The 57,671-nt window shown below is 60.1% G+C and carries 47 protein-coding genes and 17 pseudogenes (1 of these 64 running past the window's edge); 41 read left to right on the top strand and 23 right to left on the bottom strand.

Translation table 11 applies throughout. The features are described from left to right. On the bottom strand, nt 1–1,051 hold the 5' end (the start) of the coding sequence (locus NLM33_RS47020; RefSeq protein ID WP_254106344.1) for an ATP-dependent RecD-like DNA helicase. Its footprint begins 1,163 nt before the window's first position; 1,051 of the gene's 2,214 nt are visible here — the first part of the coding sequence; the start codon lies at nt 1,049–1,051; the stop codon falls past the left edge of the window. Then, the gene (locus tag NLM33_RS47015) at nt 1,048–1,260 is read right to left on the bottom strand and encodes a hypothetical protein (RefSeq protein WP_254106341.1); all 213 of its coding nucleotides are present in this window, start codon (nt 1,258–1,260) and stop codon (nt 1,048–1,050) included. Before NLM33_RS47015 ends, NLM33_RS47020 begins: the two co-directional genes overlap by 4 nt. A gap of 854 nt (nt 1,261–2,114) precedes the next feature. Here NLM33_RS47015 and NLM33_RS47010 point away from each other — a divergent pair. Continuing rightward, nucleotides 2,115–2,384 (top strand): annotated as a pseudogene (locus tag NLM33_RS47010) (transposase); the annotation flags it as partial. Nucleotides 2,385–2,829: 445 nt separating this feature from the next. Here NLM33_RS47010 and NLM33_RS47005 read toward each other — a convergent pair. Continuing rightward, entirely contained in the window at nt 2,830–3,378 is a 549-nt protein-coding gene (locus NLM33_RS47005) for a type VI secretion system domain-containing protein (protein ID WP_254106339.1), read from the bottom strand. A gap of 30 nt (nt 3,379–3,408) precedes the next feature. Beyond that, nucleotides 3,409–3,594 (bottom strand): annotated as a pseudogene (locus tag NLM33_RS50100) (type VI secretion system ImpA family N-terminal domain-containing protein); the annotation flags it as partial. Between the two features lie 89 nt (nt 3,595–3,683). Between NLM33_RS50100 and NLM33_RS47000 the strand changes: the two are divergent. The 4 genes from NLM33_RS47000 (at nt 3,684) to NLM33_RS46985 (ending at nt 9,237) form a co-directional block, all read left to right on the top strand. Further along, complete coding sequence (locus tag NLM33_RS47000) at nt 3,684–6,593, top strand: Tn3 family transposase (protein ID WP_254106337.1); 2,910 nt, start codon at nt 3,684–3,686, stop codon at nt 6,591–6,593. Between the two features lie 15 nt (nt 6,594–6,608). Then, on the top strand, nt 6,609–8,177 hold the full coding sequence (locus NLM33_RS46995; protein ID WP_254106335.1) for a hypothetical protein: 1,569 nt from the start codon (nt 6,609–6,611) through the stop codon (nt 8,175–8,177). Between the two features lie 86 nt (nt 8,178–8,263). Next, on the top strand, nt 8,264–8,815 hold the full coding sequence (locus NLM33_RS46990; RefSeq protein WP_254106333.1) for a recombinase family protein: 552 nt from the start codon (nt 8,264–8,266) through the stop codon (nt 8,813–8,815). Continuing rightward, nucleotides 8,812–9,237 (top strand): hypothetical protein, encoded by a 426-nt coding sequence (locus NLM33_RS46985; RefSeq protein ID WP_254106331.1) that lies wholly within the window; start codon nt 8,812–8,814, stop codon nt 9,235–9,237. The genes NLM33_RS46990 and NLM33_RS46985 overlap by 4 nt, the downstream gene beginning before the upstream one ends. Here the strand turns inward: NLM33_RS46985 and NLM33_RS46980 are convergent. Next, the gene (locus NLM33_RS46980) at nt 9,215–9,442 is read right to left on the bottom strand and encodes a hypothetical protein (protein ID WP_254106328.1); all 228 of its coding nucleotides are present in this window, start codon (nt 9,440–9,442) and stop codon (nt 9,215–9,217) included. The genes NLM33_RS46985 and NLM33_RS46980 overlap by 23 nt on opposite strands. After that, a complete protein-coding gene (locus NLM33_RS46975) occupies nt 9,436–9,630 on the bottom strand; it encodes a hypothetical protein (protein WP_254106326.1) in 195 nt (64 codons plus the stop codon). Before NLM33_RS46975 ends, NLM33_RS46980 begins: the two co-directional genes overlap by 7 nt. A 104-nt stretch (nt 9,631–9,734) precedes the next feature. On the opposite strand from NLM33_RS46975, the gene NLM33_RS46970 reads away from it, so the two are divergent. Then, entirely contained in the window at nt 9,735–10,106 is a 372-nt protein-coding gene (locus tag NLM33_RS46970) for a hypothetical protein (protein WP_254106324.1), read from the top strand. A 350-nt stretch (nt 10,107–10,456) separates the two neighbouring features. On the opposite strand, the gene NLM33_RS46965 is transcribed toward NLM33_RS46970, so the two are convergent. Next, nucleotides 10,457–11,134, bottom strand: coding sequence for a hypothetical protein (locus tag NLM33_RS46965; RefSeq protein ID WP_254106322.1), 678 nt, complete (start codon nt 11,132–11,134; stop codon nt 10,457–10,459). A gap of 200 nt (nt 11,135–11,334) precedes the next feature. Between NLM33_RS46965 and NLM33_RS46960 the strand changes: the two genes are divergently transcribed. The 4 genes from NLM33_RS46960 to NLM33_RS46950 are packed head-to-tail and all read left to right on the top strand — an operon-like array spanning nt 11,335 to nt 12,859. After that, on the top strand, nt 11,335–11,562 hold the full coding sequence (locus NLM33_RS46960) for a hypothetical protein (protein WP_254106320.1): 228 nt from the start codon (nt 11,335–11,337) through the stop codon (nt 11,560–11,562). Continuing rightward, nucleotides 11,549–11,848 carry a hypothetical protein gene (locus NLM33_RS46955; RefSeq protein WP_254106317.1) on the top strand — a complete coding sequence of 100 codons (300 nt, stop codon included), beginning with the start codon at nt 11,549–11,551 and terminating at the stop codon, nt 11,846–11,848. The genes NLM33_RS46960 and NLM33_RS46955 overlap by 14 nt, the downstream gene beginning before the upstream one ends. Next, entirely contained in the window at nt 11,845–11,973 is a 129-nt protein-coding gene (locus NLM33_RS49445) for a hypothetical protein (protein ID WP_256570627.1), read from the top strand. Before NLM33_RS46955 ends, NLM33_RS49445 begins: the two co-directional genes overlap by 4 nt. Nucleotides 11,974–12,004: 31 nt before the next feature. Beyond that, entirely contained in the window at nt 12,005–12,859 is an 855-nt protein-coding gene (locus tag NLM33_RS46950) for a tyrosine-type recombinase/integrase (protein ID WP_254106315.1), read from the top strand. 387 nt (nt 12,860–13,246) lie between these two features. Here the strand turns inward: NLM33_RS46950 and NLM33_RS46945 are convergent, their stop codons facing one another. Further along, nucleotides 13,247–14,449, bottom strand: a complete 1,203-nt coding sequence (locus NLM33_RS46945; protein WP_254106313.1) for a tyrosinase family protein — start codon at nt 14,447–14,449, stop codon at nt 13,247–13,249. 78 nt (nt 14,450–14,527) lie between these two features. Beyond that, entirely contained in the window at nt 14,528–15,907 is a 1,380-nt protein-coding gene (locus NLM33_RS46940; protein WP_371930185.1) for a transposase, read from the bottom strand. Nucleotides 15,908–16,022: 115 nt separating this feature from the next. On the opposite strand from NLM33_RS46940, the gene NLM33_RS46935 reads away from it, so the two are divergent. Next, nucleotides 16,023–16,307: a hypothetical protein gene (locus tag NLM33_RS46935; RefSeq protein WP_254106310.1), complete on the top strand. Its 285-nt coding sequence runs from the start codon at nt 16,023–16,025 to the stop codon at nt 16,305–16,307. 44 nt (nt 16,308–16,351) lie between these two features. Here the strand turns inward: NLM33_RS46935 and NLM33_RS46930 are convergent. Beyond that, nucleotides 16,352–17,376: pseudogene (locus NLM33_RS46930) on the bottom strand (IS110 family transposase). Between the two features lie 206 nt (nt 17,377–17,582). Here NLM33_RS46930 and NLM33_RS46925 point away from each other — a divergent pair. Next, nucleotides 17,583–18,062 carry a hypothetical protein gene (locus tag NLM33_RS46925; protein WP_254106308.1) on the top strand — a complete coding sequence of 160 codons (480 nt, stop codon included), beginning with the start codon at nt 17,583–17,585 and terminating at the stop codon, nt 18,060–18,062. A gap of 499 nt (nt 18,063–18,561) precedes the next feature. On the opposite strand, the gene NLM33_RS46920 is transcribed toward NLM33_RS46925, so the two are convergent. Further along, entirely contained in the window at nt 18,562–19,242 is a 681-nt protein-coding gene (locus NLM33_RS46920) for a response regulator transcription factor (RefSeq protein ID WP_254106567.1), read from the bottom strand. Nucleotides 19,243–19,481: 239 nt separating this feature from the next. Between NLM33_RS46920 and NLM33_RS46915 the strand changes: the two genes are divergently transcribed. Continuing rightward, entirely contained in the window at nt 19,482–20,171 is a 690-nt protein-coding gene (locus NLM33_RS46915; RefSeq protein ID WP_254106306.1) for a YncE family protein, read from the top strand. A gap of 748 nt (nt 20,172–20,919) precedes the next feature. On the opposite strand, the gene NLM33_RS46910 is transcribed toward NLM33_RS46915, so the two are convergent. Continuing rightward, nucleotides 20,920–21,342 carry a hypothetical protein gene (locus NLM33_RS46910; RefSeq protein WP_371930062.1) on the bottom strand — a complete coding sequence of 141 codons (423 nt, stop codon included), beginning with the start codon at nt 21,340–21,342 and terminating at the stop codon, nt 20,920–20,922. Nucleotides 21,343–21,357: 15 nt separating this feature from the next. After that, complete coding sequence (locus NLM33_RS46905) at nt 21,358–21,579, bottom strand: hypothetical protein (protein WP_254104198.1); 222 nt, start codon at nt 21,577–21,579, stop codon at nt 21,358–21,360. Nucleotides 21,580–21,701: 122 nt separating this feature from the next. Here NLM33_RS46905 and NLM33_RS46900 point away from each other — a divergent pair. The 4 genes and pseudogenes from NLM33_RS46900 to NLM33_RS46885 form a co-directional block, all read left to right on the top strand. Further along, nucleotides 21,702–22,060: pseudogene (locus NLM33_RS46900) on the top strand (IS5/IS1182 family transposase); the annotation flags it as partial. Nucleotides 22,061–22,381: 321 nt separating this feature from the next. Continuing rightward, nucleotides 22,382–22,549: a hypothetical protein gene (locus NLM33_RS46895; protein WP_254106304.1), complete on the top strand. Its 168-nt coding sequence runs from the start codon at nt 22,382–22,384 to the stop codon at nt 22,547–22,549. Between the two features lie 1,317 nt (nt 22,550–23,866). Then, nucleotides 23,867–24,043, top strand: a complete 177-nt coding sequence (locus tag NLM33_RS46890; RefSeq protein ID WP_254106301.1) for a hypothetical protein — start codon at nt 23,867–23,869, stop codon at nt 24,041–24,043. Nucleotides 24,044–24,353: 310 nt separating this feature from the next. Then, nucleotides 24,354–24,646: pseudogene (locus tag NLM33_RS46885) on the top strand (group II intron reverse transcriptase/maturase); the annotation flags it as partial. Here NLM33_RS46885 and NLM33_RS46880 read toward each other — a convergent pair. Continuing rightward, nucleotides 24,576–24,815, bottom strand: a complete 240-nt coding sequence (locus NLM33_RS46880; RefSeq protein ID WP_254106299.1) for a transposase — start codon at nt 24,813–24,815, stop codon at nt 24,576–24,578. The pseudogene NLM33_RS46885 and the gene NLM33_RS46880 sit on opposite strands and share 71 nt — an antisense overlap. A 129-nt stretch (nt 24,816–24,944) precedes the next feature. Beyond that, on the bottom strand, nt 24,945–25,088 hold the full coding sequence (locus NLM33_RS46875; RefSeq protein ID WP_254106297.1) for a hypothetical protein: 144 nt from the start codon (nt 25,086–25,088) through the stop codon (nt 24,945–24,947). A gap of 143 nt (nt 25,089–25,231) precedes the next feature. On the opposite strand from NLM33_RS46875, the pseudogene NLM33_RS46870 reads away from it, so the two are divergent. Together NLM33_RS46870 and NLM33_RS46865 are read left to right on the top strand one after the other, a co-directional pair. After that, nucleotides 25,232–25,385, top strand: a pseudogene (locus NLM33_RS46870) (IS256 family transposase); the annotation flags it as partial. 234 nt (nt 25,386–25,619) lie between these two features. Further along, nucleotides 25,620–27,374 carry an outer membrane beta-barrel protein gene (locus NLM33_RS46865; protein WP_254106566.1) on the top strand — a complete coding sequence of 585 codons (1,755 nt, stop codon included), beginning with the start codon at nt 25,620–25,622 and terminating at the stop codon, nt 27,372–27,374. Here the strand turns inward: NLM33_RS46865 and NLM33_RS46860 are convergent. Next, nucleotides 27,367–27,598: pseudogene (locus NLM33_RS46860) on the bottom strand (transposase); the annotation flags it as partial. The gene NLM33_RS46865 and the pseudogene NLM33_RS46860 sit on opposite strands and share 8 nt — an antisense overlap. Nucleotides 27,599–27,698: 100 nt before the next feature. On the opposite strand from NLM33_RS46860, the pseudogene NLM33_RS46855 reads away from it, so the two are divergent. Together NLM33_RS46855 and istB are read left to right on the top strand one after the other, a co-directional pair. Next, nucleotides 27,699–27,953 (top strand): annotated as a pseudogene (locus tag NLM33_RS46855) (IS21 family transposase); the annotation flags it as partial. Beyond that, a pseudogene (gene istB, locus NLM33_RS46850) lies at nt 27,953–28,579 on the top strand (IS21-like element helper ATPase IstB); the annotation flags it as partial. The pseudogenes NLM33_RS46855 and istB, both read left to right, overlap by 1 nt. Before the next feature lie 15 nt (nt 28,580–28,594). Here the strand turns inward: istB and NLM33_RS46845 are convergent. After that, complete coding sequence (locus NLM33_RS46845) at nt 28,595–30,676, bottom strand: recombinase family protein (protein WP_254106295.1); 2,082 nt, start codon at nt 30,674–30,676, stop codon at nt 28,595–28,597. Nucleotides 30,677–31,187: 511 nt separating this feature from the next. On the opposite strand from NLM33_RS46845, the pseudogene NLM33_RS46840 reads away from it, so the two are divergent. Next, nucleotides 31,188–31,355: pseudogene (locus NLM33_RS46840) on the top strand (ATP-binding protein); the annotation flags it as partial. A 117-nt stretch (nt 31,356–31,472) separates the two neighbouring features. Beyond that, nucleotides 31,473–33,125 (top strand): transposase family protein, encoded by a 1,653-nt coding sequence (locus NLM33_RS46835; RefSeq protein ID WP_254106293.1) that lies wholly within the window; start codon nt 31,473–31,475, stop codon nt 33,123–33,125. A 78-nt stretch (nt 33,126–33,203) separates the two neighbouring features. Here the strand turns inward: NLM33_RS46835 and NLM33_RS46830 are convergent. The 3 genes and pseudogenes from NLM33_RS46830 to NLM33_RS46820 all read right to left on the bottom strand — a co-directional run. Then, nucleotides 33,204–33,618, bottom strand: a pseudogene (locus NLM33_RS46830) (IS21 family transposase); the annotation flags it as partial. 33 nt (nt 33,619–33,651) lie between these two features. After that, nucleotides 33,652–34,095, bottom strand: a complete 444-nt coding sequence (locus tag NLM33_RS46825) for a DUF1842 domain-containing protein (RefSeq protein ID WP_254104121.1) — start codon at nt 34,093–34,095, stop codon at nt 33,652–33,654. A 49-nt stretch (nt 34,096–34,144) separates the two neighbouring features. Continuing rightward, a complete protein-coding gene (locus NLM33_RS46820) occupies nt 34,145–34,492 on the bottom strand; it encodes a hypothetical protein (RefSeq protein ID WP_254103044.1) in 348 nt (115 codons plus the stop codon). A 744-nt stretch (nt 34,493–35,236) separates the two neighbouring features. On the opposite strand from NLM33_RS46820, the gene NLM33_RS46815 reads away from it, so the two are divergent. The 5 genes and pseudogenes from NLM33_RS46815 to NLM33_RS46795 all read left to right on the top strand — a co-directional run bounded on the left by NLM33_RS46815 (nt 35,237) and on the right by NLM33_RS46795 (nt 38,418). Continuing rightward, nucleotides 35,237–35,443: a cold-shock protein gene (locus NLM33_RS46815; protein ID WP_254103045.1), complete on the top strand. Its 207-nt coding sequence runs from the start codon at nt 35,237–35,239 to the stop codon at nt 35,441–35,443. Nucleotides 35,444–36,239: 796 nt separating this feature from the next. After that, a pseudogene (locus tag NLM33_RS46810) lies at nt 36,240–36,374 on the top strand (hypothetical protein); the annotation flags it as partial. Between the two features lie 328 nt (nt 36,375–36,702). Then, a complete protein-coding gene (locus tag NLM33_RS46805; RefSeq protein ID WP_254106290.1) occupies nt 36,703–37,101 on the top strand; it encodes a hypothetical protein in 399 nt (132 codons plus the stop codon). Nucleotides 37,102–37,287: 186 nt separating this feature from the next. Then, on the top strand, nt 37,288–37,860 hold the full coding sequence (locus NLM33_RS46800; protein WP_254106289.1) for a hypothetical protein: 573 nt from the start codon (nt 37,288–37,290) through the stop codon (nt 37,858–37,860). 357 nt (nt 37,861–38,217) lie between these two features. Further along, entirely contained in the window at nt 38,218–38,418 is a 201-nt protein-coding gene (locus tag NLM33_RS46795; RefSeq protein WP_371930195.1) for a protein NO VEIN domain-containing protein, read from the top strand. 173 nt (nt 38,419–38,591) lie between these two features. On the opposite strand, the gene NLM33_RS46790 is transcribed toward NLM33_RS46795, so the two are convergent. Beyond that, nucleotides 38,592–38,777: a hypothetical protein gene (locus NLM33_RS46790; protein ID WP_254106287.1), complete on the bottom strand. Its 186-nt coding sequence runs from the start codon at nt 38,775–38,777 to the stop codon at nt 38,592–38,594. Between the two features lie 1,184 nt (nt 38,778–39,961). Here NLM33_RS46790 and NLM33_RS46780 point away from each other — a divergent pair. From NLM33_RS46780 to NLM33_RS46740, 9 genes are all read left to right on the top strand, one after another. After that, nucleotides 39,962–41,722: a methyl-accepting chemotaxis protein gene (locus tag NLM33_RS46780; RefSeq protein WP_254106285.1), complete on the top strand. Its 1,761-nt coding sequence runs from the start codon at nt 39,962–39,964 to the stop codon at nt 41,720–41,722. Nucleotides 41,723–41,744: 22 nt separating this feature from the next. Next, a complete protein-coding gene (locus NLM33_RS46775; protein WP_254106283.1) occupies nt 41,745–42,077 on the top strand; it encodes a hypothetical protein in 333 nt (110 codons plus the stop codon). A gap of 535 nt (nt 42,078–42,612) precedes the next feature. Next, nucleotides 42,613–42,879 carry a hypothetical protein gene (locus NLM33_RS46770; protein WP_254106281.1) on the top strand — a complete coding sequence of 89 codons (267 nt, stop codon included), beginning with the start codon at nt 42,613–42,615 and terminating at the stop codon, nt 42,877–42,879. A gap of 101 nt (nt 42,880–42,980) precedes the next feature. After that, nucleotides 42,981–44,453 carry a ferritin-like protein gene (locus tag NLM33_RS46765; protein ID WP_254106279.1) on the top strand — a complete coding sequence of 491 codons (1,473 nt, stop codon included), beginning with the start codon at nt 42,981–42,983 and terminating at the stop codon, nt 44,451–44,453. 17 nt (nt 44,454–44,470) lie between these two features. Further along, the gene (locus NLM33_RS46760) at nt 44,471–46,963 is read left to right on the top strand and encodes a hypothetical protein (RefSeq protein WP_254106277.1); all 2,493 of its coding nucleotides are present in this window, start codon (nt 44,471–44,473) and stop codon (nt 46,961–46,963) included. 26 nt (nt 46,964–46,989) lie between these two features. Continuing rightward, nucleotides 46,990–48,342: a radical SAM/SPASM domain-containing protein gene (locus NLM33_RS46755; RefSeq protein WP_254106274.1), complete on the top strand. Its 1,353-nt coding sequence runs from the start codon at nt 46,990–46,992 to the stop codon at nt 48,340–48,342. Continuing rightward, complete coding sequence (locus tag NLM33_RS46750) at nt 48,335–49,747, top strand: NAD(P)/FAD-dependent oxidoreductase (protein WP_254106272.1); 1,413 nt, start codon at nt 48,335–48,337, stop codon at nt 49,745–49,747. The genes NLM33_RS46755 and NLM33_RS46750 overlap by 8 nt, the downstream gene beginning before the upstream one ends. Beyond that, nucleotides 49,744–53,106, top strand: a complete 3,363-nt coding sequence (locus NLM33_RS46745; protein ID WP_254106270.1) for an AAA family ATPase — start codon at nt 49,744–49,746, stop codon at nt 53,104–53,106. The genes NLM33_RS46750 and NLM33_RS46745 overlap by 4 nt, the downstream gene beginning before the upstream one ends. 20 nt (nt 53,107–53,126) lie before the next feature. After that, a complete protein-coding gene (locus NLM33_RS46740) occupies nt 53,127–53,543 on the top strand; it encodes a DUF4440 domain-containing protein (RefSeq protein WP_254106269.1) in 417 nt (138 codons plus the stop codon). Between the two features lie 307 nt (nt 53,544–53,850). Here the strand turns inward: NLM33_RS46740 and NLM33_RS50095 are convergent. Beyond that, nucleotides 53,851–53,979: pseudogene (locus tag NLM33_RS50095) on the bottom strand (molybdate ABC transporter substrate-binding protein); the annotation flags it as partial. A gap of 236 nt (nt 53,980–54,215) precedes the next feature. On the opposite strand from NLM33_RS50095, the pseudogene NLM33_RS46730 reads away from it, so the two are divergent. The 4 pseudogenes from NLM33_RS46730 to NLM33_RS46715 form a co-directional block, all read left to right on the top strand. Beyond that, nucleotides 54,216–54,374: pseudogene (locus NLM33_RS46730) on the top strand (ISNCY family transposase); the annotation flags it as partial. A 203-nt stretch (nt 54,375–54,577) separates the two neighbouring features. Continuing rightward, nucleotides 54,578–55,019 (top strand): annotated as a pseudogene (locus tag NLM33_RS46725) (transposase); the annotation flags it as partial. Between the two features lie 532 nt (nt 55,020–55,551). Then, nucleotides 55,552–55,801: pseudogene (locus NLM33_RS50090) on the top strand (IS701 family transposase); the annotation flags it as partial. A 193-nt stretch (nt 55,802–55,994) separates the two neighbouring features. Continuing rightward, nucleotides 55,995–57,061 (top strand): annotated as a pseudogene (locus tag NLM33_RS46715) (IS630 family transposase). A 24-nt stretch (nt 57,062–57,085) separates the two neighbouring features. On the opposite strand, the gene NLM33_RS46710 reads toward NLM33_RS46715, so the two are convergent. Continuing rightward, nucleotides 57,086–57,671, bottom strand: a 586-nt coding sequence (locus NLM33_RS46710; protein ID WP_254106268.1) for a ribonucleotide-diphosphate reductase subunit beta, incomplete at its 5' end; no start/stop codon positions are given.

Here is a 57,671-nt window from a genome sequence, read left to right as displayed (position 1 = left end):
CGGTCATGACCACGACCTTGGATATCAGGGCGAGGCGAACCGCGGCGACCTGGCTTTCCGCGAAGGACATTCCGATTTGCTTCTCCACCCAACGCAAGGCCTTGTCGGGATCGATCGTTGGCCACGGTGGCACGCCGTTGGCCAGATGCAACAGGCGATCGGCAACGGTACGTTCGGCCCGATGAAGAGCGGTAAGGAAAACACACGGCGCATCACCAACCCGCTCTGCGACCACGGTCCCCTCTCGCAGTTCAAGTTCGAGCGCGGCACGGATCAGGCCCGAGGGAACTTCGAGAAGCTTCTGCGCGAGCGGGATCAGTTCGTCAGTCGGTAACCCACAATGCCCGTCATCCATCGCCTCGGTCAGGGCATAGGAGATTCCAGCGCGCACCCGCATCATCGCTGTCTTTTCGACGCCGAGCTTCATGGCGATGGTGTCGGCCGTCTTGAAGCCGATGCCGCGGATATCGCGTGCCAGCCGATAGGGGTTCTCGGTCATCACCTGGATCGCATCGGAACCGTAGGTCTTGAAGATCCGCACCGCACGTGCCGTTCCGACGCCGTGGCTGTGTAGGAACACCATGATCTCGCGGACGGCCTTCTGCTCGGCCCAGGCAGCCAAGATACTGGCGGCGCGGACCGGGCCGATGCCGCCAACCTCGCGCAGCCTGGCAGGGGTCGACTCGATGATGTCGAAAACCTTGTCGCCGAAGGCGCGTACGAGCTTTTTGGCATAGACCGGTCCGACACCACGGATCATTCCCGAGGCGAGATACTTCTCAATGCCGTCAGCCGACGTCGGCGGCGATGTTCGCAGGAACCGTGCCTTGAACTGCTGACCGTGGGTCCGGTCATTGATCCAGTCGCCTGTGGCTGTGATCCACTCGCCCGCGGCGATGGTCGCAGCATGGCCGACGGCCGTCACGAGGTCCCGATGGCCACGCGCCTTGACGCGCAGCACGCAGAAGCCGTTTTCGGCGTTGTGGAACGTGACCCGCTCGACGATGCCGGCCAAGACGTCCTGGGATGATGCGTCGCTCTGAGGTCTCAATAAGGTCGCCGTTTTAGGGGACTATCGGCTGCGCGTCGGGCCGACTCGCCGGTAGCTTGGCTGAATTGGTGGCGCGGGATATTGATGATGGCGAAGCGTCGGCGCTCCTCCGCCGCCGTCTCTGCGTCCGCTTCGACGACGATTTTCGACAGTCTCCCCGCTCGCATGAATTTCCACGCGAACGGGTGATTCGCCAAAATCGACTTCATGTCGCCGCCCACTTCGACCGCGAATGATCGCAAAGGACATTTGCATATACTCCTTGGGGATGCCCCGGGGTTCTGCTGAATTTCTGAAAAGGTCGGCGTTGCCCACCCTGAGCCGGTAGGCTCAGGGTGCTGATTCCACAAAGGAGAGCAACGCCATGACGAGGGATATCACACCCATTCAGCATGCAAAATCGATTACGCAGGATGGACTTGTTGGCGGCGACGCCTTCAGAAAATTGCGGGAAGCCGCCCGTGGTACTTTGGAGACAAAACCCTAATCCGGGATCAACAGAACCTCGCGGCGTCAATCACAGGTTCGTGGCAAAGGCCATCGTGAGAGGCGTGAATTCTCCTTCAACTCGGCCATGTGGCCCTGCCGCCTCAGCTTGACAATTCGGGCGGCGGAATAGGCGTAGTCAACCAACAGCGGCGCATCGATGGGCTTTAGATGCGTATTGAGTACGAGTGCGGAGTCGAAAATACTTTGCTCAAGCTTCGGCAAGGATGCGATCGGGGTGATCGCCGGTCGCTTGTGGATTGTGTTCGTGAAGGATTTGGTCGCAAAGTATCTCAGCGGCTGACCGCATATTCAGCCGGCTGCGACGACCTTAGACGCGGGCTACGCTGCAGCCCACGTATGACAGCGTGGGATACGGTGAAGCAAAAAACTGGATTGGGTGTCCACCTTCCGGCTGAGAACGAAGCGTCATTGATCGGTCGGCCGTGAACAAGGCTCTAAGTGATTGAGCGGGAGTCTGTTTTCGGGTTTTGGAGGCGTTTGAGATTGCAGGGATTTGGGGCTTGAGGCTTCCAAACCCTGCAAATTGGTTTTTGGATGTGCATCGGAGAAGACGATGCGGCCGAAGAAGCACAAGACCACGGGATCGAATGACCTGTTCCGGGCGCGGCTGGACCAGATCATCAACATGAAGCACGAGCTGGTTCTGCTGGCTGGCAAGGTCGATTGGGACTGGATCGACGGCGAGATCGCTCCGCTCTACAGCGAGAACGGCCGGCCCGGGATCGAGACCCGCTTCATGATCGGGCTTTTGCTGCTCAAGCACATTTACGGGCTGTCCGATGAGGGGGTGTGCGAGCGCTGGGTCCACGATCCGTATTTCCGTGTGCCTCGTAGCCGGTGCGTATCTGCCGGCACAACTGTGTTGAAGATGGGAGGTGGCCTCCCGGAGCCGGCCTGCAGGGGCAGGCTTCAAACCACTCCAGGCTGCTGCGTTTAAGAGACGTGGTGGTGAGCGCTGGGGAAAAGGCGGCGGGCTACGCCGTCAGGTGAGTGATGAGAAGATGAGCGCAAGCGAACCGCCGATGACGCATCGAAATGGGTCCAGGCGCTGTCAAAACGAGCATGGGGATAGTGATGCTCGGAAGAGTGTGGGCGACACCTGCTTACGGTCCACGCGGCAGCCGGTGTATAGGCGGCATGATCTCATCACAGGCTTCAATCCGGAACGAGGGAACCTGGCTCGGGGTGTTAAGGGATGTGAATCGGCGCGAGGGTCCGACGCCGATCGGCGCCGGGGTCACTCTTCCGGCACTTGCTAAATCAAGATGTTAGCCTACGAGATGTACTGATTGAGGGGTCAAATTTCGATCAGCATTAACAACGATGCTATCGCCAGGCGGAAACACCGCGGTGCGGCCACCCGACTCGGGCGGGAGCGCGTCAAAACGCATCCACGAGCCGACGCGATTGAGCAGATAGGCCTTCGGGTTTGTCGGCGATGCGACGCGCATGGCGGCGGCTGCCTGCCGGAGCATATCGGGCAAACGCAGCGTGAACTCGGCCCAGTCGCCATCGACGCCGCCCAGGACCGCCAGAGGTGGTGCCGCCCGTTGAGCCCCGTCAACCGGCGGCGCAGCCTCCGCCGGCGCGGCCGAGGTCTCCTCGGCAGCACCGACCGCGTCGGCCATGCGACCCGCGGCCTCGGCGGCCGCGCGTTTGGCTTCCTCGTAATGCGGTTTCAGCGCCCGGAAAAGCTCGCCCAAGGCAACCTGCTCGTTGATCAATTTCTCGCCGAACTGGCGATCCAGATCATCAAGCGCTTCATAGGCGGCAAGCACCGCCGGATAATCGGCTTCAGTCGCCGCAGTTTCGGCCACAGCCGGACCAAGGCGACCGACGAGCCAATCGACCGCGCCAACCCGTGCACGTTCCCGCTTGATCGGAGGATAAAGCCCTTCCCAATGTACGCCTATCATGCCGCGCAAGATTTCTAGTCCCACGGCAAGACCCTGATATCCCTCGATGCGAAAGAGACCATAGACAGCCCAACAGGCAATCAGGCCCTGTCGGCTCGAAACTTGGATTTTGGCCAAGTTGAAGAACGTTGTGGGAACATGGCGGCGGTGATTGACGGCTGAACTTATTGGGAATGACAGTGTGCTCCGAATTATGGAGTTGACTGATGGGTTTGAGTATTTCGAGTGAGGATTTTGTCGGGCGTTGGAGCCTGAGTTTTTCCGATATTGAATTTGTGAACGGCAAGCAGGCCCCGGCGCGACTGGGATTAGCGGTTCAGCTAAAGTTCTTCGCTGCGCACGGCTTCTTTTTACAGGACCATGCCTCGATCCCGACCGACGGCGTTTCCTGGCTGGCCGTGCAGCTTGGCGTCGAATGTGACGCCGTGAACCAGTACGATTTCTCCGGCCGGACAGCGCGCCGGCATTGTGCCGAGATTTTGCAGCATCTCGGCTTTCGACGCCTGAAACGGCCCGACCGGGAAAAGCTGACATTATGGATTGCTGGCGAATTGTGTCCGACCGGGCACTCGGTTGGCACCATGCTCGATCAGGTTTTTCTGTGGTGCCGGGACCGTTGCATATACGGCCCGTCGCACAAGGAACTGGAACGCCTGGTGCGTTCGCAACGGCAGCAGTATCTCGATAGCTGGTTGACAGGGGTGAGCCCTCGCCTTTCAGCAGGCACGGTCGCATTGCTGGAAGCGTCTATTGCCGATCCGGACGGCCAGACCGGCTTCAATACGATGAGGGGTGATGCCGGTCAGACCACGCTCGACAACATCCTCGGCATGGCGGCGAAGCTCGCCTTCATTCAGAAACTTAATCTGCCACGAGATATCTTGTCGACGACCGGCAAGGCATGGGTGGAACAGATCGTCCGCCGTGTCGCCGGCGAAAAGGCCTGGGAGATGCGGCGGCACGCGCCGGCCAGACAAATCGGCCTCTACGCGATTTATCTTTTGTCGCGGGAAGCGCAGCTCACGGACGCCATGGTCGACCTGCTGATCGAGACGGTCCACAAGATCGGGACGCGCTCGAAACGCAAGGTCGTGGGCGATATCGCGAAAGACATCGAGCGGGTCTATGGCAAGGAAAAGTTGCTGGTCGAGATTGCCGTTGCCTCGATCGACGAACCGGCGGGGCGCGTCTGCGATGTCATCTTCCCCATCGTCGGCAAGGACAAGCTGGCGGCGATCGTCAAGGAAAGCCAGGCAAAAGGGGCTCTCGACCGGCGTATATATCAGGTGATGCGCTCGTCCTGGGCCAATCATTACCGGCGCATGCTGCCCAGCCTGCTTTCCGTTCTGGAATTCCGGTCGAACAACACCGTGTGGCGTCCGGTTCTGGCGGCGCTGGATTGGATCAGAAGCAAGGTGGATGACGGCTGCCGGATTGTGCCGATGGAAGATGTGCCGATCGACGAGGTTATGCCGGCCAGATGGCGCAGTTCGGTCATCGATGACGATGGCCGTGTGAACCGGATCAGCTACGAGCTCTGCGTCCTCACCCAATTGCGTGACCGCATCCGCTCCAAGGAGATTTGGGTTGTCGGCGCGAACCGTTATCGCAACCCTGACGACGATCTTCCCAAGGACTTCGAAATCCACCGTGACGCTTATTATTCCGGCCTTAACCTGACCCCGGACGCGCGAGCGTTCACGACCGGCATCCGCCGGGAGCTTGAGCATGAGTTGCTGCTTCTGAATGAAACGATCCCACGAAACGACAAGGTCCGGCTGCTGTGGCGCGGCGAAAATCGCATATCGATCACACCGTTCAAGCCTCTGCCGGAACCGAAGGGGCTTGAAGCGATCAAGGGCGAGATCGGTCAGCGCTGGCCGATGACGGGACTGCTCGACGTGCTGAAGGAAGCGGCACTCGATACCGGTCTGCTGGAGGCCTTCGAAACGTCGGCGTCGAGAGTTGCCCTGTCGCGCGAGGCGCTAGATCGGCGGCTTCTGCTGTGCCTTTATGGTCTCGGCACGAATGCCGGGCTCAAGCGGATCGCCGGCGCGACACCTGATGTCAGCTACGACGAGCTGCTGCATGTTCACCGCCGGTTCATCCATGCGCCGGCGCTGAGGGAGGCGTGCGCACGGGTTGCAAACGCGACCCTGGCCATCCGCAATGCCGCTGTCTGGGGTGACGCGGGGACGGCTTGCGCGTCCGATTCGACAAAGTTCGGAGCATGGGACCGTAACCTTATGACGGAATGGCATGCCCGATACGGCGGGCACGGTGTGATGATCTACTGGCATGTCGAAAAACGCGCGACCTGCGTCTATTCGCAATTGAAACGGTGCTCATCCTCGGAGGTCGCCTCCATGATCGAGGGCGTGCTGCGGCATTGCACCGATATGGAAATCCAGCGGCAATATGTCGACAGTCATGGTCAGAGCGCCGTCGGTTTCGCATTTTGCCGCCTTCTCGGCTTTGAACTCGCCCCACGCCTGAAGGCGATTGCCCGCCAGAAGCTGGCCATCCTGGATGCGGCAATGCGCACAAGGCTGCCGAATCTCCTGCCAGTCCTTTCCGGCGCGATCAACTGGGATGAGATCGAGCAGCAATATGACGAGATGGTCAAATATACGGCCGCCATGCAGATGAGAACGGCGGACCCGGAGGCGATTTTGCGCCGGTTTGCCCGTGCCGAAATAATGCACCCGACCTACAAAGCGTTGAGCGAGCTCGGCCGCGCGGTAAAGACGATATTCCTGTGCCGCTATCTTCGCCAGGAATCGTTCCGTCGAGAAATCCACGAGGGGCTGAATGTCGTCGAGAACTGGAACAGCGCCAACGGCTTTGTCTTCTTCGGCAAGGGCGGCGAGATCGCCACCAATCGGATCGATGAGCAAGAGATCTCTGCTCTGGCTTTGCATCTGCTGCAAGCGTCGCTGGTTTATGTGAACACACGCATGCTTCAGACCGTGCTGGTGGAACCGAAATGGGCTGCACGGATGGCGCCGGAAGACTATCGCGGCCTCACGCCCCTGATCTACAGTCACGTCAATCCTTATGGCCGCTTCGATCTCGACTTGAATAGTCGGATCGATTTTGATCGGCTGGCGGCATAATTTTTGGAGACGATAGTGGTTAAAATTGCTGAAACATGCCTGAATGTTCTCTACCAACATGGGTTGTCGTCGGCGCAGTTCCAGTTCTGTTTCGAGAGAGCAAAGCATGATCTCCTGGCCGATGACATGGCCTGCGACGCCATCGTTGCGGAGGTTGTGCAGTCCATGGACGATCACCCGGATGCGGCGACCTTGTTGGGATTGTTGCTGGATGAGGCCCGAATGGGCATCGAGAACGACAGCCCATATGGAAAGGCTTTCCTGGAAAATGCAGAGAAGGCGATCAAGGCTCACATTGCTACCGGTACTGGCGAGCCACTTCACCGTTTGAAAATCGCTGGCTTGTATCAGCGTGCCGGTCTGCCCGTGCCGGACATACTGATGCTCGACCCGGTTGGGGAAAATCCCGCCGACGAGATCCCGATGCCGGATTTTGATGGCGCGCTTGCGGTTTTAGCGGCAGAAGTTGAAGCTGAAAGCGGCGGCGCGTATGAGTTCTTCAGTGGCCTGGATGAAATGTCGGCAGGAATGCCGGAGGAGGTCAAAGCCGCGTTTGTCCATCATCTGTTGAGGCTCGACAATCCCTTTCTGGAGCGCTGTGCGCTCTATTGGCTGGTGTCCGGCGCATCATTGACGCGAGAGGCCGTGGCTGCCGGCCTACGAGAAAGGGTCATGCGCGGGAAGCTGGAGCCTGAAGCTTTATCCTATTTGCCGATCATTCGCGGCTGGTTGCCGGCGAGCGCCGCCCGGGCGGCTATTGATGACATCGGCAAGCTGGCTCGGCGACAAGGTCTTGCCGATGTTTCCAATCAAAACAGGGCGGAGCCGATAGTCAGCGACATCATGGCGACCACTGCCGACGGTGTCGGAGCGCAAGGCCTGACGATTGTCGGAAAACTGCAAGCCCAGACATTTGTCGCGATGATCCTGTTAAAGACCGGATACGGCATCAAAGATGCCTTTGTCATTCGTTGCCGTTCAAAGCGCGAAGCAACCAACATCGTCTCTTATGCCCGCCAGGAAGCAAACAGCGTCCGAATAGATCGAATGACTGCCGAGCTGCTGCTGGAGGCGGCTCTGGCGGATGGGATAGAAAACGGCCATCCACCAGCGCCAGGCTTCATTGACGTCATGGAGGCTTGCAGCTTGAGCCAATTGCGGCCCCAGGAAAGGGATCTGCAGGCTTTGCTGGATCACGTCGATCCGCAAAAGGAAATCCAGAATGCGACAGCGGCACAACTGGATCGGATGCTCCGCAACGAGCCCGCACTGGATGCGCTCGTCCCGTTCACCGACAGCTGGTTTGAAGACACAGGAGAAACACGCAGCATCATCCAAGGATTTCGGTCGGCGCGGACTGTTGAAAAAAGGATCTGGGCCTTTCTCGAAGGTCGGCGAGACATTTGGGCGAGACGATTTCTGCAAACCGCGATCATTCTCAAATCGGCTAAGAAGGAGCGAATGTCAAAAGCACTGGCAGCCGCAGCCTTCGCGCTGATGCACAAGTATCCTCTACAGGACATCCCGCTCATGGAAGATATCGTTATGACCACAGTGGACGCAGGCGGCGGATCTCTGTGGTGAATATTCGTAAACATCGTCAATGAACAGGTCGAGGCTGTGGCTTCCTGTTGGCACACCCAAATTGAGCAGTTTACGTGGTATAGGACATGGCTCGTATCGGATATGCTCGTACATCCACAACAGACCAGAACCTTGCCGCCCAAATCGCCGCCCTCAGGAACGCTGGCTGCGAGGTCATCCGCGAGGAGCAGAAAAGTGGCGCATCGCTCGAAGGCCGGCCGCAACTGACGACCATCCTCGACTTCATTCAAGCTGGCGAAACCCTCATCATCACCCGCATCGACCGATTGGCAAGGTCATTGCGAGATCTTCAGGTGATAGTCGACCGGCTCAAGGCCAAGGGGGCGCATCTGGTGGCCACCGAGCAGCCCGTCGATACCTCCACAGCCGCCGGCAAGGCGTTCTTCGACATGCTCGGGGTCTTCGCGGAGTTCGAAACCAACCTGCGGCGCGAACGGCAGGCTGAAGGCATCGCCGCCGCCAGGAAACGTGGCATCTACAAGGGGCGCCCACCGAGGATTGATCGCGCAGAAATCCTGCTTCGCCTGCAACAGGGTCAAGGACCCAGCAAGATCGCCCGCGATCTCGGTATATCGCGCGGCACAGTCTATCAGGTGCGCAAAGGTGTTTCCGGATGAGCAAGCCAAACCGCATCACCCGTTTGACATCCACCACCTGCGAGCAAATCCAGGCCCGTATGCTTGAGGCTTGCAGACAGATCGCCTCAGATCACGGACTGGTCATCGAAAGCGCCGGGTGGCGCGGACTGGAGCCTGGCTTCTCGTTCGAACCTGCATTCCGCATCAGCATTCCCGCGCCAGACGGTAAGCCTCTCAATCTGGATAAGGAGATGTTCGCCCTGCTGGCCGAACAATACGGCCTGGAGGCTGCTGACTTCGAACGCGAGTTTATCGCTGGCGGCGAGCGCTTCCGGATCACCGGCATTGATCCGCGACGGCCTAAATACCCTATCTCCGTAGAGCGTATTCCCGACCGCCGCGGCTTCAAGTTCACCGCTGACAATGTGGCCATGCTGCTCAAAGCACAGGCCAAACTCTGACGTTCACCAATCGTTCTTCAACTTGGCCAAAATCCCAGCTTCGAGCCGACAGGGCCAAATCAGTCAGATGCGGACGATGGGGAAAATAGTCGTCGAGCGGTTCGCGCGGGATTTCGTAGATGACCCGGCGATCGCCGAAGTACCCGCCGACCACGACCCGGTAGCCCTGCGGCTTGTCCACCGCGATGTCGGTCAGCTTCACCATAGTTTATTTGTTTCCTTTGGAGGGTCTAGCCCGTTCAGAGCGCGAATAGAGATGTAGACTGCCTGCAAATACTCCTCTCGCGTGGCCTTCGATTTGCCCTCCAAGTTGTACAGTATCTCCCGTGCCATATGCTCAGCGACTTCGTATTTCGACCTACCACCTAGCTCCACGCTGACTTTATCAGCCATCGGTATCTCCAAGTTGATGGGATGACGGTTGTCAACCTAAGTGAGTCGTGTCTGAGTCGCCATCCGGGGAGTTGCGGCAAAACGTAGCTCATACGGAGGTAATGATGCAGATCGTCTTGGGACTGCTCGGGGGTCTTGGAATTGGCTCGCTGTTGGCTTCTCTTGTCACACATTGGATAACGCGGCGCGCCTCAATCCAAGATCGATGGTATCAGGAGCAGCGCGAAGCCTACCTCGGCTTGCTGCAAGCGATACATGATGCTGCCGTCGCGCCCTCTGACGAAAAGGCCAAAGCCTATGCGCTTTGGCAGACTCGATGCGATCTTTTTGGTTCCCCCGACGTGGCGCGCTGCGCCCGACGAATCGTGGAAACAAATGACGGTCCTCGCTCTGAAAGGGACGCGGCATTCCGAGAGTTGCTTGCGGCGATGCGCGCCGACCTCGGAGGGAAGAATCCAAGCGGCGGGGACAACTAAATGCCGCGCGCCTTGCCGATCGCGCAGACCTGATCGGGATCGGCTTATGCGATTTTCCTTTTTGGCGGCTTCGAACTCCGTCTTGTCGGTTTACTAGCGCTAGTAAACCGATTCTGATTATCCGTATAAATAAGTTGCACCGATCGCCGCGTAGCCCCGCCACGCCCCAGCGCGGCCCCTCGATCCCATCACGGTTATCGCCTATCTACTTCTGTGGGCGTGCGCGATCGTTATCGTCATGCAACTGACGTGAAGCCTCCCAACCTGTGGCCCCCGCGCGGCGCTGGTATGTACCGTGGTACATGCCTAGTTCGGATTTCCCGAGAGCGCGTACCGTGGTACACACTCGTTCACTTGGCCTTGCGCTTCGCGGCGGCCGCACGTGCCCTGTCACTGCGCTCTTGGCGCTTTCGCTCGACATCGGCCATCGTCTGGACCTTGTCGTCGGCAATGACGATGCTCATCCACTTGCGCTTGCCATCCTTGGGCACGTCGAGCTTCTTGAAGGCTTCGAACGCGTCCCGGGTCAGTCCTGTCGGTCCCTTGGGGCCGTGCAGATCACCAAGCACCATGCGGAAGGTGCGGCGCGAGATGCCGCGCTCGATATTGGCTTGCTGCGCGACGTGCGGCAGCATGGCATCGACGATTTTATCCCGCACCTCATTGGTGAGGCTTCTGCCGGTCAACAATTGCTTGATGTCATTCTCGATGCGCACGCGTGGGCGGCCGCCCCACTTGGCGCGTTCGCGCTTCTCGGCCTCGAAGTCGGCGCGCATGCGGGCTGCTACGTCGTCTCGGCTGGCGGCGGCCGGTGCTGCGGGCTTGGGCCGGGACGCGCCGTGCGCGGCGGCCTTGAGCGCGGCGTTCTCAACCGTCAGCCGGGCGATCTCGGCGCGCAGCCGGGCGATCTCGGCCTGCGCGTCGCTGCTCGCCGGCTTGGCGGCGGCCGGCTCGGCGTGCCGCTTACGCCAGAGCGCGATGCGCTCGGCGCCGCTTATCGCGGAATCTCCGATCGGGTGGCGTCCCATGAGGCTTCTCCAATTCGTTACAGGGTCATTGCCCCACCCCGCCAATGGCGCCGTCCTGCCCCAGAAACCGGGCCGGACGAAAAATCCCCAAATTGGGTCAGGATGCTTGTCTTGACCTCGACACCCTTCCTTGCACATTAGGGCATCCAGTATGTATGACTTATATAATAAGTAAGTAAACAGTGGAGGAGAAACACAAAATGACAGTTTATGAAGGACCGGCGCGCATCACGATCCGGCGGCTCAACCGCTACACCGCGCGCCTCGCCCTGCCGCCGGACTACCTGCGGCAGCACGGCTTTGACGATGGCGACATTGTGCGCTGGCTTCCGCAGGACGATGGCTCCGTGCGGCTGGAATTCGAGAAAGCGGACGCTTGTCCCGAGAGACCGATGCGGCGCAAGGGAGGAAAGCGTGCCAAACGATAAATCGAATGATGCATGGGCCGCCATGTGCGAGTTCGCCGCGCGCGGTGGCCCCGAGATTGATCCGCGCGCGTTCGATGAGCCGTGGGACGTTCGCACGGTCAAGCCGCAGCCGAAGCCGCAATCTGAATCGAGACGCCGCCGCAAGGTGACATTGCAACGCGCGATGAAGCAGGCCAGCAAGGCCGGGGTCGCTGTTGCCCATGCGACCATCACGCCCGAAGGCGTCAAGCTCGACCTTAGCGGCGAGGGCGAGGGCGAACCCAACCCGTGGGATCAGGTCCAATGAAACGGCGCTATCCGAAATATTGCCGATCCTTCATCGATCGCCACGGCCACCCGCGCCACTACTACCATCGCGGCGGCAAGAACATTCCGCTCCCCGGCCTGCCGTGGTCCCCGGAATTCATGTGAAGCTGCGGCGAACAGCGGCCACGTCGCTCCGGTGACCAAGGCCAAACCCGGATCGCTCGATGCGGCTGTGAAGAACTATCTCGCGTCGGATCGCTTTGCTGATGGTATCGCGGACTCCACCCGCAACACGCGCCGACGCATCTTGACGAAATTCGCCAAAGAGCACGGCGATAAGCCTGTGGCGCTGATGCACGCGCAGGCGCTCGAAAACATCGTCCGCAAGATGACCCCGGCCGTGCAACGCGGCTTCAAGAAGGCGCTGCGCGGCTTTGTCGATGACTGTCTGGCGCGTGGGGTGATGAAGACCGATCCGCTGCAAGGGGTAAAGCTCGCCAAGCTCAAGAGCACCGGCCATCATACGTGGAGCGAAGACGAGATTGCCGCCTATGAGGCCCGGCACCCGCGCGGCACCAAGGCACGGCTCGCGCTGGAACTGTTGCTGCAAACCGGCGTTGCAAAATGCGACATGGTGCGGATGGGGCGGCAGCATGTGAAGGCGGGCTTACTCTCGATGCGCCGGCAGAAGACCGGCGTTCCGTTCGACATTCCGCTGTTGCCCTCATTGGTCACCGAGCTTGAATTGCACCCGAAAGACCGGATGACGTTCCTGATGACCGAACTAGGCGCGCCGTTCACGGCCAACGGGTTCGGCAACTGGTTCCGCGAGCGCTGCAATGAGGCCAATTTGCCGGGTTGTGCGGCACACGGGCTACGCAAGGCATCTGCCGTCCGGCATGCGTTGAACGGAGCCACGGCCCCCGAGCTGATGGCGTGGCATGGATGGAAGACACTGGCCGAGGCGCAGCGCTATGTTGAGGAGGCGAACCGGATTCGACTGGCGCAAGCCGCCGCCGCCAAGATGGTGACCTTACCGAACAAGGGGTGATCAAAAATCTGCAACCCTTTGGGACCCGATTTGCAGGTTTTGGAGAAAATCCAATGAAGTCAAAGGTCGAAACAGTACGTAGATACGGGTGGCGCTCCCTAGCGGGGAATCGAACCCCTGTTTCAGCCTTGAGAGGGTAAAGTCGATCCGCTTAATGATCATGGTGGGGAAAGTCCCGCGATGCAGACCTTACAGATGTCAAGCCTGGCTCAACTGCATGAGCGGGCGCTACTGCACCAGTTTCGCACCCGGATCCAGCCGAAGCGCAACGAACGCGATCAGATTCAAACAAAAACTCAGCAAAATCAACGAAGCCATTCGCTATCCCGCCGCTCAAAGCGGGCTGGATGAAAATCGAGCGAGCACACGAAGCGCTCGTACTGACGATCAGCGATCGTGCAACTCGATTCCTCCCGCAATAGCAGGCGCAGCATCGGCGGCAGGCTGTCCAACAGGAACCAACGTAACCGACGTCTCTTCCTGCAGCCGGCCACGCAACTTTTGCACGACAGCGGAAACCTCAAACTCCACAGTTTTTCCTCCGTGCATGCTGTGGCCTTGGTCGCTCGAGGCTCCGAAGAAGTTCAGAAGCCCGACGTAGTGATCATCCGCAGCGGCTGGGGAGGCTCCAGCTGGAAGGTCAAGGTAGACTTCGTAAGTCGTACGAGGATCTGCACTCGCCTGAACACCGTTGAGAACAAGGACCAACCGTCGCCCGCCCCTGATTTCGAATCTCGGCGCGATATTGATAAGGCGATTTTGGGGTTCGGCAGGTTCGAGTTTGACTGTCTGAGCCGTTTGCCCGAGCGCAATCGGCCCCGAAACTACACCGGCTCTGTTTCCGGGCGCGGTACCGGGGCGAACTGAACGGAGTAGCAATCGATCCTGCCCTCTGGAGCTTTCCGCAACTAGGGTTTTCTTGGGCAGTTCATCGTACCGGTACGGAAGCTTCGCCGAATTGGATATCTGATCAATCGCGAGCTCGACTCGCTTTCCAGTTCCAGAAACATACACGAATTTTGTGTCCGACCAGTTTCGGCCATTCGTCTGAGTTGGATTCTTGTGCCCCTGCTCGTTCCACGCCATCCAAATTCTATCGATGTTGCAATGATGGAGCCAGAATATCGGATCACCCGCGGCGGTCGGCACGTTGCCCATGTTCGACGCATCGCCCGTGTAGACATGCACGTTACCATGTAGAGCGGAATCGAGCTGCCCACAGAACACGCTATAGTCGCCCCCCGTCATGTCCGGCAAAACAAGAAAATTCCTGACGCCTGGGAAGTTCTTGTTGAGAGGCTCGCCATCATTGACATTGGCGGCGCGCAATTGACCTCCAGCCACGTTGCGGTTTGCAACGAACAAAGGCGAAAACGTGGGGTCATCTTTGTTCTTCGCCTGGAACGCTTCTGGGATCGCATAAGACGCTGGCGAAGTGTAATCCCAATACGGCAACGTGAACTCAGGATGGTTCGTTATGGTCGCAATGATTTGCTCAAACTGGGCGACATAAAGCCGATGCCAGGGAAGAAAATAGTCTTCCGGCTGCCCGAGATGCGATTGACATGTGAACCAAGTATCGCTGGCCAAGTCCCGACCGGGGCTCGCATTCTCGCCAAATACCTCACTTAGCAGTTGTGTCTTGGCCTTAGCTCGACTTTGGCCGATTTATGCGGCGTAGGCGAGCGCGTTCTCCATCCGGTGCCAGATATGGCGCGGAATTTCTATGCTGTCACGGCGCGGCCGGGACATGAAAGAAATCTGATGAGCCCATATTTGGCGTCGAACGGCGGCGATCGCATCGCTAAAGGTCAGGGTGGCTTTTGGATACCAAGCTGCGGTTCTGGGCTTCAGCTTTCGTGCCTTGGCGAGGTCGTGGGTCCATAGAGTGATGATGGAGTAGAGGCCGAGCAAAATCGGGGTGGAGCGCAGAATGGCTTTGTCCGACCACTGGCGCTGGGTCTCGACACCGAGGTGAGCGCGAACTTCCTCGAAGGTGACTTCGACCTGCCAGCGACTGACGAACCAAGCGAGGATGTCGCGGGGATGAGCGTTGAGATCGGTCGCCAGGAAAGCCTGTGGGTCGAGTTCGCCGGTTGGGTCGCGGACGAGCAGCCAGCGGATCGGCACCGGCGGAACACCGCCGCGATACCACAGCGCAGTGCCGGTTGCGATCTCGACGGTGCGATTGGTTCGGCCGTACCAGAGACTGACCCGATAACGCGTCCAGGACACGTTGCGATCCTTGAGGATGGCAGAGAGTTTTTTGTGGGGCTTGCCTCGAATTGGAGGGCGGCCACGAGCTTTGCGCTTTGGTCGGGGAAATTCGAACAGGTTGGCATCGAGGCGCAGGCGGGTGACAATGCAGACATGCTTGCGGACAGCGGCAAGGAACTCGATGGCGGCAAAGGCGCTGTCGGCGACCAGTACGATATATCGATCGGGCAGCCAACGATGGATTTGCCAAGCAGCCTGGCGGGCCCAATCGAGCGGCGTCTTGGGCGAGCGCGACTTGCCGTCATAGAAGCGTTTGGAGGGGGCGAGCAGTGTGAGGAAGGGCAGCGCCATGATGCGATCGGCCCACGGCACGCGCACCAGCAACATGGCGGAAAGCCAGCGCAGACCGCTGGCTTTGACGAAGTGCCCCTTGGAGGAGCGCACCGGGTCGCGATAGATGCCGCGGGCGCTGATCTTGGGTCCCCAGCGCCGCTCGATGGTGTCATCGAGCCCGATCACCACTGGCTCGCCGTCTGCCACGAAGACCTTGATCAGCAGGAGCAGCAGGCGGCCTGCCGCGGCCCGCGACGACCACGCCGCCCGGTTGAGGACGCGATGGAAAGTACAGAAATCGGGATCGCGCTCTCGCCCGAGGATGCGCAGCGCCGCCGTGACAGTGCGCCGGCTGGGCGCCAGGATAACGCCGGCGAGCAGCATCAGAACATTCGGCCAGGTAGGACGCGTGAACAGATCGGTGAAGACTGCAAGCCGGGCCGCAAAACGCGGCGGCAGCGGATCGCAAGAGCGGGGAAGAAGACGGGCGTGTTGCATCCCATCGGTAGAATCAGCATGTTGAATCGCAGCAACCTCGTCCAGCTGCGACAAATTGAATCGGCAAACCGATCCACTCTGGCCCGCGCGGCACCGATCGAGCACATTGAGCGCTATGGCAAAATCCGACCCAACGCTTGCCCAGATTGCTGCTCAGTTCACGCATCACGACATAGAAAAGAGCCGTAGCGGTTATTTAGTTATCAACCGTCGGACTTCAAATCCGGTCGCACGGCTGCGCCCCATTCCAGATACCGATCGCTTCGAGCTCTTCTACTGGTCGAACGTGAAGGGGCGCTGGACAACCTTTGGCAATATGGGGCGCATGAAACTCATGCTCACGAGCGCTCATGAAATCGTCGAGAACGATCCCATGTTCAGGGGTCCGCGTACCCCATGAACGAGTTCAAAATTGGCCAAAGTCAAGCTGAGCGCTATCGGGATTTATGCGGGGGCTCCGGCCTTCGGATTGAAGAGCTCGCCGGTCTTAAGCATCGTATGCATTATAACCGCCAGTTTGCGCGCCACAGCCAGGGCAGCTCTTTTGAAGCCGAGCCTCTCCCGGAGCTGCAGACCCCACGTGCGCAGAGTGCTGTCGGTTGAGCTGCGCGTCAAAATGACCGTCGCCGCTTCGTAGAGAAGCCCTCGCAAATGGCGATCGCCACGCCGGGATATATGACCGTCATAATCGACTTCTCCGGATTGGTAGCGGCGCGTCGTCAGGCCGATCCATGCGCCGACAGATCGGGATTTCTTAAAGTTGTCCGGCTCCTCAATGGCCGTGGCAAAGGCAGTTGCGGTGATCACACCGATGCCGGGAATGGACATAAGGATGGGGCAAGCCTGGCTCTGTCGCGCGTCGTGGACCAACTGGCGTCCGAGTTCGGCCGCGCGGATGCGAATGCCACGCCAAGCTTCCAACAGCGGAAGCACAATCGATGCAAGTCCGTCTTGATCGGCAAGAAGGCTCTGGACGTTCTTCTCGAAGCTGCTTCCCTTTCCGGCTGGAACGACGAGACCGAAGGTTTTCATGACCCCGCGGATCTGGTTGGAAAGCTCGGTGGCGATTCGGACAAGCCGCGTGCGCGCCGCCACAAGCGTGCGGGTCAGCATGCTATCGAATCCCTTCACGCGGACCTCGCGAAGAAACGGACTTCCGCCAGCTGCGCCAGACCATCGGCATCGTTCGCGTCCGTCTTGTTCGCCGCCATATCGAGCGCCGCTTTAGCATGGCGCGCATCGATGCAGATCGCCGGCAATCCTTCAGTGCGCAGAGAATGATAGAACCATACCGACAGCGGTCCGGTCTCGAACACCACTCGTTTCGCGGCCGACGCCCGCTTGCGGATGAGTTCGGCGATGATACTGGGATCCGATGCGCACTTACCGCGCCAGATCCGTTCACCTGCTCGACGGATTGAGACTGCCGTCTCTTTCATCGACACGTCGAGACCGATATACTCATCCATGGCTGTTCTCCATTCGATGCTTGGGCCCGGCGTCCAGTCGTGAGCCCGTATTTCCATCCTATCGGGGAACAGTCGCCCTCCAAAACTCGTGATTGGCTTTAGGGCAGCTCGCTCCCGCGATTACCCCATGTGGACGCCCCCTCACTGCGTCGTCATTCTAATGGGCTCCCGATTGACCTCCCGTCTCCATAGCCAGGATGCGCGCCTTGTTCTCGCCGGCGACGCGGGCTCAGTTGGAATTGGGTTGCGAGGTCGCCTTGCAACTAAAAGGCAAGCCGCTTGCCGAAATCGCTAATGTCATGGAGGACTGCCTGCAAGCCCGCGACGAATGGCTCGAACTCAGCCGTTCCGCCGTAGTTAACGCTGATGCTGGAGAACCTAGTCACGTGGACGAGTCCGTGGTGGCGGTACGCAAGGCCTTCGACGCCGCGCGCCTCGCCCGCTTCGACGTCGCGGAAAAGGAGGTGCAGGCCGTGGTCGACAAGACAAAGGATAGGATGGCGCGGGGATACCTGCTCCAGCAGCGCGCCGAATACCTTCAGCACTTGGACCCGGTGAAGGCCCAGGAAACACAGTTGGCTGCCGTCAGTCCAACATGGCGATGGTCCATCCGATCAAAGGCGTTGGTTATCGCAAACTTGATGTCCCAAAGGACGGGCAGGCTGCAACGGCAGTCTCCTTCATGAAGCAGCAGTTTCTCGAGAAGAACGAACTCGTTCTGTGGGTCAACGCGCTGACTGAAGCGTTCGCATGGGGCGAGGAGAACAGCGGCAGGTTCGAGACGGCAGTGCGCGACTTGGGCTTGTTCTTGGGTTTCGGGTCGCAGCAACCGAAGAAAGAAATTGGCCGGGGGCCCGACAACTTGTGGGCAGTTGGAGCGCTCCGGTATTTCGTCATTGAGTGCAAGAGCGGAGCCACACAAGCTCCCGCGATTAACAAGCATGACTGCAATCAACTAGGCGGGTCGATGAACTGGTTCTCGGCGCAGTACGACCAGACCTGCACGGCGACGCGCAGATCATCAGCAATGGACCGAACGGCCCCACGCGCGGCGACTTCGCGGCGACAAGATTGCTCAAGCAGATGCGCCGGTTGCACGCGTCAGACTATCATCCCTACCTGGTCGCCGCGATCAATGAGGCGTGCAAGCGATGCGAGAACGCGTAAGTGAGTAAAACAAGGAGCTTAAAATCCTCGCGAAACGGCGGGTCCGTTCGGCGCGACCACGCGTTGGCGTGTCGTCGCAAAGTCCGGCCTGATGTTGTCGACGAGCCTTACTACCTCGACGGGCGAACGCAGCTGCAGCTTCTGCATCATACGCGCGCGACGCACCTTCACCGTCGTCTCGCTGACATTAAGCCTGGCCGCGATCTGCTTGGCGACCAGCCCATCCGCTATCAGCAGCAATATGTCGCGCTCACGCACTGTCAGCTTCTCAAAGCGCCGCCGTTCTTCTTGCACGACGAGCTCGCGCTCCATGCGCCTGCGGTCGCGCTCCAAGCCGAGCCGAATCGCGTCAAGAAGCTCCTGCTCGCGAAACGGCTTGGGCAGAAATTCCACCGCGCCGCGCTTCATCGCCTCCACCGAAACCCGGATGTCGGAGTAGCCGCTGATGAACACGATCGGAACTAAGACTCCCGAATTGGCCAACGCTTGCTGCAAATCGAGGCCCGTCGGCGATGTGCCGGGAAAGCGAACGTCGAGCACCAGGCATGAGGGACCATCGGAGAGTTGCTCCGCCAAGAACTTGTCTGTCGAGCCGAAAAGCTTTGCCTCAAATCCGGCGTCATGGCAAAGATCTCGAAGCAATGTTCTAATTTGCTCATCGTCATCAATCACATAAATCGTTGGCGGACTTGTCCTCATGGCTCCCCTCCAACTAAAAGGCCGACAAGGTACCGCTGGCAACGCAAACCGACGACGACACTTCCGAGGTACCCATCGGCCCCAGCGGGTGCTCACAAATGCGATCAAACTCGAAGGCGCTATTAGACACCACGCGCCGCTCGACGCTAGCAACGCAAGGCCCTTCGGCGGCAAGCTCCGTTGTCGCGATGCTTTTGGCCGGTTTGTTGAGTGCGCGCTACGGCAATGGGAGGCGCATCATGAATTTACATAGTGCGTTTTGCGCCACGTGGCTGGCCGGCCTCGTCGCCAGCGGCCCGGCAATGGCCGGAACCAACGATATCCTGATCGGCCTTGACAGCAAGATCACCTACGGTCCCGACGGCCAGATGAATGGCGCTCCGGGTCCCGATGCCGTGCTGGTTGTGGACATCTCCAATCCCGCCAAACCCAGGATTCGCGCAAGCCTGCCGCTGGCAAACTCTCTACTGGGCCCGCCCACGAACCTGCAGATCACACCAGACGGCACGCTGGGCCTGGTCGCCAATTCCGTGGTTCACGTCCAGGAGGGGAGTTCCTGGAAAACGGTCCCGGATGACAAGTTGTACGTGATTGACCTCACCGCAGATCCGCCGAAGTTGATCGACACGGTTACTGTCGGGCGGCAGCCCTCCGGTCTATCGATCTCAAAGAAGGGCGATCTTGCATTGATTGCCAACCGAGACGGCAAGAGGGTCTCTGTCGTCTCCATCCAGGGTTCAACGGTCAAAGCCGTAGGCGAGGTCCCGGTGGAGCAGCAGGCTGCGGCTGTTGTCATCGCACCCGATGGCAAGCGCGCCTTCGTCTGCCTCAACCTCGTGAACAAGATCGGCGTGTTGGCAATCGATGGACAAAACGTGACCTACGACAAGTCGATGGACATCAGCGATCAAACGGCGCGTGCTGGATGAGTTTTTGACGAGCGCTAGTAGCTGCAGCGCAAAGCAAAGACTAGTGGGCACGGCTTCGGGTAGCGGCGCAGGCGACGGCTGGCCCCGTGAGTTAGCGCTGTGGTAGCAAAGCGCCTGATCCCCCATACGGCGTTCTGAGCGGCTGCCGTTTCGCCGTATCCCTATCACGCGGGATTGGCCAACGATGGTGAGAGGATCCACGTCTGAACGGGACTTCCTCAAGCGCGGTCTTTCTGGTCTACAACTAGCAGCTCTGAAAAAGCTCGCGGATAGCCCGGCTGACAATTGGTGGAAAGAGGTGCTGGAGAGCAAGAATCTCTTGCAGTCAGAAATGGAAACCTGAACGCTTATGGCAAAGGTCAGAGCGTCTTCAAAATTGCTTTCGAAAACGGCGGCAGCGGCGATTGCAGCCAGCCTCCGCGATCCACTAAAAATATCTGGTGAAGCTGGAACTTGAGAATAAGGATCCATATATGTCGTAGTGGTCCAGCGTCGGCGGCGAGCAGAGTGCCGCAAGGGCGAGTTGGCGGCCAAGCGCTTTCGAGCCCACTGTGATCACGCCAATGCCGCACGACCGTCGCATGCGGCACACGATCAGGTGACGTGATTGCGATCCGGTCGGATCGTTGGGCGATCGGCGGATGTACCTGATCTCAACGATCTGGGAGAAGCCCCGGCGGGCTACGGCTCGCCGGGGGCTTCCTTGGCTGTGTGGGGCTGTCGTTCTTACGAGATGCCGTCGGCGCGGTCAGCCGAGAGGTCGGGTTTGCCTGAAATGGAACCCGCTCGAAGTGAACCGCCTGGCCACGGCACGCACGTCACGTTCGCATGTTTCGAGCGCAATCTTCTGGGCGAGCATGACGTCTCCGATCGGCAGAGCGCCGGCCGGCGAAAAACATAATCCCTCCCCCAGGCGGCCTCTTTCGTCGATCTCGCACACGTTCACCGAGGCCCCGAGGTGGATCCTGTATCGCTGTCCGCTGTCATTTCCGACGACCTCGAAGTAGCCCTTTTGGGCGAACTGCTCCCGCTGCGCCGGCGACAACCATTGCTGCAAGAGGCGCAGCGACCGGCCCTCCGGCGTCCGCTCGGCGCCGTGCCTGATGATAAGGGCCCGCATCGCTCGCCCCCGGGAACGGCCGCCCGGCGGCATCGATCGAAAGCCAAACATGGCAGGAACGCCGACTTAGCCGCCGACCAGCCTGGGGAAGAAGACGGTTTCTTCCGCCTTCGGGTCGAACGATCGGATCTGCGAAACCTGACCTGGACCGGTCCGGACCGCTGCGGTAAACCCGATATTCGTCAGTTCGTAGAACCGCTGCTCCGCCTTCGCCAGTTCTTGTGCGTCGTCGAGGTTGAAAGGATGACGGCTGTCGCCGCTGTGGTCCATCACGATCTGGATTGCCATAATCGCCCTCCTCGGATTGCTGATAGCCATGGGACCTCGATCGAGTATCGAGCCAAAGTCGTGGATTTTCAAGGGTGGAGCATTCCATCGCAAGTTGCCGCTGGTCTACTGATCGCAGCGGCGTGCAGCCCAAGGCCGTTGCGCATCCGACCGACGCGCGGCTGATGCATCGGGCAATCGTCAAGCTCATCGGGCTCGCCAAGCGCGCCGCCATCATGATCGGCCGCAATACCCACGCTGTCCAGTTCAAGCGCGCCCGGCGCCAACTCAAGTGCCTGCGAACACGGCTTGGCCGGATCATTCGCGGCATCCGCCGCAAGATTGATGGCGATGCGGTGCTGGAAGCTCGCTTCGGCCCGCTGCTCGGTTAGCGCAGCAGGTGCGCAGCCAGGATCAGGATCGGCGCAGTCCAAAGGTCCATGCGTTACATGCCCCGGAGGTCGTGTGCATCGGCAAGGGTAAAGCCCGCGCGCCTTACGAGCTCCTGTCAAGAGCTCAATCCCTGCAGGTATTTCGCCTGTCGTCGTCAGGCGCCGGAACGCAATGAGCAATTTGCGCGCCAGCGCCACGATCATGGTCTTGCGCGTGCAGCCGCGCGCGCCGGCCGCGCGAGTACGGAACCATTGGGCCAATGCGCTGTCCTTTTGGAAAAGGAGAGGGCGCCAGGCCAGTTGGATCGTCCCACGCCGTACCCGGGCGTTGCCAGCACGAAGGCCCTTCTCACGTCTTCGCTTGCCGCTCTCATCGGGAGCGCCCGTGAGGCTCGCGTAACGCGCGACCGCTCCAGCAATTTGATCATCGCGTGCGCGCCGCTCTCGGAAACCTGCAAGCGCTGCAATCGAGCCGCCTCGATCTCCCTGATCTGCTCTCTGATGAGGCCAAGACGGACCATGTCCCGGCGCATCTCGGCGACAGTGTTGGGCGGCAGCGGCACTCCTTCCGGCGTGCGCAGCGTCTCGAGCCGTTTTGACGCATGACGCAGCAGCGCCGGCTTAAGATTGCGAATACCCAGGCGAATGAGACATGCCTTCATTCGATTGACAATGCTGGTTTGTTGGCTGACGAGGTTCTCACGCTCGCGGTTCGGGGGCCGACGTCCTCTTCATCGAGACTTGGGTTTGCTGCCATTTGGCAATGGTTCGGCTCGCCGCGCAACCAACTGAGCACGGTTTGCAGGTTCGTTGTCCGCGCTTTCGGAAGGAGCTTGAGCAATTCGGGTTTGTAAGACCGAGCGCAGCCGTGGGCACGAAAACCCAAGGGATCACGAACGATTCCTCATCGACCAACGTGTCTTCCGTCTGCGTCGAGCCTTGAACCGTTTACGAGAGCGCGCGGTTTCGTCGCGCTTCGAGTAGAAAATGGCTGTTGCAAACGTCTAGGTTGTATGCCACCTTAGGCTTGGGCCTCAGAAACCCAAGATAGCATCCGTGGCCAATCAATGGGCCAGCGTTGTAACAGCCCCGTTCGGCGGGGGCGGTGCGCCCATGTCCAAGGGGCACCCCAAAAGCACATTGGCCGTTCACGATTACGGTTTCTGAACCCCGGCAGCCAGTCCGCTACCGGCATCAGAGCTAAAAGCAAAATCCATGAACCATCAGCGAATCTCGCGCCGCGCCATGGCGATCGCTCGCGTCTGCAGCCTCGAGGTGTTGCACGACAACGAAACATCTCAGCAGAGAGCCGACCGGTTGCTGGCGCCGCACAAGCGGCGTAACCGTTCTCCGTCGTCAAATGATTTGAGGCTAATTAGGCGGCTCGCGAAGGGAGGGGCTGGCTCCTCAAGGGTCAGAGCTTAGGCGGCCTGCACGCGTTGCTGCGAGCGACGGTTTGCATTTCATCGGCGCCATCCTGCTCGAGCAGCGCCCAAGTTTGGCACCCCAAAGCGCCTTCCGAGCTGCAAAGCGTTTGCCCCAGCGAAAAGCTTCCTTTGGGCAGTGTTTCGGGGAGCTGAGAGAGCATTGTGCGGGTTGAGGCAATACCTTGTCGCGAGGGTGCCTGTGCACGAGGCGATCGAGGATAGAGTCGGTTGCCGATAAGCTTGTGCCAATGCTCGCTCGGGGGCTGGCTTGTCACCACGGTCGAGCCGCGGCCATGGCGATCCTCCATCATCTCCAACAGGTCGTGTTGCTGCTCAGCAGTCATCGGGGCAAGTCCTCAGTCGTCGAGGACCAGAAACTCGACCCGCGCCAGGGTTCTGAGGAAACGAGCATGGCGGTCGCCGCCCCGCGGGAGGGTGAGCGTCTCGACCAACCGCGGCAGCAGCTGATAGAGCACGGAAGGGTTGACGGTGAGGGCGAGAGCGGCCTTCTGGACCAAGATCGGCGCCGGCTGGGAGCATGAAGACCGCAAGGGCCTCAACATCCTGCGGACCGCGATGCCCCAGAACGGCCGTCTCGTGATCCGCGAGCAGAAGGCGCAAGACGCTGAGGCGGGGCCATTCAACAACAGGAAGATATGGAAATGACCGCGCGCATTACACAGGACCGCGACGACGCAGCCGCATGGGAATGCGTCTGCGGCAGCTGCCGAAGGCAATCGCGGCACTCGACACCGTCAATGTCGACGAACACATGAAGCGCGCGAGCCCTCAAAGCAAAGCTCGCATCGGAGCACAGCGAGGCGGTCTGGTTTGATTTCGTCGCCGACCTCGGCGATGGCGTCGACAGTACCTTCGAGATTGGCTGCTCGTGCGCTGACAGTGGCGATGGCATCGTGTCCTCCCTAAGTGGAACAAATATCGCATTGTCACCCGGGGTTGTCGAGGCGCGTGATTTGAAGCATTCGCGTTGACACCCCATCCAGACAAGACCCGCCTGATTGAATTCGGTCGCCGTGCGGCCGGTCAATCGCAAAGGGCGCGGCCTTGGCAAACCGGAGACCTTCATGTTTCTGGGCTTCACCCACATCTGCGGTAAGTCACGCCGGGGGAACTTCCTGCTCGAAAGGAAGACCCGTCGCGTTCGTTGTCACCGGCCACTTCGCCTACTACGCGGTTCCTACAAATCGGCGGGCGCTCTCAGCGTTCCGCTACTATGTGACCGATCTCTGGCGTCGAACGCTTCGGCGCCCGCAAGACGGCCGTTGCCCCGACAACGAGGAGACAGCGGAGCTCCGGATTTCCCCATCTTCGATATTCGTCCCAACCGCTCTTCGCCTCCGCTTGAATGAGACCGCGGCGTCAATCCCAGCCAGGCAGCGAAGTGGCGAGCCGACTTGAACCCGCCGGGATCCGGCACAAGCGCCTTGATGGTCGCCGCAGTGATGGCGCCGACGCAGGGATTGTGGTCAACCGACGCATGTCCCCGTCGTGCTTGGCCTCCAGAACGATTGCGCGCTCGAGCCTCTCCATCTGGTCGGCTGACGTTTCAATCGGCTGAAGCTTCAATCTCATCGGCAATAGCCATCAGCGCGAAGCGCGCTGCTGCGGGCAGGAGAGCATCTGTCTCGTCCCGTACGATTGCGACCAGCGCCTCAACCTTTGCCAGGCCGGCGGTGGCGATGATCCCCAACTCTGCTAGATGCGCGCGCAACGCGTTGACCGCATGCGTTCGCTGAGCGCGGTGCCCGTGCCAGTTGCACCACGCTCAGGGGCACGATCAAAAGTGATTGCTTTCAGGCGCATCGATGCCCGCACAGTAGAATGCGTAGACGTATGGCCTTGCGCTGGGTCGCGGCCGCTATGATCGAAGCCAACAAACTTCGGACGATTGAAGGCGCATAAGCAACTGTCGGTTTTGCGTGCGCCCCTTCAAGCTCACCACGATCGCATAACGATGAAGCCCATTGCCCACGTCACGAGGGTCGCGTTCCGTTCTTCCGGAAACGTTGGCCCGACGCAGTTCAACACCGATCGGGACATCCCCGTCGCGTTCACAACAATCGGCTGCTTGGAGACAAGCCGCGTTTTGGTTCTGAACACAGAGCGGTGTATGCGCCGCCTCTTTCCGGCGGAAATAGAAGCTCTCTGCAGTTTTCTGCCAACTGGCCCATCTTTTGCTATGCCCGCATCTTATTGCTTGCCCGTATCCTTCGGAGATGAGATGCGCAAAGTTGCTTTTTTGGTTCTGTCGACGGCAATCTCAGCTCCGCCATGTGCCGCTTCGTCGGCGGATGTTGCCGTCAAGACCCCAAAGGTGGCGCCGCGTCCATTCAGTTGGACAGGCTTCCACCTTGGTGGGCACCTTGGCGCAATCGTTGGTAATGCCGGCTTCTCCGATCCGTTTGGCCCCTCGGTGTTTGGCGATAACGTGACGACACCCGGCTTCCTCGGCGGTCTGCAATTCGGCTACGACTGGCAGGTCGCGCCGGCATGGGTCGTGGGCGTCGGCGCAGATGCAAGCCTGCTGTCTTCGGACGGCGCGTTCACCTGTCTTCAGGCGTCGCCAGACATAGTCGGGTCAAACTGTGCGGTGAAGCCGCGTCGGCTCGCGACGTTCACGGGGCGCTTCGGCTATGTTGTCGAGCCCGAGGGACGAACGCTGATCTACGGCAAAGCCGGCGCCGCTTGGATGCGCAGCGATGTCTCTGTCGCTCCGAACAACGTGTACAACGAAAGCCAGGGGACCTTCACTGAAGACACTCTCATCCAGGGTGAGCCTTCGATTGGCCGCGTGAGCCCGTGGGGCTGGACAGTGGGTGCAGGTTTTGAACACACGCTCACGCCCGCCTGGTCGGTCAACATAGGATACGACTATCAGCGCTTCAACAGTCAAGTTGCGACTCCTGAGACCATCAAGATATCGCCAACCGGCCCTACGAGTGGAACGGTGGCAAGCGTTCCGGCTGGCGCCACGTCGCACATCGGCCAGGACATGCACCTTGTAAAGCTCGGGCTGAACTACCGCTGGGGTAGAGATCCCCTGGCGTCGTGGCCCGAGAGACCGGCAGCCCATGAATTCGCCGGGCCGACCAAAGCTCAGTTGATGCCAGCGGGTTGGCAATTCGAGGGCGGCGCCCGCTATTGGTACAGCTCTGGCAGTTTCCAGTCCGCCTTTCCACAGGTTGGAGCAGGCCTCATGTCCCAGCTGCACTACCAGAATCTGACCGCACACACGGGCGAGTTCTTTGCGCGTATCGATTCACCCTACAACATGTTCTTGAAGGGATTTGCCGGCGCTGGTTCGATTGTCAGCGGCGATCATTTCGACGAGGACTGGAGTCTCTCTTATGGTTATGCGTCGGCCCCCACAGCCTTCGAGGTAACCCACTCATCCGTTGGAAAATCGTCGCTTTCCTACGCGACCGCGGACATCGGTTTCGACGTCATGCACGGGCCGGACTACAAGCTCGGGCCTTTCATTGGGTACAGTTACTACCATTACTACATCGGGACCGAAGGATGCACCCAACTCGTGGCGCCGGCATCGGGCATCTGCTTTCCATCCGCCGCGGCCAACTTCGTAGGCACAAGCGAATCCGATACCTGGCATTCGTTTCGCGCGGGCATTGCGGGCGAGTTGCGGTTCTGGGATCGTTTCAAGATTGGAGGCGATCTCGCCCTTATACCCTATGGTCGCCTTGAGGGCCTGGACGATCATCGCGCGAGAGATCATCTCACTCTGTTTCCCACCACGGGGGAGACACGCGGTTTGCAAGCCGAATTCACCTTGTCCTATTTTGCGACCAAAGACCTCAGTATTGGTCTGGGCGGACGCTATTGGGCGATGTGGACGACGAGCGTGACCGAATCCTGCAACGGCTGTGGGGGGCTAGGCGTGGTTTCGCCGCCTGGTCCGGGGAGATTTAACACCGAACGGTTCGGCGGCTTTCTACAGGCGTCCTATCGTTTCAACTAGAGCGCGACACTTCGCCGATGGTGGCGCAGACCGAATCGATGGTTCGGGCGGCGGCCTTTCGGAGCAGATGTTTGAGCTTGGCAGGACCCGTTCGACGGGTTCAGGTCGGGCTAGCATTTTTTCAGGAAGAACAGTTTGGCGCCGGCGGAACGAAGGAGCTGGCGCACGAGCTTGCTTTTGTGGCTGCCGAGATTGTCCATGACCACATCGCCAGGGCGAAGGGTTCGGCAGAAGAACCCTTCTCGACACGATGCGTCCCCGATCGCGCCGCTCGGGGAATACGCGGGACAACTTCGCGGCCAAGCCGAGGCGCTGGTCCGCCATGGCCAGAGCATGACGCCGCGGCAGATGGTCGACATCCTCAACGCCGTGCTGACTGGCGGTCTGCCCGCCGTGGAAGCCGCCTGTGCCGAAGCACTCGGTCACGGCGTCCATTCTGCCGATGTCGTGCTCAACATCCTGGCCCGACGGCGAGACCCCGTCCCCCCGGCCAACATCATGACGCCGGCCGCACTGACGCTCCGCCATGCGCCGATCGCCGATTGTGCCCGCTACGACAACCTCAGGAGGACCATCTAATGGAACGGACCCAAATCTTCGACCTCATGGGCGAGCTCAAGCTCTACGGTATGAAGGCTGCCTTCGACGAGATCATGGCGACTGCTGTCAAACGCCAGCATGAACCCCAGCGCATTGTCGGAGATCTGCTCACCGCCGAGATCAACGAGAAGCAGGCCCGATCGATCAAATACCAGCTCACCATCGCCAAGCTGCCGCTTGCCAAGGACATCGCCGACTTCCAGTTCGACGGCACGCCAATCAATCAGACGCTCGTCAATGATCTCGCCGGCGGCGGCTTCGTCGCCCAGCAACGCAACGTCGTGCTGGTGGGCGGTACCGGGACCGACAAGACCCATCTTGCCATCGCAATCGCCAGGAGCTGCATCCGATCCGGAGCCCGGGGACGATTTTATAATGTCGTCGACCTCATCAACCGGCTCGAGGCCGAGACCCGCAGCGGACGGCAGGGGCGGCTTGCTGAGCATCTGACCCGGATGGACTTCATCGTTCTGGACGAACTTGGATATCTTCCCTTCGCTCAGTCGGGGGGCCAGCTTCTCTTCCACCTCGTCAGCCGGCTTTATGAGCGCGCCTCCGTCATTTTGACCACCAATCTCGCCTTTGGCGAATGGCCGAGCGTCTTCGGCGAGCCAATGACTTCATGATGCCTCCTTCTTCGAACGCTTGGTGCGTCGTACCCGATTACGAAGCTGACTGATTTGGTCGTCTGAGAGCTCGATCTGCCATGGCTGGCCTTTGGTTAGCTGCCGACCTGCCAGCAATCCCCGCGCGAGATAATCGAACACCGTCTGCGGGGTCACCCCAAGCTCAGCCGCTGCGCCCTGAATCGAGAAGCTGCCGTCGGGCCAGCGCATCGGATTCTTGTCCACGCCGTTGATTTTAACGGTGGGAATGCCCCAGCGGGTACGTAATAGCCAGACATTCTCGCCTTTGAAGTCGCAGCCTCGAGCCGCGACGAAGCCTTCCTGATTGAGTATTGCCGCGATCTCGCCATCCATTTTGTGTTCAGCGTTCAACTCGACGATCCGTTGACGCAATCGAGCAATGTCGATGTAATCGCGGTAGGTGTGAACGCGGCGTTGCACGTGATGCTCGCTGATTGCGCCGGTCTGCCAGACGATCTTGAGCCACACCTGACCTTGGGCTCGCTTCTGATCAAGAACGACTTGGCGGATGACAAATCGAAGAATGCGCTTGCGATCAGCTGCCGACGTGGTCGCCGCGTTCCAAATCCGCGGCAGGTTCTCGGCGAGCGCTTGTAGCCCTGCGCGTTCCACTGGGCCAATCAGAAGCGGCTCTTGCGCGCGCCAACGCGCATGCTCCTGCTCGACCGCCTCGACGACGCGCAGCCTCTCCTCCCAAGCCCGCTCGAGTGAGCGCGCCACAAGACGGTTCTCGGGCTCTACGGCGTCATACTGACGCCGAGCGCGCTCGGCGTCGTAGCGGGCGCGCTCCACGCGAAGCGCCCACTGGCGCTCGAGCTGACGGCTCTCCTGCTCCAGTTGGCCCGCGGCTGCGATTGCGATCTCAATCTGATCCGGCACCAGAGCATCGAGGACCATCCGCTCGACCAGCGCGTCAACCGCCAAGGCCCGGACTTCCTGGCACATCGCACTGCCTTGCTGGTCCCGATCCGAGCGGCAGCAATAGACCGGATAGTCGGCATTCGGGCCCGTGTAGCGCATGCTCATGCGCCGTCCACAACGACCGCAAATCCCAATTCCCTGCAACAGGGCTGCCCCCTTGCGCGGTACACCCGAGTGTCCTGCCTCAAAGCGGCAGATGTTATCCGCCAGTCGCCCCTGGTTGGCCATGAACTCCTCCCAGCCGATATAGCCTGGGTGAGCGGCGTGGAGGCATACCGCCCAATCCGCGATCGCCACCTTGACCGTTCCCGTCAGCGATCCCGGCCGGCATCGGCTCGGATCCTTTTGCCGGCGGCCATAAACATAAGCGCCAGCATAGGCCGGATTCTGAAGGATATTAAGGACGCGTGTACTATCTGGCGCACGCCAGACGATCTCGTGTGGAGACGGTCCAAGCAGCGGTCGAGCCGGCAAGAACAATCCGTTCCTGTCCAAGTAACGCATCACACGGCGAGCGCTTTGCAGTTCCCGGAACTTGGCGAACACGAGATGCAGACGAGCCTGCACCTCCTCATCGGGATTGAGAATAATCATGCCTGCTCGATCGTAGGCGAGCCCGGCTGGCAGAGGTAGCCGCAGTTCGCCCCGCGCCGCCTTCTGGCGCTCCCCTTGGTGAAGGCGCATCCGAAGTTGATGCAACTCCGCCTCGCTCATGATGCCGGACAAGCCCAACAGCAAGCGGTCGTGGTAGGCGCGTGGATCGTAAAGCCGCTCGCCATCCGCAATGAGCACACCGAATACCGAGCACTCCCGGTTGTTGCGGGCCAAGCGAGAAGCGTCGAGACTCACCACAAGACCTGCGTTGCCAAGGCCGATCTCGGCGATGAGCTTCTGGAAACCATGGCGATCCACGCCGCCAGCGCCGGATTTGCCCAGATCCTCGTCAATCACCTGGACGCGCTCAGGCGGCCAGCCCAGACCGATGGCACGATCGACAAGGCGGTACTGCAGCTCGGTGCTCTCCTGATGTTGGCGCACCTGGTTCACGGATGACTGCCGCACGTAGACGTAGGCCAACTTGGCTCGGTGTGCGGTCGTGAGCCGCTCGTCAGCGATGTTCGATCTGATCAGCACGACCCAGTCCCCTTCCGGGCGTGCCGGGGATCGCTTGCATTCGCCGCATCAGCGCGGCGATTGTTTGAGCAATCTGCGTTTGCGTCGCGGTCGACAGATTCGGCCAAAGGCGCGGAATGTCGGCTGTCGGATGGCCGGAGGGATTTGCCAACGTCGGCAGGGGTCGATACGCAACGTGACCTGGAAGCGGTCGGTGGGTCATCGCGAATCACCTTCTCGTTGAGAAGGCCCAGACTCGCGCTCAAATGTTGCATCAATGGGATCAGCGTACGCACACTGATGCGCGGCAGATCGGCCGCGTTCGGGCAGGAAGTGATCGACGTCTCGGCAAGGTCCGTCGACGCGATCCGAACTCCCCGCCGTCGTCCGTCCGGCAGCGCGACAACAACGTAGGCGGGACCACGTCCCGACCGCTCCTTCAGCACTTCAAGCCGGTGCCCGAACAGAAAATGATGCGGGTCGGTGATCGTGACGTGAGATACGACCCGGTCAAGAATAGGGGCACTCTGTAGTGTTCGGTGACCTCGCCATGACCCTCGCCGCCATCGATCGCCTCGTTCACCACGCCACCATCGTCGAGATGAACGTCGAGAGCTATCGTAGGCGGACGGCGCTCGAACGAAAACGCGGTCCCGGACGGCCGCCATCGCACGCGACACTCAAAACCGTCTCTGATTGACGCTCCGCGACAATCAGGGCCAACAAAGCTCTTGCCGCATTGCCTCACCGAGAATGTTACCGGAGGATTCCGCGCCGATGACTGGGGCAGCGTCACCGAATCAGGTCGGTGGCGCCAATGGCAAGCGGGATCAGCATGGGCGCACGGCGCGAGGTTTTGGCGGCGGTGGCGAAGCGTTACCGTACGGCAGGGCGAGTTGAGAAGGGACGCATCCTTGATGAGTTGACGGCAACGACGGGTTGGCATCGCAAGCACGCGGTGCGAGCACTGTCGCTTGCAAGGGATCCAACCGGACCGCCATCGAAAGAGGAAGTCACCGGCGCAACCGAACCAGCGAGAAGTCGGCGGCGCAGATACGCCAGTGTGCGCGACGCGCTGGTCGCGTTGTGGGAAGCCTCGGATCGCGTCTGCAGCAAACGCCTCGTATCGATGATCCCAGCGCTGTTGCCTGCACTCGAGCGGCATGGTCGGCTGAGGCCGACAAGCGAAGAGCGCGCGCTACTGGTAACGATGAGTGCGGCGACGATCGATCGAATGTTAATCGACGTCAAAGTTGTGGCTGCTGGGGGACGTCGGCGGCGGGTTGGATTCTACTCGGCGATTCGACGCGAGGTGCCGATCAGAACCTTCAACGGCTGGGCCAACCCGCCGCCTGGTTTTTGTGAGATCGACATGGTCGCGCATGGTGGAACCAGCGTGGCCGGCTCGTTCATCCAGACTCTGACCATGGTGGATATCGCCACGGGATGGACGGAATGTCTGCCCCTGGTGACCCGCGATGGTAGCCTCGTCGTCGAAGCGATGACGCGAGCACAAAGTCTGTTCCCGTGGGTGATCCGGGGTGCCGACTTCGATAACGACAGCGCGTTCATGAACGACGTCGTTGTTCCATGGTGCCGAGCACAGCAGATCGAGGTAACGCGGTCCCGCGCCTACAAGAAGAACGATCAGGCTTTCGTGGAGCAGAAGAACGGCGCGGTGGTGCGGCGGCTCGTCGGCTACGGGCGGTTCGATGGGGTCGCGACGGCCCGTGTGATGGCGCGTCTCTACGCGGCGGCGCGCCTGCTTGTGAACTTCTTCCAGCCGTCATTCAAGCTCAAGGAGAAGCGCCGCGAGGGCGCGAAGGTCATCAAACGCTATCATCCGCCGGCTACGCCGTACGAACGTGCGCTGGCACACCCGAAACTCGCATCGGCGATCAAGCGCCGTCTGCGCGCGGCATACCGCACTCTGGATCCCGTGCAACTGCTTGCCGACATCCGTGCGGCGCAGGAAGAGCTCGGCGAACGCATCGGCAAGCGCGGTCTTGTGACGACGGTCGGCGTATCGCCGGCTGATCCGCTGATTTTTGCCCAATCGCTCGGCACCGTGGTAACGGCCACCGAGGTACGCGCCACACATCGTCGGCCGAAACGACGATACAAAAAGCGCATTCGCATGCCCTCGAAGCTCGATCCCCATTTCTCGACGATCGAGAATTGGCTCGCTGTCGAACCGCAGCTCACTGCGCTGGCCATCGTACGCAGGCTCATCACCATCGATCCTTCGTTTAGCGACAAGCAGCATTCAATCGTTCAACGCCGGCTTCGGTCCTTCCGGCGGAAGGTGGCGGAAACGATCATCGTATCCATGCCGCTGGAGGAAATACGGGCCGGGGCTGTGGACGGCGCTGCGTGTAATGATCACTCCGCCCCGTCCACAGCCCCTCCACCGAGTTCGCCGCAGCTTCGAGATCGGTCTGCGGAGCTCGCAGACCTTCATCCCGGGTAACATTCCTTCCTGAGGCAATACGAGGGGGTCCTTTTGGATGCCGATCCGGGCGGGGTCCCAGTCCAATGCCGATTGACAGCCGAGCGCCCACGGAGCGTTCTGCAAGCCCTCGGCCAGGGCAACGAAGCTTTCGCCGCCGAGCCCGACATGGGCATACTCGAAGCCGGAGAACCCCAGCCGGAAGTGATAGAGCCGGTGATTGAGCGCCTTACTCGCGAAGCTAATGCCGAGCGCGCTTGTGTCGGTAAAGTCCGACAGACCCAGCCGACCGGGTTCGTGCTCCTGGCGGACGATCACGTCCTGTTCGGGGCCGTTGAACGCCCGCCAGGCATTGATGCGGCGCTCCAGCGTGCGTCGGATGTTGGGGGTAAGGTCGGGATGCCGTCGGCGCAGCCTTCAGGATCGGGCTGATCTCGGCGTCCCAATAGGGTACGAGCGGATCGGGCCGTCGTCGACCTCTCGGCACCTTCTTCTGTGACGGCAGCCGCGAGTCGTCGTTCTCACCTTGATCGCCGCCGCCCATCGTTCATGCGATGGCTGGAGACACCAGCTTGACCGGCGCGGCCTCGATCTCCTGCCAATCGCCGTGGCCGCTGCGATAGCGGTAGGAGGCGATTCCCGATTGCCAGTTCGGGACCAGGGTCATGCGCAGATCGACGTTGGGCAGAATCTGCGGTCCAAGCCCGCCATGCGTCGGCCAGTGGATTGGCGGGTAGCCAGTAAGGAGTACTAGAAGTAGTGCCGGAGCCGGCGGGAGCGTCGGCAGCTGGCTGTAATTGCCTTGCAGGGAGGTGGTGACATCGAGCGGCGGATTAACAGCTTGGGTGATGCTGCCGAAGCCTTGGATCCGCCTGTTCGGCGTGTCGACAACCAGATCCAGCTTGAAGATTCTGCCTCCGGGGCGGCTTTCGCCAATCTGATAGCAGGCGTGAAACAATCCGACGTGGTCTTTGGTTGTCGTATCCGGCATAGAGCTATCCTTTCCTATTTAAGGGGATTGATCGGGTGATCGGCTGTGGTCATCCGGCCAACTGCCGCACGTAGTCGTCAGATTCTTCCGCCGGGATCGCCTTCACCGGAATCAGGCGCGTGCCATTGCTACCGGACACGACGATTTGCGGCACATAATGGCCGGGGAAGCTGCCCTTGACCGCAAAGGGCGTGGACCCTTCACCGAGCGGTCCCGTCCAGCCCATCACGTCGATCTTCAGGCCGCCGACCCAATGCGGATCGCGCACTAGGGCAATTCCTGTCGTGAAGTTCGGCGCATCACCCTCAACCTCGACCAGAAATAGCCCGAATCCGTCGGGTCCGTGGATGAAGCTGGCTTTTGCCGTGTTAAACGGCTCCGTCTGATAGAAACCCATGATTCTCCTCCTGCTGAGCTGGCGACGCCGCGCAGCCATCCCCGCCGCCTAATGACCAGTGCGGCGCTGGGCTGGTGTCCGCCGGCGGCCGCAAACGCGTTCATTCCAGCAGGGATCTGGGACCTAACTAGCAATGAGTGTGCCACCTGAAAAAGTTGCGCAGTGAAAGCTTTAATGGCGACAGAAAGGTGCAGTCTCGCTGGTGCGAGCCCCGCGGCTCAGCGTCGAGTTGCGGATATTGTGTCATCGACCTGACACGGATGAATACGACGACACCGGCGTCAACCTTCTGCGCGACCAGCCTAAGACAACCCGGTTATATGCGAGCTAATCGGGTCGAGCACATTCAACTGCCGCACACGGCGCTCGCATCATGCCGTTGCAGAACCTCGCGGCAATCGCCGATTCACATTCGATGTCATTCATCGAGAACTCGGCGTTCTGTGCTGGTCTCGAAGACGTACCGATCTGATCCGGAGCGGCGGGTGATGGGAGCCCAGTGAGGCGAACCGGACGTTTACCGATCCCGCCGTGTGATGCCTTCGAGTAATCGACACTGATCGAGCTAGCCTGAGAATGTTAGCAGTCGCGCACGGTTGTCAGCTTTGCGTCCATTGACGTCGACCCGATGCTCACCATCACTGTGGGATCAGCATTTTCGGTCCGGCACGCCAATTGCTCTGTTTCTCGGCACCATTACCCACCCGCGCTCGGACTGGGCGCAGCGGCAAAGGACGTGATCGTATGGCAACAGGTACTGTGAAGTGGTTCAATGATCAAAAGGGGTACGGATTTATCGCTCCAGACGACGGCGGAAACGACATTTTTGTCCACATTAGCGCCGTAGAACGCGCTAGACTCTCTGGGTTGGCAGAAGGCCAAAAGATTTCTTATGAAGTCAAAGTCGACCCCAAGCGTGGCAAGAACAGCGCTGAAAACCTGCGGGTCTGATCACGCCCGCCGCGTTGGACTGACGGTTGTTCGCCGTCTTTTGCGTCTATGTCCGTGTCGGGCTTTTGATGGTAGGTGCAGTAGAGCCACGGCAGCACGGTTTGCAGGTTCGTTGTCCGCGCTTTCGGGAGGAGCTTGAGCAATTCGGGTTTGTAAGGCCGAGCGCAACCGTGGGCACGAAAACCCAAGGGATCACGAACTATTCCTCATCGACCAACGTGTCTTCCGTCAGCGTCGAGCCTTGAACCGTTTACGAGCGCGCGCGGTTTCGTCGCGCTTCGAGTAGAAAATGACTGTTGCAAACGCTTGGGTTGTATGCAACCTTAGGGTTGGGCCTCAGAAACCCAAGGAAACCCGAGCAAGATGGCATCAGTGGCCATCAATGGGCCAGCGCTCTAACAGCCCCGTTCGGTGAGACGGTGCGCCCATGTCCAAGGGGCACGCCCCCCAAGAGCACATTGGCTGTTCGCGATTGCGGTTTCTGAACCCCGGCAGCCAGTCCGCTACCGGTATCAGAGCTAAAAGCAAAATCCATGAATCATCAGCGAATCTCGCGCCGCGCCGTGGCGATCGCTCGCGTCTGCAGCCTCGAGGTGTTGCACGACAACGAAACATCTCAACAGAGAGCCGACCGGTTGCTGGCGCCGCACAAGCGGCGTAACCGTTCTCCGTCGTCAAATGATTTGAGGCTAATTAGGCGGCTCGGGAAAGGAGGGGCTGGCTCCTCAGGGGTTAGAGTTTAAGCGGCCGGCACTCGTTGCTGCGAGCGACGGTTTGCATTTCATCGGCGCCTTCCGCCACGCTCTACACCCACATCGACGATCTCGTGGAAAGCTTGAGGACGGTATCGCCGGCAGGCGTGATCGAGAGCCGGCGCCTGCCGGGTTCTGGCGCAGGCCCGAGCCCCGACCGATTAATGATCGGCTCGGAACCCGACCAGCTCCAACGGAGCAATCGCTACCGGCCTGCCACTGAAGAGAAAGAATGGCATCTTGACAACAACCCGCAATTAAAGGGCCGATTGACAGCCTCAGCCTCAGCCTCAGCCTCAGCCTCAGCCTCAGCCTCAGCCTCAGCCTCAGCCTCAGCCTCAGCCTCAGCCTCAGCCTCAGCCTCAGCGTCGGCCGTCGCCTCAACCCGCTCGCTCGCTACAGCGCTATGGAAGGCGCGCTCCGCGAGCAGCTTGCTCGGGCGCGCGGCAAGCCGGATCCGGGTAGAAACGGTAATTCGCTTCGGTAAATGTTCTCATCTGAGACAATATGAGGGGCAACTTCGAATGGCGTTTTGACAGTGGTTGCTACGGCGAGGACCGATGGTTTAACAACACTGCTGGCGCATCCTTCGACGCTAAAACGTCGAACACGTTCAGCGCTTTGCGCACTGGAAGGCCTACATCAGAGGCGGGCGGCAAGCACCGCATCGCGGTGCGCGCCCGCATTCGCCAGCGCGCGAACGGCGAGTGTAGCCGCTGGAAGCTATCGCGACTGCTGCTGTTGAACCTGCAGCAATACAAAACCAATAATGCCCGAACCGATAGCTACCCAGCTCGAAACCGCCATTGCAAGGACGAGCCTGGCGAGATCATCATTGAAACTCGCTGTCACAAACCAAGCGGCGCAGAAAGCGAGGCTCGCGAGGAGCGCGCTCGGCTGGCATAAGTCTCGGATTGGATGTTGCACTGCGTCGTCCCCTTAGGGTTGTTGGGGCGCAATGCGAGCACAATGCCGAAGTTCCAAGAAGGCGGCTTGCGTGCGGCGGATAGTTAACAGTTGCTGAACCGTATCCGTACTACATGACGCCGCAGCTGCTCGCCTTCGCGCACGCCCCGCACGAAGCGATTGGCTGTGGATCGAGGATCGCCAGCAGACTGGCTTGGCAGCATTTCGCAATGGATCTCCGATGGCAAGATCGACGGTGATGCGCTCGACGGACAAGGGCCGAGGGCCAAGATCCGCATAGCGGTTGCCGACGAGCAGCTGCGGCAGCGGCTCGATCTAGTCCAGCGTACCGGCAATGGCCTCGCGACCAGGCTGGACGCGTCGGCGGCGCAGGCGGCCGAGCAAATCGCGCCAGCCGCGGCAGTTGCCGCGCCGGCGAGCTCCTCGGCGGCGCTCGAGGAGGCGTTCAAGCGCGGGCGCCTCGAGGCGCTGGAGCGTGAGAACCGGCGGCGCGCGGAGGAGGAAGCGGCGCGTGCCGAGTTGGCAAAAATCGCCGGCCGCGCCGTATCGATCGTCGACGGCGCGTTGCCCGAGATCGCCGCGAGGTTCGCGCTGCCACAGCGTGACATCCTGCATGTCCTGCGCGCCGAATTCCGCGGTGTGCGCTCGCGCGCGGCGCGCAAATTGCGCGACGATGCCGCCGCCCTGCCCGAGCTGATCGAAGCGGAATTCGATCCGGATCGCGGATCGTCGGTGTGAGCACTTTCGCGGACGAGCTGAAGCAAATCGTCGAGGCGCTCGGCGACGGCGAGCCGTTGTTCGGCACTCAGCTTCGCGCCGGCGGCGCCGATCGGCCGGCGATCAAGGTTCGGGCCGGGAGCTCCCATCGAAACGGCAGCCAGCGCGCCGATCATGGACGGCACCGCCATGATGAGCAGGTCGCGCGCAAAGCGCAGCAGACCCGCATCGCCAAAGAGTGCCGGCCTCGGATCAATCACCATGTAGATAGCCCAACCGGCGACGCCAACGACAGCCGGAATGATGATGTCGTATTTGCGTTTTTCCGGATGACGGATCTGGAGATAGCGCAGCGGCGCGAGCAGTCGAAGGCTCGAGATCAAGACCACCAATGGGCACGCGCGGACGCAGTTCTGGCTGTCCCGCACCCAGTACGAAGTGGCCGCCCAAAATCCGTCGACCTACCGTGTCCGAAGGGTCTTCCACTTTCAAAATGGCGCCGAGATGTTCGACATCAAGCGGCCCCTCGAATCCGGCCTGCGGCTCATCTGGGACAAGTACGCGGCCGTTCCGAGGTGATGCCGCTCATCTGAGGCGGGGGGCCGGGAAGCGGAGCCGCCGCGAGTCGCGCCGCCAAGCCGCAAAGGAGCTTCGCATATCGCCGCCGAAGCCGCAGCCCGTCGACCTACCCTCCCGGTTCTACCCGCTGCTGACTGGCATCCTGGGACTGCTCGCTTTCGTCGCCCTGCTGATCATGCTGTGGCGGTAAAGCCCGTGGCCGCGGCGGCTCGCGCCGCCTTCTCTTCGGCGATCGCCATCTCGCACATCGTCCTGAACTGCTGGAACGTGTTGAGCAGCAACCGGGCGCGCCTCATGAACTTCTCGAACCGCCAGTAGTCGAGCGATTCCGCCGTTACGAAGTCGTCGCTCTCAAGCATCTTCGAATGCTAAAGCACCATCGGCAGGCCCTCCGGAACCGGCGCGGTCTCGCCCGGCGCAGCTCGCCGATCAAGGCCGAATGAGATGCGTGATCCGAAGCACTTTCGGCGCCTCGATCGACGGGAGCAAACGTTCGTATGTATGGACATGGCACGTTGCGCACTTAACTTATGAATCAATATTTTGCGAGCCTGAACCAGCTAACCAATCGATACTCTTTCCTGATACAGTCATGCCCTTCGACAGAGAGTCTGATTGCGCAATCTGCAGGCATCCTTCCGGTCGCTATATCATCCAGGAGCTACGGGCTGATGGCCGTTTGGAGCTATTAGTTGGGAGCTTTGATTCTGCCGCTGCCGCTGAACGATGGGTTCTGGGCAGGAGCACCAAATGCTCCGGAGCGGCCAGGATCGCCGAGTTGCCGTCGGCGATATCCAGCGGGCGTGACAGAAAAACCGTGCATGCTCCGAGTGGATGATCGCATTCCCCAATGTCGACGACGGCATCAGGGAATCACGAATCGCCCAAAGGCAAAATCCAAAAACGCCAGAAAGCGTGGTCCAACACCCCGCTCTCCTGCAAAAGCGAATACTGTATCAAGACCAATTCTGCTTATTTCTCTTTACCGATTCGTATTCTTCACGGACAAGAACCGCATTCTGCTCGACAACTACTACCCTTCTCCGGCGACCTCGAACGGAAGATACAGGTCTTCGTCGAACCTACAATCACGTCCACTATGACGAGAGCATCAACAACCTCCCGCCGGCCGATGTTTACTTCGGTAGGACTGAGGCGCTCCTAGCTGAGCGAAACCGTATCAAGCGCAACACCACTGCCAACCGTGGCGTGCAGCATCAATTGCAAGCGGCTTAAACTCAACCCCCTGATGAGCCAGAGCCTCCGTTTTCGAAACGCCTGATCCGTCTCGAATTAGCTGACGACTCCCCGTAAAAGTACGGGGCATCGCTCTTGACACGATCGCGCACATGGAGCGCGCCGGGAAACATAAACTCAGAAAAGAACAACTCCGCCGTAGTTCGGATGGGTTTTCGCTTTTTGACGATCGCCCCTATTAATAACTTCTTTCTGCTTTTAACTGCATTCTTTGCTCGGCCTGATCCAGGATCTGCATTTTTCGGATGCTAGCCGATACGCAGCGATAAATAGTTAGAGAGACACGATGCGAAGCATTCAAAATCTACGGATTGGTACGAAGCTTGCGATCTCCTCACTTATCAGCCTCCTTCTGGTCGGTGGGATGATTTGGGTCCAAGTCAACGGCAACACCTCAACGCGCAGAGCCGATGAATATGTTATCGAGCAGTCCACGATCGTCCAAAATGCGATCGACGCAAAAGCCTCTGCCCGCGGTATGCAGATTGCCGGCCGCGACGTGAGGCTGGCGAAGACGCCGGAAGAGCTTCAGTCCGCGCTTCTGTACCTGAACGAACGGCAAGATAGCGCCACGAAGTTCGCTAATGAAATTCTGAAGCTTGCGCGATCGCCGGAGAACCGCGGGCGAGCCGAGAAGATCAAGATTTTAACACAAGAATACGTCGAAGGCGTGAGAGAGAGCGGAGGCCTTCGCTCTGAGATCATCAACCTTCATCAACAACTCTTGGTCGCCAATGCTGATCAAACTGGCCTCATCCCAAAGGCTTCAGCGCTCGATGAGAAGGAGAGCCGGCTTGCGAAGGAGAAGACCGGCCCTCTCGCGGTCGAGCTGGGCGCACTCGCAGACAAGATCGTCGAATTTGCCAAACAGCGGGCCGAACAGGCTCGGACGATGTCGCGGCAGGAGATGTCATCGGCTGAACGAAATTCCCTAGTAATTGGGGCCGCGGTCACTTTCCTACTCATTGGTGCATGTGTCTTTTCAGTTGTCACCATCGCACGGCCTCTGCAAGCACTGACGGCAGCCATGCGTGAACTCGCCGGCGGCAAATTTTCTTTTGTACTGCCCGGGCTCGGAAGGAAGGATGAAATAGGAGACATCGCGAACGCCGTTGAGTCGTTTAAAGTCCAGGCCGAACAGAAGGCTCATGCCGAAGCCGACGCCAAAGCGGAGCAGGATCGGATCATGGCAGAGCGACGAAAGGCTGACATGAATCGTCTCGCTGATCAATTTGAGAGCGCCGTCGGCGAAATCGTAGAGACGGTCTCCTGTGCTTCGACAGAACTGGAGGCGTCGGCCGGCACCCTGAGCGCAACAGCGGAGCGGGCAGGGGAAATGGCTGGGGTCGTCGCCGCCGCATCAGAGGAGGCCTCGACCAACGTCCAATCCGTTGCATCCGCAACGGAGGAGCTGTCATCATCGGTCAATGAAATCAGCCGCCAAGTCCAGGAATCCGCGCGTATGGCGGGCGAAGCGGTGGGCCAGGCCCGGTCCACAACTGACCGTGTGAGCGAACTGTCGAAGGCCGCCGCGAGGATCGGCGACGTGGTCGAGCTCATCAACACGATCGCCGGACAGACCAATCTTCTCGCGCTCAACGCGACGATCGAGGCTGCTCGCGCCGGCGAAGCAGGGAGGGGTTTTGCCGTCGTCGCTTCGGAAGTCAAGGCGCTCGCCGAGCAGACCGCGAAGGCGACGGGTGAAATCGGTCAGCAGATTTTGGGCATCCAGGCTGCGACGGCAGACTCGGTGGCTGCGATCAAGGACATCTCGGGAACCATCGAGCGCTTGTCAGAGATCTCATCGACGATCGCCGCTGCCGTAGAGGAACAGGGGGCTGCTACTCAAGAGATCTCCCGCAACGTTCAGCAGGCGGCCCAGGGTACCATGCAAGTCAGCAGCAACATCGTCAACGTCCAGCAAGGGGCGTCGGAGACCGGATCGGCCTCGGCTCAAGTGCTGTCTGCGGCCCAGTCGTTGTCATACGACAGCAGCCGTCTGAAAGATCAAGTCGCGCGTTTTCTGACGAACGTGCGTGCAGCATAATTTAGAGAGCTGGGGACCCGCTATGGGACAAGTCATTCGGTTGCAACGCGCGGAACAGTTCTCTCTCGCGCCCGACGAGGATATCCCGGAGGACTATCACCGCTTATCGAAGGAGGAGCTGAAGCGCGCCATATCCGGCTGCCTTGAGGTTCGGCATCAAATCGGGGTGCTGATCGAACTCGCAGTCCAGGCCGAAAGGATGATAGACAACGTTTCCGACGAGAGATTGCAACATGCGTTGCGCGAAAAACGAGTCCGAGCGCATGTTGAACTGGTCAGCGTGCTTTCAGAGGTTTCGAGGACAACCATGACGCTCGTGACGACCCTTGCGGGGAACGCTAAATCCGATGAATAACCGGCGCAGGGAATAAGGATCTGCCGCCGATCTTGATCGGACCGGTTCCTGGCTCGCAGGGCACGACGGTCTTGTGGCTGACTGACGCGTTCGAGCCCGTCCGTGGCCCGCGCGGTCTGTGCTTTACCATCCGAAGCGCATGCGGGAATGTTGGCTCTAGCAATTGCCAGCGAGCGACACGTCGATTTTCGTTACCGCGCCGACGTGGCGAAGCCCATAAGCCCCGACGGGATGGAGAAGTATTCTTCAAGGATGCGGGTGGTTGGGACCGCGATATCCTTGATCTGAGGCCGGCAACACGCGCGTCGCGCTTCCCGATAAATTCATGCACAGAGATGTGAACTACCTCACACTTCCCCCAAAAAAGCCGGCGCAGAATTAGAATTGCCTACAGCGAAAGGTCAGTGTTAGCTCAAGACACGAATAGCTGTTGGTTTGCCAGGAACTAGAGACTCGTCTTTTCGAGTTTCGCATCTGCTAATTCACGTAGCGTCCCGTTCGCACGCAAATATGCGTGGAATATTGGGGGTGTACGGTGCGAATCGAATCGCTCGAATTCGGCAGCAATCGCTCTTCCGCCCGACTTTCGCTCGCTAAAGCCGTTGCGCTGTTCACACTCACCATCGCATTTTTCGGAGAGCGAGCGCTGGCGCAACGCGCTAGCAAAGTGCAGACGTACCAAGAAATGCTGATCTGGACCGGCGACTATGACGGAATGATCGATGGAAGTTGGGCGGCGGAACTTTGCAAGCGATCAAGAGGTTGCAGAGGCGAAACCGCTACGATGCGAGCGGCGATCTGACCGACCAAGAAGACGTGGGATAGGGATATGGCGGTTGTGCATGCCGTCGATTGTCGAGGAGATGACGTGAGCTAGGATCTGTTTGCTTGGGGAGGACTGTCGTGCAGCCACGTCAAGAGCGTCAGATCGACAAGAGCCGAGAACTTTCCTGGTACGAACATCTGCTCGTGCTCTTGCAGATGGGGGCATCGATCGAGCATGCCCTCATGGTGCAATATTTGTACGCGGCCTATTCGCTGCGCGACGATGTCGAGCAGGCGCGGCGCTGGCGAGAGACTCTGTTGCTGATCGCGCGCGAGGAAATGGGACATCTGCTGACGGTGCAGAATATTCTCGCGCTGCTTGGCGGCCCCATCAACATCGACCGCGAGGACTACCCCTTTGACACGCCGTTCCAGTCCTTTCCGTTCCAGCTCGAGCGCCTGACCCGCGGCTCTCTGGCATGCTATTGCTATGCAGAAATGCCCGTGGGTCTGGAAAAGGACCCCAAGCGCGCTGCAGAGTACGCTGCAATTCGCGCGGACGCGGAGAAGCACGTAAGGCAGCAAGGAAAGAACATTGGGGCCGAAGTCAAACACGTCGGGGAGCTTTACCACGAGATCGTCGGGATTCTCGGCGATCCCGAGAAGATCCCGAACCACTGCTTTGTCGACGCCGCTTTCGGCCAAATGAGTTGGGATGACTGGGGGCGCAGCTACCGCGGCGAACCTGCACCGAAGACGACAACTCCAGAGGTCGCAGCGCAAACAGGCTCCGAACGGGCCACCCTCTTCATCAGCAAAGCCACCACCCGAGAGCAGGCCATTCTCGCTCTCGCAGAGCTTTCCGAGCAGGGTGAAGGCCTCGTTGCGATCGAAGAATTGATGGGAGGCGCCCCGATTCTGCGAGCGGTCCGCCCCAGTGTTCATAAGATAGAACCTGAAGACAGTCATTACGGGCGCTTCCACGCGATTTACGAGGAGCTTTGCAAATACGAGGATGAGAGTGAGTTCAGCTGGAATGTTCCGCACAACCCGTCGAGCGACTATTCGGAAAATCGCCCTTCGGCGCAGGGCACAACTGCAAGCAGGATCCAGATCGAAAGCAGGCGGTCGCGCCGGTGGGCGGGGCTTTTCAATATTCGATATCGCATGCTGCTGACCTGGCTGATGCATGCGCTCATGCTGACCAGACGGCATCCGCCGCCGGCAACGGCGCATCTGCGCGGACAAATCATCCACCGCGCGTTCGGCGAGATGTACAACATAAAGGCGATTTCAGAAGTTCTCGTCAAGTCGCCGTTGAAAGACGATCAAGATCCGAGTGATCTGCAAGATCCGAAAAGTCCGCGCGCCGGGCCCCCGTTCCAGATGCCTTTCCGCCTGACGCTTCCGCCCAACGAGCGCGATACCTGGCGGATTCACAGGGAGGCGATCGCAACATCGCTGGAGCTCTGCGAGAAGCTGCTCAGCGACAAGAAACATGTATGCGCCATGGAGACCAGACCCGCAGCGAGAAACTACCTCGCGGCATTGAAGGAAGCCGACGAGGACGCTCTTCTATGGGCCAAAAGCGTTTTTGATGGGCTTCGATAAGTTGGGGAGTTGGTGCGATGCCGATCAAGCGAATTGCGATCCTGCCGCCGTTGGCCTTTGCGCGCTTTGGCTCGCACCCGGAACCGGTTGACAACTACACGCTTGAAACGCCGAAGGGCGAGGATGACCTGTTCGGATATCGCCGCATCATACCCGAGCCGACGTTCCAGATCTCGGCGGACGGCGAGATCACGGGGAAGAGAACGCCAAAAACGATCATTTTCAAGGAGAACGGCAAGGTCCGTCCGGTGGCGCCGTTCTTCGAGCTGTGGGCCGAGTTCGACGACGGCAGTTTTGAGCACCTCAAGCAGAACATGTTAGGGGATGCCAAGCTCGAATGGTGCGTCGAGGTTGAAAATCGCAAGGTGTTTCGACGCACCTACAACAACGACGATGTTGTCAAGGCAGAGGCCGACTGGTTTTCAGACCATGCGCCTCACAAGCTTGAGGGCAAGTGCAATAACTTTCTCGCTGGCGCTTCGATCGACTTCGGCGAGGTGCGCTACATAAAGCCCAACAGCAACTACCCTCACATCCGCTTGCGCTTCACGCCTGCTGCCGGACGGATCTATGGCTCCGACAAGCCAATTGAGAACCTGGAGGAAGAAAAGTTGGTGGCCGAGCGCGTCTACAAAGACCGGGGCAAAGACGCGAAGCCCAAGTCTTGGGTGCGTTGGGAGCACGAACGCGACAAGGAATACGAGCACGATATCGAGACAGTGCCGCCCGCCCTGTTCGCTATCATACCTCCCGCGCCGCCCTGGCTCAATCGCGATATCGCGATCAGCCGAGGCTACCTCGACGATGCCTGCGACGGGTTCGTGCGTGCGAAACTCACGATATCCGGCTGCACTCTCTGTGCAAAGGCACGCATCGGCGTCGCGCCGCCGCATTATGCGCCCGACACGTTGTTTGTTCGCAATCTTCTCGACGATCTCGAACAGGCGCGCGAAGGCATCGAGATCGAAGGCGATTCGCGTGACCGCGCTTTGGAGATCGTGCGGCGGGCGTTCGAAGCCGTCCGCTTCATGAACGTCGCCGTCATGAACGGCAATCCGTTCAGAGGTCGCGATGGCATCGACCTCGATACCATGCCGGCCGAAGAGGCGTTCGGCAATCAACGCCCGCTGCGGCCGGTGTTTTCGCCCCCGGCGGCGGACACGCGCGCCATCATGGCATTGCATCAACGTGTCTTCGCGGCAGTGACGAGCGGGAGCGCCGCCTGGTTCGCAAAGCTGCTTCGGCAGCCCGAAGAGGTCGCCGATCTGACTGACGACGGACGGCGCAAGATGCCGGCGCTCATGTGTGGCGCCGACAGTAATTATCTCGCTTTGACGCGCCGACAGATCAATGCGATCGAAAAGATCGGGCCGCGAAAGATAGTTCCGTCTGCGTCGAAGGAAGTTCCTGCCTCATCGTCGGAGGCGCCCCCGGCATCGAACGACGATTCGCGCCAGGCGTCCAAGCAGGAGCCTGGTTCGCCGCCAAAGCAAGAGACGCCTCCACCTCCGCCGCTGCAAACAATCGACGCGGACAAGCTTGTCAGGTTGCGCCCGGTGAACAAGAGCGCAGAGCTGCTGTACAGGGCGACTGGCAATCCAATCAGTTCACACCCGATCACGGCCATCGGCAACTGCTGTCCGGGTCTCGAGTTCGATTTTCGTGCGGTCTGGCGCCGGCTGTTTGTTGGAATCACGCTGGTCGAGCACGACAACCTGGTCGTCGACGCCGATCCTCCGTTTCAGCATCTGCTGGGGCGTCGGTTGCTGAAAATCGGGGAATACGAGGTGGTCGCCGAAATCAGGGGACCGAAAACATCCGACCCAACCGACTCCATCGTCGAAACCACCGAGGAGAACCCGCATGGCGTGATTTGCATGGAATGGTCGAACAGTCTTGCGCGTGTCCTGAACGAAGCGGGTGACAAACCGGGTTACAAAGTCGCCTGCATTTTTAGTGGTGGCGACCCGTGGGGTCCACGCACTGGTTTGCCGGAAGAACTCAAAAATCAGAACCAATCCAAAGACGCGAAAGGTCCCAAAGGTTCGAAAGTATCCAACGATCCCAAACATGATCCGATGAACCACAAAAATCCGGAGGATCAAAACAAGAAGTGGCTGAAGCAAGAATTGGAGGTCCGCAACTTCTTTGAATCGGATTCAGCCGTCATCTCGGAAAAGCTGGCGGAGGCGGGCGAATTGACCCAGGGCTTGTGCTCGCCCTGGCAGAACGATTTTCGCGAATGCTCCTGCTACTACTGGGCCTCCAGCCGACCCGACTATGTCAATGTCACCATCGGGCCGGACGGGACGAGCCGCGGCGACAATTGGCTGCAGAAGGAACGCATCGGCGACTACCTTCCGGACGATTACCAGGACTCGCGGCTCATCATGTACGACGATCTGTTCAGGGAATGGGAGCGCATCCTCAAATTCCAGGTGGGTGGAAGGGACTACAAGCCCGACGAGGAATCCGAGCACGCCGACGCTGAGCTCCCGAAAAAAAAGTGATCCCCATGGGCATGGACGCGTTTGCAATGCCCTCAGCCGTCGGAACGCGTTTCATAGCGGCCGGCGCGCCGCGCTCGCCCGACATCCATCTGCTTGAAAGCGAGGCTGGCCATCATCTGTTCGTGGTCAACGGCAGCCGGCTGTTCGACGTCGCGCCTGACCTGTTCGCCCGCCTCGGCGCCGCGATCGCCGCCGACTGTGTGAGCGAGGTTTTGTCCAGCATCGGCGTGGGCGAGCCGCCGTTGATTGACGATGCGCCGCTTCCCGCGCCGCCGATTCATGCGCTGTCGCTCGCCATCGCACAGAAGTGCAATCTCGGCTGCACCTATTGTTACGCCCAGCAAGGCGAGTTCGGCGGGACCGCCAAGAACATGGAACTTGGTGAGGCACTTCGCGCGGTGAACTTGCTGGTGGGAAGCGCCCAACCGGGGGCACGCCTCAATCTCGCGTTTCTCGGCGGGGAGCCGTTGGTCAATCGCAAAGTGTTGCGGGCCGCCACACAGAACGCCGTGCATCTGGCCGAAAGGCGCAAGGCAAAGATCACCTTCTCGATCACTACCAACGGTACGTTGCTGAGCGAGGACGACGGTCGCTTCTTCGAGGAGCATGGTTTTGCGGTCACCATCAGTATCGATGGCCCGCGGGAAGCCCATGATGCCTTGCGCCCTTTCAAGGGCGGCGGCGGCAGCTATGACGCGGTGATGAAACGCGTCGCGCCGCTGCTGAAGATGCAGCAAAGGATGCAGGTTTCCGCGCGGGTGTCGGTGACGCCCCGAAACCTCTCCCTGCGCCGGACGCTCGACACGTTTATTGCCGCCGGCTTTCACAGCGTCGGCTTTTCCCCTGTGCTCAGCGCGCCCAACGCCGAAGGCGAAATGCAGTCCGAGGATCTCGAACTCATGCTGGGTGAAATGATCGATTGCGGGCTGGAGTTCGAGCGCGCTTTGCGCTGCGGCCGGCGCTATCCCTTCGCCAACATGGTCAACGCGATGCGAGAGATCCACCGCGGAACGCATCGCCCCTATCCCTGCGGCGCAGGCGCCGGCTACCTTGGTGTGTCCGCGGAAGGCGAACTTTCGGCCTGCCACCGCTTCGTCGGAGACGAGATTGGCGCGATGGGCTCGCTCGACGACGGCGTGGATCTTTCTCGCCAGGCTGACTGGCTGGCAACGAGGCATGTCCACCGGCAGGAGCCCTGCAAATCCTGCTGGGCGCGCTATCTCTGCGGCGGGGGCTGCCACCACGAGGTCATCCGGCGCGGGCGGCCGGCTTGCGACTACATCCGCGCCTGGCTAAATTATTGCCTCGAGGCCTATCTCCGGCTGTCGTCCGACCCGGGAGCGGCTAGGTTCGGCCTGACAGGAACGGCCCATGGCTGACGTCTGCGTCATCGGAGCGGGCCCTGCCGGTAGCACATTCGCTGCGCGAATGGCCCAACTCGGACATCAGGTTAATCTGATCGAACGCAAGCTATTCCCGCGCAGGCGTCTGGGCGAGTCCTTGAGTCCCGGCGTCATGACGCTGCTCAGGGCGGCCGATATGCATGAGACGATAGAGGCAGCGGGTTTTCCCAGAGTGAGGCGTGTCTGGGTAAAATGGGCCGACGGACCGAGATTCCGTGAGGATCTCAGAGAGGAATGCCTTCTGGTCGATCGCGGCGAGTTTGATCTGCGCTTGCTGGAGCGCGCGCGGGCCTTCGGGGTGCGGGTTCATCAACCCGCGCATGTCCTCGAGCAAATTTGGGACCGCGCGAAATGGCGGCTGACCGTCGACGTCGACGGTACCTCTATGCATCTAGCTGCCGACTTCGTGGCGAATGCCAGCGGACGGCGCGGCGTTTCACCGCGCCGTCAAACCAAGATGGGTGCGTCCACGCTGGCGGTTTATGGCTATTGGCGCGGCGCAAGCGTGCGGACCGCGCCGTGGATCGAGGCGGGCGAGGACGTTTGGTATTGGGGCGTTCCCGTGCCCGACGGAACCTATAACACGCTGGTGTTTGTCGATCCCGACCGGTTCAGGTCGGCTCCGGGCTCAAATCTGTCGGAGCGCTTTCTGGGGCTCATCGGTCGCTCCGGTCTGATGGCGGACTGTCGCGACGCCGAGCTGGTTGCCTCCGCGCGCGGCATCGACGCGACACCCTATCTCAGCAGCGACTGTGTGGCGCCCACGCGAATTCAGTTAGGGGACGCGGCGCTTGCGATCGATCCGATTTCATCGAGTGGTGTTCAAAAGGCGATCCAGACGGCGCTTTCCGGCGCCATTGTCGCCAACACCCTGCTGGGCCGGCGCGAAATGATCAACGCCGCTCTAGATTTTTATGGCGCGCAGCTGAGCGATGCATCGGAACGACACCGCCGCTGGGCCGCCGGGCACTATCGCGCTGTCGCGGATCAATGCGACCGCCCGTTCTGGCGACAACGCTCGGCCCCGTTCGAGACGAGGGAACCCCCACTGCTTCCGGCATTCGAAGCTGGCGCTTTGGCAACGACACCCGTCGAGCTGTCGCCCGAACTGGAGTTTGTCCTCACGCCCTGTCTGCGGGGTGACTTTGTCAGCCTCGCCTCGGCCTTACATCATCCGCGCCTTGGAAGCCCGCTGGTGTTCCTCGGGGGCCGAGAACTTGCGCCGCTGCTGCAAAAACTACCGCCAGGCAAGACGCCGCTGCAGATCGCGCAATTCTGGTCGAACCGCATGCCGCTCAAATCCGGTATGGCTATCGCAGGCTGGCTCGTCAATCACGGCGTCTTGGTCAGACAGTCTAAGCAGGGCGGAGCGCCGTCATGAGAGCTGCTTCCCTCTCGGAATGGCTCAAGTCACACGATCTCGAGCGTTTCATTGAAGTCTTCGAGGAAAACGAGGTTGACCTGACGACTTTTCGGGTTCTGACCGACAGTGATCTCAAGGAGATTGGTATCCCGTTCGGACCGCGCAAGCGAATCCTAAGTGTGCTGAGCGAGGGAAAGGCGCTCAACGAATCGGCCGCGCAGGCCAGGACGGCGACAGGTGAGCGCCGCCAGTTGACAGTACTGTTCTGCGACATGGTGGAGTCCACCAAGCTTGCCTACAAGTTCGATCCCGAGAGGCAGCAGATCATTCTTCGCGCCTACGAAGAGGCCTGCACGACCTGCGTAAATCGTTACGAGGGCTACGTCTTTAGGATGCTGGGCGATGGCGTCGTCGCTTTTTTCGGATTCCCACTGGCGCACGAATCCGAGGCTGAACGCGCCATCCGCGCCGGGTTGGATATCGTCGAGGCCATCGCACGACTGAATATCAAAGGCGTTGGGCGGCTGCAGGTTCGCATCGGTATCGCTTCAGGCATAATTGTCGTCGCCTCTGGCGAACGGAACGCGTTCGGCGAAACCATGAACCTAGCTTCCCGCCTTCAGACGGTCGCCAAACCGAACTCCGTCGTGGTGAGCGAAAGCGTGCGCCGGTTGGCGGCCGGGGAGTTCGAATATGAGGATCTAGGGGAGAAGGATCTGAAGGGCGTCAGCGGTTCTAAGAAGGTCTATCACGTACTCGGCTTGAGTCGAGCCGAGAGCCGCTTTGACGCAGCAACGAAGCGCGGGCTCACGCCCATTGTCGGACGTGATGCAGAGCTCTCGACATTGACAGACATGTGGCGGCAGGTGAAAGAGGCGCGTTCGGGGCGGGCGATCCTGCTGCGCGGGGAAGCCGGTATTGGCAAGAGCCGAATGGTGAATGCGCTGCGCGAACGCCTCCAGAACGAACCCGTCCAAACTCGGCTGTTTCAATGCTCGCCATTCTTCGTCAATAGCGCTTTCTATCCTATCCGTTCGTCTTTCGAACGGGGGCTTCTTCCGGTTCGCAACAAGGGTGCGCAGATCCAATTGGGCCAGCTCGAAGCGCGGCTCGTCGATCGACTGGGCCTTGCCCGGGAAGACATGCGCTTTGTCGCAGCGTTGCTTTCGGTTCCTTACCAGGAGCGCTACGGGCCGATTCTCGTTTCCCCCAAGCTCGCCAAGGAAGAGACTATGCGAGTGTTGATTGAGATCGTCCGGGCTGAGGCGCGCGCGGGACCCACCCTTATTCTGTTCGAGGACGCTCACTGGGCTGACCCGACGACGCTCGACCTGCTTGGACGCTTTATCGATGTGCTGGCCGACATTCCGACTTTGTTCGTCGTCACGGCGCGCCCTGAATTTCGTGTGTCATGGACGAATGACTCTGCCGTAACCGCGGTAGGTTTGGCGAAGTTCACCCCGGCACAGAGCAGTTCGCTCGTCGCGAATGTCGTGGGGCGGAAGGCGCTGCCGCCTGGCCTTGCTGCTCAGATTGTTGCCAAGGCCGACGGCGTTCCCTTGTTCGTTGAAGAGCTGACGAAAACCATCATGGAGTCCGGCGACCTAATCCTCGACCGCGATCGGTACGCCTATGCCGGATCGTCGGCCAACGTCACGATCCCCGAAACCCTACGCGACTCGCTGATGGCGCGCCTCGATAGAGTAGCGGTGAGCAAGGAAATCGCCCAGGTGGGTTCGGTCATCGGCCGCGAGTTCAGTTATGAACTACTCGCCGGGTTAGAGCTGATGAGCGAGGAGGCGCTGAGCGATGGACTACGACACTTGACCTCGTCCGGGCTGGCCACTTGCCACGGCGAGATCCCCCACGCGGCGTATACGTTCTCCCACGCCCTTGTTCAGGATGCCGCCTATGAATCTCTCCTGAAAAGTCGACGTCGGCAGCTGCACGGTGATGTTGCCCAACTCCTCGAGGAACGCTCGCCGGCGACGCGCGACTCCGCTCCGGAATTGCTGGCCCTTCATCACACCGCGGCGGAGTGCCATCGTATCGCCGCACCACTGTGGTTGCGGGCTGGCGAAGCCGCGATCGGGCGATTTGCCTTGCGCGAAGCAATCACGCATTTGCGGGCTGGCATGTTGGCGGTATCGAAGCTTCGGCCGTCAAAAGCGCGCGACCGTATGGAAATCTCGCTGAGAACCGCGCTCGGGCCAACGATCGTGGCGCAGCGAGGTTGGGGTCAGGCTGAGGTCAGCGATATTCTCAAACCAGCATGGAGGCTCGCGCAGTCGCTCAAGCGCACGACGGCCTATCTGCCGATCCTGAACGCGTTGTCGGTGCACTATATGTGCATAGACCAGCTGACGGAATCCCTCCGCTGGGCTGACAGACTATCAAAGGCCGGGGTAGAACTCGGCGACGACGGCTTGGAAATCGTCGGACATCGCGCCACTTCCGCCTGCCACTACTGGCTTGGCGAATTCGAAGCGGCGCTCCGCTCTGGCAATGAAGTGCACAGGCTTTACGACCCGAAACGGCATTGGGGCCTGGTGGCGCTCACCAACACCGACCCGTTCACCGGCGAAGGCATTTATCGCGCGCAGTTCCTCTGGATGATGGGTTATCCCGATCAAGCGCTCGCGGCGAACCAGGCTACTGAGGCCAACGCCCGGCGTCGGGGCCATCCGTTCGACCTTGCCTTCGCGCTCACGCTCGGCGCCCAATTGTTCGATTATCTCTGCGATTCCGATGCTCTGCTGCAACGTGCCGACGAGGCCGAACGCATCGGTAAGGAGCGCGGCATCGCGTTGCTTGGCGAAATCATGACCGAGATCAGCCGCGGCGTCGCGTGGCTGCGCGCCGGGCGTTTGGCCGAGGCCCTGACGCAGCTGGATCGCGGTATCGAGCGGCTGATGCAGACGGGGCACCGGATCTGGATCTGGTATCTCAGGGCTTTGCGCGCGGAAGCGCTGGCGCTAACCGGAGACATCGATGGCGCCTGGAGCCTCATCGAGGAGAGTGTCATTCGCATTGAAGCCGGCGAGGAGCGCTCGCACTATGCCGAGGTGCTGCGCTTGAGGGGCTGGATATTGATCTTGCGAAGCGAATCCGAACAAGCCGCGGCGACCTTGCGCAAGTCCTTGATGGTCGCCCGTGACCAGCGCGCAAAATCCTGGGAGCTTCGCGCCGCGACCACGCTCGCCCGCCTTTTGGCGAGCGGAGGCGATCAGGCTGAAGCGTTTGCGGTGCTGGCGCCCGTCTATGAATGGTTCACCGAAGGGCTCGACACCAGGGATTTGAGAGAAGCCGCCCAACTTCTGGCCGAACTTCGCAGCGCCCCGCCGGCGCGACAATCCCGAACCGTTCACAAAACCTGAGCCTACCAGGGAGTATCACGATGTCTAAGGAGCATGACGCAGAAGAAGCGGCGATCAGGGAGCTCGATGCGGAATGGAGCAAAGCGGCAACCGCAAAGAATATGGATGATGTAATGAAGTTCTACGCAACCGACGGTTCGCTAGTGTGGCCGGATCAACCGCCCGCCAAGGGACACGCGGCCATCCGCGCCAGTTGGGAAAGTATCTTCGATGCAGCGCCGAACATGTATCTGGATTTCAAGCCAACACACATCGAGATCGCCAGCGGAGGCGAAATGGCTTCTGACTTCGGCGTGGTGCATTTCGCACCGCATGCCAAAGCCGATGATCGCAAGAACACCGCAAAGTATCTCGTGGTCTGGAAGCGCGAACACGGCGCCTGGAAAGTGCTTTACGACAGCTGGAACTGGAACGCGCCGGAAAAAGACCGCGAATGATCGATCCTAAGTGCGGGATCAATGAGGCACGACAGTCGCGCCCGCAGGAAGTAGTACTGAAGCTCGCCGGTCTGAGACCGAAAGATCTTGTGCCCGTATTGAGCAACAGAGCGAAGTTATCAGAGGTCCTCTCCGGAAAGCGTCCACCGTCATTAAGTGCGATTTGCTCTTCATAAGAAACTAAACATTCCCGCCGACTTCTCCTGCGGGAGCGTCAGCCAGCGGAAACTTCGATATCAAATCCCGAGAAGTTTCCTTGGAAGAAACTCGTGAAGCGCAACTGTAGGTCCATCGCGGGCCGCGCGTAAAACTTGACTCCGGTCCTGGCGGTGTAGGCCGCGTCGATCTCGTCGAGCGCGTTCTTCATCGAGGCGGCTGCGAAGACGTGATCGAGGCCTGACCTGGAGAGCGTTCGCCTGGCGCGCACGATCTCGATTCGGACGCATTTAGTTTTCTTCGATTGAGCTTGGGGCTTCCTTCGTCCGATCTGTCCGGTCTTGCGCAAGGAGGTATCGGCCCATCGATGGACAAGACGCTCGCAGGGTTGTGTTTCGGCGTGGGGTCTCGACCATGATCGGCGTAGGGGTCCCGTCATCTCGAATCAATGGAATCAACGGCCTGAAAGGGTCTCGACGACGCCGATGGGGGTCAATGTTCGATCAGTATTCACACTCCCGGTTGCAGGTGGAATATCCTGGAGCCTATCCGAACAAGCTTCTTCGAACGCTTCAACGTCGGCTTAAATCCTGGCGCAGCGAGCAAGCGAACACGTTGTTGTTCGTTCCTTCGGAGAAAGCGTTGCTGGGGCACGAGGGCACAACAACCCAATGATGTGGCAGGCGCCAGCGGAGGAGGCCGGGCGCTCCGAAACCCCGGCCATCTCCGCACCCGGCCTCCTCCTCAATCCTGGCCGGGAGCAAATTAAATGAGGCAACCGATCGCACTCGGGGGCATCGATAGGTGAGGCAATACGCGCTTCCACCCAAATTGCCGCGCGGCATTCTGGGCGCCACCGATCGGGCGATCGATCTGGTGAGGCGCTTGCAGATTGCTTTCGCGATCATCGCCGCCCGGACTTGATCGAGCATGCGGCCAGGACATTGATCGGACAGCGGGTCTTTGGCCAATTGGCTACGAGGATTTCAACGATCACGACGAACTGCGGCACGACCCGCTGATGGCGGTGCTGGCGGGCAAGCTTGAAGCCCGGCGCGAGGACTGCGCACGGTGGCCGGCAAGTCGACGCTGAACCGGCTGGAGCTGAGCCAAAGCGAACCTTCGCGCTATCACAAGATAGCCTATGAAGCGGCGGCGATCGAGGCGCTGCCGGTGACGCTGTTCCTGGAGGCGCACAAGCGAGCGCCGAAGCAGATCATCCTCGATCTCGACGCCACCGACGACCCGCTGCACGGGCATCAGGAGGGGCGCTTCTTCCACGGCTACTACTATCTGCCGCTGTACGTGTTCTGCGGCCGGCTGCGAGCGCGTGAAGTCCGGGAAGATGGTCTGATTAGCGATGGAAAAATCGGCACGCGGCGCGCCTTGGAACACACACCGCGTGCCGCCGAAGCTCGTGCTAGTGCGCGGACAGCCCACACGCAGATACGGACCGCCTCTTCCACGAGCAACAGTGTGTCGAGCATGCCGCATCCACCTGACGAAAAGCTGACGGGCCGGATCTACTCCCACGAGCGCGCTGATAGGTGCACGCGAATCAATCGCCGCTGAAGTGGACCCCGGATTTTGGACCAGCGGCTTAGGTGGTGGTGACGGATCTGGCGCAACTGGCGGCCTTCCGGGGGACGGTAACGGCGCCCGTCCAGATCGCAGTGATCGTCGCTTTCGAATGCCCATCGCAACCTCCAAGTCTGGTGTTGCGACGATCGATTGAATCCGCCCAGGGCGCCTCACACGGCTATCGCGCAGACCTTTCGGCCGTCGGCATCACCGCTTCCATGAGCCGCAAGGCCGATTGCTTCGACAACGCCCCGATGAAGAGCTTGCATTCCGGACTCTCGTTGAGACGGCTAAATTGCGCTGGCGCATCGAACTCGACTATCAGGAACCCAAGCAGGAGGTCGGGCTCGGCCACTTCGAGGGACGCGGCTGGCTCGGCTTTCATCATCACGCAACGATGTGCATTGCAGCTTCGGATTCCTGATCTCCGAGCGGGAGACGATTGCCCCCTCAGCGCTCGGCGCGCCCGGCCGATCCCGCTCGCTCGCGTTCCCGCAGATTATAGACCCCGCGGTTCTGCCGCTACCGACCCCAACGTCACATTCCAGATTCGATCACGACGATGCGACGGCGACTCGAACAAGGGCTGGCCCGAACGCTGTCGAGATGTCCTTGTTGTGCAATCAAGTTCGCCCATTCCACAGACCACCGTTTGTGACGCAGTAAGACTAGTACCCACTTTTCTTGGATCGTGAGTCGTGATTCAAGATAAGGATGATACCCGAAGCAAGAGAAGTCTACCTTTCGAGGAAAGATCGCAAGGTGCTTGAGGCGCGAGTTGCCGCTCGCCAACGACGTTGCAGCGCGATTTGAAGCGGGCGCAGATAGTTCTGTTGGCGGCGGATGGTCGCAGCACCCGGTCGATCACCAAGGAAGTTGGAGTCCAGCCGCGGATCGTCAGCCTTTGGCGGCATCGCTATGCCGACCACGGCCTTGAAGGTCTGCAAGACAAGCCGCGGCCGGGCAAGCAGCCAATCTATACGAAGGCCACCGACAAGCGGATTCTGAAGCTGCTGGACAAACCGCCCCCGGAAGGGTTTGCGCGCTGGATCGGCCCTCTGCTGGCCGAGGCGCTGGGCGATGTTGACGTCCAATATGTCTGGCGGTTCCTGCGCAGCCACAAGATTGACCTTGCGGCTCGCAAGTCCTGGTGCGAGAGTAACGACCCGAACTTTACGGCCAAAGCCGCCGATGTTGTTGGCCTCTACGTCGCCCCGCCCGCGAAGGCCATTGTGCTATGCGTGGACGAGAAGCCCTCAATCCAGGCCTTGGAGCGAGCGCAGGGCTATCTGAAGCTGCCCAATGGCCGCGCCTTGACGGGCCAGAGCCACGACTACAAGCGGCATGGCACCACAACGCTGTTTGCGGCGCTTGAAGTCGCTACCGGAAAGATCATCGCGACGCATTCGAAACGCCGTCGCCGCGTCGAATTTCTCGACTTCATGAACAACGTCACCAAGGCTTATCCGGGCCGCCAGCTTCACGTCATCCTCGACAATCTCAACACCCACAAGAAGAACGAGCCCTGGCTCGAGGCCCATCCCAACGTGAAATTTCATTTCACGCCGACAAGCGCGTCCTGGCTCAATCAGGTCGAAGTATGGTTTTCGATCTTGCAGGGGCAGTCGCTCAGCGGCGCCTCCTTCACAAGCCTCAAGCAGCTTCAGGACCACATCGATGCCTACGTCAACGCATACAACCACAAAGCTGAGCCCTTCGTCTGGACCAAGAAAAAGGTCCGTCAACGCCGCCTCAAAGGCCGACGTATCACTCAGCTCTGATTCCGGGTACTAGGCTCGGATTATCTATATACGGCCGAAAGTCTCCCACACCCCGTCTTCGCCGTCCCAGCTGCCGCGGCTCGCTGCCTTGGAGTACTCCGTGGCGCGCTGCTCGAAGAAATTTGCGTGCTCGATGCCATTGAGACTCTCGACAAGCCACGGCAGCGGATGCGCCTTGACTTGGATGAAGCCGCCCTCCTTAGCCTCGAAGAAGCCGAAGACCGGGGCAATCTGGAGCTGGGTCAGTCGCCAGTCGGCGACATAGCGGACGTAGGCGTGGATCTGCTCAGGGCACATGCCCTCGATCTTGCCTAGGCCAAAGGCGAGATCGACGAAGTTCTCCTCCAGCTTCACCATTGTCTTGGCGACGTCGACAACGTCGTCGCGAACGGTGCACGTCACCGCTCCGGTTTCGCGGTGCCATTCGTGGAACAGCTTAATGATCCCCTCGCAGTGGAGACTCTCGTCGCGCACTGACCAGCTTATTATTTGTCCCATGCCGTTCATCTTGTTGTGGCGCGGGAAGTTGAGCAGCATGGCGAAGCTTGCGAACAACGCCATGCCTTCGGTGAAGGCGCCGAACATCGCCAGAGTGCGAGCGACATCGGCT

Source organism: Bradyrhizobium sp. CCGUVB1N3 (genome assembly GCF_024199925.1).
Taxonomy (GTDB): Bacteria; Pseudomonadota; Alphaproteobacteria; order Rhizobiales; family Xanthobacteraceae; genus Bradyrhizobium.
The sequence above is the reverse complement of the archived record's forward strand: the minus strand, read 5'-3'. Positions and strand labels throughout refer to the sequence as shown.

Bases quoted from the DNA above. Each gene is read 5' to 3' on its own strand.
- NLM33_RS46940 (WP_371930185.1), bottom strand. From the start codon at position 15,907: ATGCAACACGCCCGTCTTCTTCCCCGCTCTTGCGATCCGCTGCCGCCG.
- NLM33_RS46985 (WP_254106331.1), top strand. From the start codon at position 8,812: ATGAGCAAGCCAAACCGCATCACCCGTTTGACATCCACCACCTGCGAG.
- NLM33_RS46815 (WP_254103045.1), top strand. From the start codon at position 35,237: ATGGCAACAGGTACTGTGAAGTGGTTCAATGATCAAAAGGGGTACGGA.
- NLM33_RS46750 (WP_254106272.1), top strand. From the start codon at position 48,335: ATGGCTGACGTCTGCGTCATCGGAGCGGGCCCTGCCGGTAGCACATTC.
- NLM33_RS46740 (WP_254106269.1), top strand. From the start codon at position 53,127: ATGTCTAAGGAGCATGACGCAGAAGAAGCGGCGATCAGGGAGCTCGAT.
- NLM33_RS46790 (WP_254106287.1), bottom strand. From the start codon at position 38,777: ATGCTTGAGAGCGACGACTTCGTAACGGCGGAATCGCTCGACTACTGG.
- NLM33_RS47015 (WP_254106341.1), bottom strand. From the start codon at position 1,260: ATGAAGTCGATTTTGGCGAATCACCCGTTCGCGTGGAAATTCATGCGA.
- NLM33_RS46760 (WP_254106277.1), top strand. From the start codon at position 44,471: ATGCCGATCAAGCGAATTGCGATCCTGCCGCCGTTGGCCTTTGCGCGC.
- NLM33_RS46915 (WP_254106306.1), top strand. From the start codon at position 19,482: ATGAATTTACATAGTGCGTTTTGCGCCACGTGGCTGGCCGGCCTCGTC.
- NLM33_RS46960 (WP_254106320.1), top strand. From the start codon at position 11,335: ATGACAGTTTATGAAGGACCGGCGCGCATCACGATCCGGCGGCTCAAC.
- NLM33_RS46990 (WP_254106333.1), top strand. From the start codon at position 8,264: ATGGCTCGTATCGGATATGCTCGTACATCCACAACAGACCAGAACCTT.
- NLM33_RS46920 (WP_254106567.1), bottom strand. From the start codon at position 19,242: ATGAGGACAAGTCCGCCAACGATTTATGTGATTGATGACGATGAGCAA.
- NLM33_RS46835 (WP_254106293.1), top strand. From the start codon at position 31,473: ATGGCAAGCGGGATCAGCATGGGCGCACGGCGCGAGGTTTTGGCGGCG.
- NLM33_RS46755 (WP_254106274.1), top strand. From the start codon at position 46,990: ATGCCCTCAGCCGTCGGAACGCGTTTCATAGCGGCCGGCGCGCCGCGC.
- NLM33_RS46935 (WP_254106310.1), top strand. From the start codon at position 16,023: ATGGCAAAATCCGACCCAACGCTTGCCCAGATTGCTGCTCAGTTCACG.
- NLM33_RS46825 (WP_254104121.1), bottom strand. From the start codon at position 34,095: ATGCCGGATACGACAACCAAAGACCACGTCGGATTGTTTCACGCCTGC.
- NLM33_RS47000 (WP_254106337.1), top strand. From the start codon at position 3,684: ATGGGTTTGAGTATTTCGAGTGAGGATTTTGTCGGGCGTTGGAGCCTG.
- NLM33_RS46905 (WP_254104198.1), bottom strand. From the start codon at position 21,579: ATGGCAATCCAGATCGTGATGGACCACAGCGGCGACAGCCGTCATCCT.
- NLM33_RS46775 (WP_254106283.1), top strand. From the start codon at position 41,745: ATGGGACAAGTCATTCGGTTGCAACGCGCGGAACAGTTCTCTCTCGCG.
- NLM33_RS46975 (WP_254106326.1), bottom strand. From the start codon at position 9,630: ATGGCTGATAAAGTCAGCGTGGAGCTAGGTGGTAGGTCGAAATACGAA.
- NLM33_RS46865 (WP_254106566.1), top strand. From the start codon at position 25,620: ATGCGCAAAGTTGCTTTTTTGGTTCTGTCGACGGCAATCTCAGCTCCG.
- NLM33_RS49445 (WP_256570627.1), top strand. From the start codon at position 11,845: ATGAAACGGCGCTATCCGAAATATTGCCGATCCTTCATCGATCGCCAC.
- NLM33_RS46965 (WP_254106322.1), bottom strand. From the start codon at position 11,134: ATGGGACGCCACCCGATCGGAGATTCCGCGATAAGCGGCGCCGAGCGC.
- NLM33_RS46980 (WP_254106328.1), bottom strand. From the start codon at position 9,442: ATGGTGAAGCTGACCGACATCGCGGTGGACAAGCCGCAGGGCTACCGG.
- NLM33_RS46780 (WP_254106285.1), top strand. From the start codon at position 39,962: ATGCGAAGCATTCAAAATCTACGGATTGGTACGAAGCTTGCGATCTCC.
- NLM33_RS46910 (WP_371930062.1), bottom strand. From the start codon at position 21,342: ATGTTTGGCTTTCGATCGATGCCGCCGGGCGGCCGTTCCCGGGGGCGA.
- NLM33_RS46805 (WP_254106290.1), top strand. From the start codon at position 36,703: ATGAGGGGCAACTTCGAATGGCGTTTTGACAGTGGTTGCTACGGCGAG.
- NLM33_RS46970 (WP_254106324.1), top strand. From the start codon at position 9,735: ATGCAGATCGTCTTGGGACTGCTCGGGGGTCTTGGAATTGGCTCGCTG.
- NLM33_RS46820 (WP_254103044.1), bottom strand. From the start codon at position 34,492: ATGGGTTTCTATCAGACGGAGCCGTTTAACACGGCAAAAGCCAGCTTC.
- NLM33_RS46745 (WP_254106270.1), top strand. From the start codon at position 49,744: ATGAGAGCTGCTTCCCTCTCGGAATGGCTCAAGTCACACGATCTCGAG.